The following is a 57,671-nucleotide window of genomic DNA, read 5'->3' as shown; positions in this document are numbered from 1 at the left end:
GAGATCGAATCCATGCAGCGTGGCACCCGCGGTCAGGCGCCTGTGGATCTGAACAATATGGCGATTCTGGTTCGCGCCTCCCATCAGATGCGCGCCTTCGAGGACCGCTTTCTGACTATCGGTCTGCCCTACCGGGTGATCGGCGGTCCGCGATTCTACGAGCGGCTCGAGATTCGCGATGCCATGGCCTATTTCCGCCTCGTGGTCTCGCCTGAGGATGATCTGGCCTTTGAACGCATCGTCAACACGCCGAAACGCGGCCTGGGCGACAAGGCGCAGCAGAAGATCCAGGTGATCGCCCGTGAGAATGGCGTATCCCTGCTGGAAGGCGCCCGTCTGGCCGTCGAAAGCGGTGAGATCAAGGGCAAGGGCGGTGCGGCGCTGCGCCAACTGGTCGAGGATCTGCGCCGTTGGAGCCGGATGACGGGTGATGCCGACATCAGCCATATGGAACTGGCCGAGATCGTGCTTGATGAGAGCGGCTACACCACCATGTGGCAGATGGACAAGAACCCGGACAGCCCGGGTCGCCTTGAAAACCTCAAGGAACTGGTGAAGGCGCTGGAGAATTTCGAGAACCTGCAGGGTTTCCTGGAACATGTCAGCCTGGTGATGGACAATGACAAGCAGGATGCCGAGCAGAAGGTCAGTATCATGACCCTGCATGCGGCCAAGGGGCTGGAGTTCCCTGCGGTTTTCCTGCCCGGCTGGGAAGATGGTCTCTTTCCCTCGCAGCGGTCGATGGATGAAAGCGGTCTCAAGGGGCTCGAAGAGGAGCGCCGCCTTGCCTATGTGGGCATCACCCGCGCCGAGGAGATCTGCACGATCTCCTTTGCGGGCAACCGGCGGGTGTTCGGGCAATGGCAATCGCAGCTACCCTCGCGCTTTATCGATGAGTTGCCCGAGGAGCATGTGGAGGTGCTGACGCCGCCGGGGCTGTATGGTGGTGGTTACGGTGCCGCTGCCGGTGGCACCCAGGTGAAATCCCGCATCGATGACCGCGTGGCCCAGGCCGATGGCTATAATTCCCCGGGCTGGAAGCGCATGCAGGCGCGGGCAGGCGAACGCGGCCTGTCGCAGCCGCGCGAAAGTCGAACTCAGGTGATCGATCTGACCGCAAGCTCCAGCCATACTGTGGGAGAGCGGGTCTTTCACCAGAAGTTCGGCTATGGCGCCATCACCGGGATCGAGGGCGACAAGCTGGAAGTCGATTTTGACAAGGCGGGGATGAAGAAGGTGATTGCCAAATTCGTCACGGCCCATGACGACGTACCGTTCTGAGATAGTGATCTGAGGCAGAGGCGGTCGGATCGCTTTGCGATCCGATCCGGGCGCGGGGGCGCTGGCAGCTTTGCTGCCAGCGCCCCCGCGCCATTCCCCTGACGAGAACGACACGCGCAAAATCCACGCCTGCGGCAGAAGCGCTGGCGCGGAAATCTCTGTTCATGTCTCTGGAAAAGAAAACGGCGGTGCCAGGGAGGAGGAGAGGCACCGCCGTTCTTTGCAACATCCGGCCAAATGGGAGGAGGAGGCCCGATGTATCAACGTCCGGATTTGATCCCGGTATGAGGTGCGACGACACCAGGGAGGAGGAGAGGTGTCGCCGCTCTGAACAACATCCGGCCAAATGGGAGGAGGAGACCGGATGTATCAGATCCCGGGTTTGATCCCGGTATGAGGTGCGGCGACACCAGGGAGGAGGAGAGGTGCCGCCGCTCTGAACAACACCAGGTCAAATGGGAGGAGGAGACCCGGTGTATCAGATCCCGGGTTTGATCCCGGTATGGGGTGCGGTGACATCAGGGAGGAGGAAGATGTCACCGCGATTTACAGGCCCTTAAGGGAGGAGGAGAAAAGGACCTGATCTCGGTTATGCGTTTTCGTAGGCGGCCTGGAGGGCCAGGCGCTTGATCATCGAGCGGTTCAAGCCCAGGTCTGCCAGTTCACGGTTGGTCAGGGCAGACAGCTCGTTGATGGTTGCGCGATAGACGCGGTAGCGTGCGAATTTCACTTTCAACGCGTCCAGGAAGGCCAGACCGGTGTCTGCCAGGGTGCCCTTGTGGGCGGTGATGTGGTTTACTGCGGCCATCGGGCAGGTCCTCAGCTCTTGCTAGTTAGGTCAGTAGTTCTGTCGTTGCCTGTAAAGGCGTTTCTTGAACACCAATTTAAGGAAATGCTGCAGGTGCACAATCCCCAGACTCGGCATTTCTGCTATGCAGCATTTGCATGGGTCTTTTCCTGACGTGCTGGAATATGGCTGCAAAAATGGCCTATTTCCTTGGTGTTGCTTGAAAAATGGGCGCCTTGTGTCCGGCTGCGGCAGGGTGCCGTCACGGCAATTTCGCTTGGGCTGGGTGGGCGGAGCCTATATGCAGTGGAGGCTTCGGCCGGGGCAGGAAACAGAGGGAAGACTATAATGCCGGTGACACGTGATCAGATTCTTGCAGCACTTGAGCGTCTGGCCTTGCCGGATGGCGGAACGCTGGTGTCGCGGGACATGCTGCGTGCGCTCACCATTGACGGTGCTCAGGTTCGGTTTGTGATCGAAGCGCCAAGCCCGGCCATCGCCCAGCATATGGAACCCCTGCGCCGCGCGGCCGAAGCTGCGGTTCTGGCGTTGGAGGGCGTGGATACCGTCAGTGCCGCCTTGACGGCCCATGGGCCAGCCCAGGCCGGTCAGTCGGCACCCAGTCTTAAACTTGGGGGGCATCCAAAGCCGCAACAGGGGCCGATCAAGCCTGAGGGCGTGGCGCGCATTCTCGCTGTGGCCTCGGGCAAGGGCGGCGTCGGGAAATCCACCGTCAGTGCCAATCTTGCGGTGGCGCTGGCCCGGCAGGGTCGCAAGGTTGGCCTGCTGGATGCAGATATATATGGCCCCAGCCAGCCGCGCATGATGGGGGTGAGTGGGAAGCCCTCCAGCCCGGACGGCAAGCGGATCACCCCGCTTCAGGCCCATGGGGTCACGGTGATGTCCATCGGCCTGATGGTGGAAGAGGAAAAGGCGGTGATCTGGCGCGGTCCCATGTTGATGGGCGCGTTGCAGCAGATGCTGGGGCAGGTGGACTGGGGAGAGCTGGACGTGCTCATCGTGGATCTGCCGCCGGGCACCGGGGATGTGCAGCTGACGCTGTGCACTAAGGCAGAGCTCAGCGGGGCCATCGTGGTCAGCACGCCCCAGGATGTGGCGCTGCTGGATGCGCGCAAGGCGCTGAACATGTTCGAGCAGCTGAAGATCCCGGTTCTGGGGTTGATCGAGAACATGTCCTTTTTCACCTGTCCCGACTGCGGCGGAGAGCATCATATCTTCGGTCACGGCGGTGCCGCCGCCGAGGCCAAGCGCTTGGGCCTGCCGCTCTTGGGTATGCTGCCGATCGATCTGGAAACGCGGCTGGCTGCGGATGGCGGCACCCCGGTGGCGGCCGGTGAGGGCGCCATGGCGCAGGCTTATGGCCAGATCGCCGAGGGGCTGGTGCGCGGCGGCATGGCCTGAGCCGCGCCGTCCCGTCCCATACCGTCCCGTCCCGTTATTGAACCAGATATTGCGACCGGCCTGACCGCCTGCGTCCAGTGCGCGCGGTGCAGGCTGCGTGTCCCATGGGGCAGGCGCGTCTTTGTGCGGGGCGCCGCCTTCTGGGCGTGGTCTCGTTGCATGGCCTCGCCAGAGCGGTTTGCTGGGGCTTTGGGATGGTGTGGGATATCTCGGCCCATCACATTTGATCGGTCCGAGATCGCTCCATGGGAAAGCATGGGCGGCGCTGTCTTGATACTTGGCGATTCCGAATCACGGAGGCTCATCTCCGCGTGAATTCAGGTGTGGACTGACAGGATTCCGGCGGTCACCGGCGCCGAGCCTCGGAACATATCGTGAATATTATGTGGCAAAAAAAAGATGCTGAATTTTTTCTGGGAAACTATGGGTGCTCTAGGGGGAGATCGCGAACCACTAGATGTAGTTACAATCTGAAAAATACCCGCAATTTAAGCTGCATCATTTATAGAGGTTAATAGAGTCTTAACAAGAATTGCCCGTGTTAACCCGGATTCTCCCACGGTCTCGTGAAGAAACCTATTGCCGTACCCTGATTTCCCATAGTATCCCTTTTGTCATCGAACGAGAGCAAGGACGGGGCGCCAAACGACCCCAGGCAAAACAAGACAAGCAGGTTTCATACAGGCCTTCGCTTTCCTCGAACAAAGAGATCCGGCGCGCGGGCGAGCAGACATCCCCCCAGGTGGCGCGCGCAGTCGGACACCCCGCACGGCGGGACAAGGCGGCGGGTTGATCAGTGGCAGCAGATCAACCCGCCCCTTTTACTTTCGGGGGTCGGCACACCGCGAGGGACGCGAAAAAGGGACGATAATTTGGGCCGCAGGTTCAGAGGCGAAAGCCACCACAAGGTGGACAGCAAGGGGCGGGTGTCGATACCGGCCTCCTTTCGCCGTGTTCTGGAGGCAAGCGATCCCAACTGGCAGCAGACCGGAGACAACCCCGAATTGGTGATCGTCTACGGTGATGATCGCCGCAAGTTCCTTGAATGCTATACAATGGAAGCAATCGACGAGGTCGACGCCAAGATCGCGGCCCTGCCGCGCGGCTCGCGGGAGCGCAAGATCCTGGAGCGCATGTTCAACGGCCAATCCCTGCCCACCACGGTGGATGAGACCGGCCGCCTGGTCCTGCCCGCCAAGCTGCGTAACAAAATCGGGCTGGAGGGCGAGGCCTTTTTCATCGCCTCGGGCGATACGTTCCAGATCTGGAAGCCGCAGACCTATGAAGAGGTGGAGATGGCCGAAGCAGAGAAGCTGATGGCGGATCTGCCGGAGGACTTCGATCCGCTGCAATTCCTTGATGGCGCCGGGGGGCACTAAGGTATGACGACGGAGCAGCCCAATGTTTCCGGTCCCCATATTCCTGTTCTCCTGCGTCCGCTCTTGAAGGCGGTGGCCCCGGTCTCCGGGCGTTGGCTGGATGGCACTTTCGGTGCGGGTGGCTATACGCGGGCGCTGCTGGATGCAGGCGCCGATCAGGTGATCGCGGTGGATCGCGATCCGCTGGCCTTTGAATTGGCGAAATCCTGGGCCGATGATTACGGCGACCGGTTGGTGCAGCAGCAGGGTGTGTTCTCCCGCATGGACGAATATGCGGAAGGCCTTGATGGCGTGGTGCTGGATCTCGGGGTGTCCTCGATGCAGCTGGACCTGGCCGAACGTGGCTTTTCCTTCATGAAGGACGGCCCGCTTGATATGCGGATGTCGCAGGATGGTCCATCGGCGGCCGATCTGGTCGCGGAGCTGAGCGAGGAAGAGCTGGCCGATATCCTGTTTCATTATGGCGAGGAACGCGCCAGCCGCCGCATTGCCCGGGCCATCGTCAAGGCGCGGGCTGTTGAGCCGATCACCACCACGCTGCAACTGGCCGGGATCGTGGAATCCTGCCTGCCGCGCCCCAAGCCGGGGCAATCCCATCCCGCCACCCGCAGCTTTCAGGCGCTGCGTATCGCGGTGAATGCCGAATATGATGAGCTGTTCCAGGGGCTTCTGGCCGCCGAACGGGCGCTGAAACCCGGCGGTCTATTGGCTGTCGTGACCTTTCATTCGGTCGAGGATCGCATGGTCAAACGCTTTTTCCAGCACCGCGCGGGCAAGACCGGGCGCGCCAATCGCTATGCGCCCGAGATCGAAGAAGCCCCGGCGCAGTTCGAGATCGTCACCCGAAAGGCGGTGGGGCCGGATGAGCAGGAGCTTGCAGAGAATCCCCGCTCCCGCTCGGCCCGGCTCAGGGTGGGGCGGCGCACCGATGCGGCGCCGGTCGCGATCACGGCGCGGGAATTGGGCATGCCGCAGCTGAAGGAGGCGCGCAGATGAAAACGCTTTTGTACGCCGTCACCGCCCTGGCGGTCTTTGGCCTGGCCTTCTGGGCCTACCGCGAGAATTACGCCACCCAGCAGGTGCTGAAGGAAACCCGCGAGCTGCAGGGCCAGATCGGCGCCGCGCAGGTGCGTCTGGGGGTTCTGCGCGCCGAATGGGCCTATCTCAACCGTCCCGACCGGCTGATCGATCTGGCCGAGCTGAATTTTGCCAGCCTCGGTCTGTTGCCGCTGCGCCCGGACCAATTCGGTCGCGTGGACGAGGTGGCCTATCCGCGCGTCCCCGAGCTTGAAATCACCGATGGCGTCGATGTCTCGGGTCTCAATGCCACCTCCGGCGGGGGGGCGCAGCCATGATCCGCACGCCGCTGCGCCCTCTGGCCCGCATTCTGAACGCCCGTGCCAAGGGGCAGAACCCGGATGCGATCGAGCAGGAGAATATCCGCCTGCGCCACGAGGACATGCAGGCCAAGGCCCGTCAGCGCGCCGAAGGGCGCCTGCTGGTGCTGGGGATCTTCTTCCTTTGTGCCTATACGGCGGTGATCGGACGCATGGGCCTGCTTGCGACCTCGGAGCCAAGCGAACCTGTCGCCTCGGTTGCGGGCAGTGCCATCGCGGCGCAGCGGGCCGATATCGTGGACCGGAAGGGCCGGATCCTGGCGACCAATTTCGAAACCCATTCTCTTTATGCGCAGCCGCCGCAGATGATCGATCCGGAAGGCGCTGCCACGCGCCTGGCCGAGATATTCCCGGACCTGGATCGGGAACAATTGATCGAGGACTTCAACGGAAAGCGGAAGTTCCTGTGGATCAAGAAGAAAATCAGCCCCGAGCAGAAACAGGCGGTGCATGACATCGGCGATCCGGGGCTGTTGTTCGGCCCGCGCGAGATGCGTCTATATCCCAATGGCAGCGTGGCCGCCCATGTGCTGGGCGGCGCCGGTTTCGGCAAGGAAGGCGTTTCGGCGGCCGAGGTGATCGGTGTGGCCGGTGTTGAGAAGCATTATGATGCCTACCTGCGCGACCCCGGCAATGGGCACAGGCCCTTGCAGCTGTCGCTGGATCTGACCGTACAGGCCGCCGCCGAGCGGGTGCTGGATGGCGGCATGCAGCTGATGAATGCCAAGGGCGCCACCTCGATTCTGATGGATGTGCATACGGGCGAGGTGATCTCGGTGGTTTCGCTGCCGGATTTCGACCCCAACGAACGCCCGCGCCCGCCCACCACTGGCTTTGATCCCTCGGTCAGCCCGCTGTTCAACCGGGCGGTGCAGGGGGTCTATGAACTGGGCTCCACCTTCAAGATCTTCACCGCAGCCCAGGCGATGGATCTGGGGCTGGTGACGCCTGATACGGTGATCGACACCCGTGGCCCGCTGCGCTGGGGGAAGTTCTCGATCAAGGATTTCCGCAACTACGGCAACGAAATGACGGTGAGCGAGATCATCGAGAAATCCTCGAACATCGGCACCGCGCGGCTGGCGCAGCAGATCGGGGTGGCGCGGCAAAAGGACTTCCTGGCGCGCCTGGGCATGCTTGAACCGACCCCCTTCGAGATCGTCGAGGCCCGTGGCGGTCAGCCGCTCACGCCGAAGAACTGGTCCGAGCTGTCGGCCATGACGATCTCCTATGGTCACGGCATCTCCACCACGCCGATGCATCTTGCGGCAGGCTATGCGGCCATCGCCAATGGCGGCTTTCAGGTGAACCCCACGGTGCTGAAACAGCAGGGGCCGCAACATGGCGAGCGGGTGCTGTCGGATGAGGCCGCCAGGGCGGCGCGCACCATGCTGCGCCGGGTGGTGACCGAAGGCACCGCCAGCTTTGCCCGCGTTCCCGGCTACCAGGTGGGCGGCAAGACCGGCACCGCCGACAAGCCGAAGCCGCGCGGCGGCTATTATGAGGACAAGGTGATCGCCACTTTTGCCTCGATCTTCCCCTCGGATGATCCAAAATACGTGCTGGTTGTGACCCTGGATGAACCCTCGGTCATCGCTTACGACGAAGAGCGCCGCACCGCAGGCTGGACTGCGGTACCTGTTGCGGCCGAGATGGTGAAACGCATCGCGCCGCTGCTGGGGCTGCGTCCGCACATTGAACCCGCACCGCTGACTGATATAACCCTCACCTCGAACTGACCTGAGGCGAGGTGCCCCCATGAGCCGCAATTCCGAACAGCACAGGCCCAACCCGCGGCCATTGAGCCAACTGGGGCTGACCGCGCGGGGCGGCGCCGATCCGGTGATCTCGGACCTGGTGGTGGACAGCCGCAGGGTGGGCGAGGGAGCCCTGTTCGCAGCCCTTCCCGGCTCCACGGTACATGGCGCCAATTTCATCACGGCCGCATTGGAACAGGGTGCGGCTGCCGTCTTGACCGATGCGGCCGGTGCCGATCTGGCGCAGGGGGCGTTGGCGAAAAGCCATGCCGCGCTGATCGTGGTGGAGGATCCGCGTCAGGTGCTGGCCTATACGGCGGCGCTCTGGTTCGGGGCCCAGCCGCAGACCATGGTCGCGGTCACCGGCACAAATGGCAAGACTTCGGTTGCGACCTTCGTGCGCCAGATCTGGATGGCGCTGGGGCACGCGGCGGTAAACCTCGGCACCACCGGGGTCGAGGGCGCCTGGAGCTTTCCTCTGGCCCATACCACGCCGGAACCGATCACTCTACACCGCGCCTTGGCGGCAGCCGCCTCTGCCGGTGTGACCCATGCCGCGATGGAGGCTTCCTCGCATGGGCTGGATCAGCGCCGCCTTGATGGCGTTGACCTGGCGGCGGCGGGGTTCACCAATTTCACCCAGGATCACCTGGATTATCACCACACCTTCGAGGAATACTTTGCCGCCAAGGCCGGGCTGTTCCGCCGGGTGCTGCCGGAAGAGGGCGTTGCGGTGATCAACATGGATGATCCCCGCGGCGCCGAGATGCGCGCCATTGCCGCCGCGCGCGGCCAAGAGGTGATCACCGTGGGTCGCGGTCTTGGCGATTTTTCCCTTGTCGGGCAGCGCTATGATGGCACCGGCCAGGATATCCGGTTTTCCTGGCACGACCGCCCCTTCATGGCGCGGCTGAACCTGATAGGCGGCTTTCAGGCCGAGAACGTTCTGATGGCCTGCGGTCTGGTGATCGCCAGCGGCGAACAGCCGGAGCGCGTCTTTGAAACCCTGCACGAGCTGACCACGGTGCGCGGGCGCATGCAGCTTGCGGCGACGCGGGACAATGGCGCCTCGGTCTTTGTGGATTATGCCCATACGCCGGATGCCGTGGCCACCGCGATCAAGGCGCTGCGCCCGCATGTGCTGGGGCGCCTGATCGCCATTGTCGGTGCGGGCGGCGATCGCGATGCCGGTAAGCGCCCGCTGATGGGCAAGGCGGCGCATGACAATGCCGATATGGTCATCGTGACCGATGACAACCCGCGCAGCGAGGACCCGGCGGTGATCCGCGCCGCCGTCAAGGGCGGCGCGCCGGAGGCTCTTGAGGTCGGCGACCGCGCCGAGGCGATCCTGCGCGGCGTCGCTGCGCTGGAACCGGGCGATGCCTTGCTGGTCTGCGGTAAGGGGCATGAGACCGGGCAGGTCGTCGGCAGCGATATTCTGCCCTTCGATGATGTGGAACAGGCCAGTATGGCGGTCGCGGCACTGGATGGGAAAATCGTATGAACACTCTGCTCTGGACCTCTGCCGAAGCTGCCGCCGCCACCGGCGGACAGGCGATTGGTGACTGGAGCGTTTCCGGCGTGTCCATCGACACCCGCAGCCTGCAGCCGGGCGATCTCTTCGTGGCCTTGAAGGCCGCACGGGATGGCCATGATTTCGTGGCGCAGGCGCTGCAGGCCGGGGCAGGGGCGGCACTGGTGTCGCGCGTTCCCGACGGTTTGTCCGAGGGCGCACCGCTGTTGCTGGTCGAAGACGTGCAGGCGGGGCTGGAGGCTTTGGGCCGTGCCGCCCGCGCCCGCACAGAGGCCCGTGTGATTGCCGTGACCGGCTCGGTTGGGAAAACCTCGACTAAGGAAATGCTGGCGCGCATCCTCAGCGATCAGGGCCGCACCCATGCTGCCGTGGCCAGTTACAACAATCATTGGGGCGTGCCGCTGACCCTGGCGCGGATGCCGCGCGACACCGAGTTCGCGGTGATCGAGATCGGCATGAACCATCCCGGTGAGATCGCACCGCTGGCGCGCCAGGCCCGCCCGCATGTGGCGATGGTCACCACCGTGGCAGCCGTGCACCTTGAGGCTTTCGAGGATGTCGCCGGGATCGCCCGCGAAAAAGCCTCGATCCTGGAGGGGCTGGAGCCGGGCGGCGTGGCAGTCCTCAATGCCGATATCGATGAGGCTTCGATCCTGCGGGAGGTTGCGGAAGAACGCGGCACTGCGATGCGCTGGTTCGGCCATGCGGGCGCAGACGCGCGCCTGCTGGAGGTGGGCCTGAGCGGCGAGGAAACCGTTGCCGAGGCCCAGATCCTGGGGCAGGAGGCCGAGTTGCATATCCAGTCTCTGGGCGCGCATTTTGCCATGAACGCGCTGGGGGCGCTCTTGTGTGCCGAGGCGCTGGGCGCGGATCTGGATCGTGCCATTGCCAGCCTTGCGCTGTGGTCGCCGGTCACCGGGCGCGGTGCGCGAGAGAGCGTTGTGCTGTCCGGCGGGCGGGTGCTGCTGCTGGATGACAGCTACAATGCCAATCCGACCTCGGTCAGGGCGGCGCTGGATGTGCTGGCGGCGACCCCGGTGGAGGCAGGCGGGCGACGCATCGCCTATCTGGGCGACATGAAGGAATTGGGGCCGCAGGAAACGGAGCTGCATGGCGCGCTGGCGCAGCATCCGGCCCTGGACACCGCCGATCAGATCCATTGCATCGGGCCGCTGATGCGCAGCCTGTTCGAGGCGCTGCCCGAGCAAAAACGGGGCAGCTGGCACGCGACAAGCGCCGAGGCGCGCGCTGACCTGCCCCGGCAGATCGGGGCTGGCGATGTGGTGCTGGTCAAGGGATCGCTCAGCATGAAACTGGCATCCATCGTTGACGGCATCCGCGATTTGGGCCATGGCAGCCAGAACTCTGATGTGAACATTAGCAAGTGAGGACCGGCTGAGATGCTTTATTGGCTGACAGCGCTGTCGGATGGCGGTGATTTCTACAACCTTTTCCGCTATATCACCTTCCGTGCGGGCGGTGCTTTCATGACGGCGTTGGTCTTTGGCTTCCTGTTCGGCCAGCCGCTGATCAATGTGCTGCGCAAGCGCCAGGGCAAGGGGCAGCCGATCCGGGATGACGGTCCCGAAGGGCATCTGTCCAAGGCGGGCACGCCGACCATGGGCGGGTTGCTGATCGTGGGCGCGCTGATCACCTCGACGCTCTTGTGGGCGCGCTGGGACAATCCTTTCGTCTGGCTGGTGCTGTTCGTGACCCTGGCCTTCGCGCTTATCGGGTTTGCCGATGATTATGCTAAGGTCTCCAAGCAGAATACCGCTGGGGTGCCGGGCAAGGTGCGCCTGGCGCTTGGTATTCTGATTGCCATCATCGCGGCGCTGTGGGCGGCGGCCTATCACCCGGCGGGGCTTCAGAACCAGCTGGCGCTGCCGGTGTTCAAGGACACGCTGATCAACCTGGGTCTGTTCTATGTGCCGTTTTCGATCTGTGTGATCGTGGGGGCGGCCAATGCGGTGAACCTGACCGATGGTCTGGACGGTCTGGCGATCATGCCGGTGATGATCGCGGGCGGCACCCTGGGTGTGATTGCCTATGCGGTGGGGCGGGTCGATTTCACCGAATATCTGGACGTGCATTATGTGCCCGGTACCGGAGAGATCCTGATATTCGCCGCGGCTCTGTTCGGTGCGGGACTTGGGTTCCTGTGGTACAATGCGCCGCCTGCAGCGGTTTTCATGGGCGATACCGGTTCGCTGGCGCTGGGCGGTGCCCTGGGCGCCATTGCGGTCGCGACCAAGCACGAGCTGGTTCTGGCCATCGTAGGCGGTTTGTTCGTGGTCGAGGCGCTTTCGGTCATTATCCAGGTGCTTTACTTCAAGCGCACCGGCAAGCGCGTCTTCCTGATGGCGCCGATCCATCACCACTATGAGAAGAAGGGCTGGGCAGAACCCACCATCGTGATCCGTTTCTGGATCATCTCGCTGATCCTGGCGATGATCGGGCTTGCCACGCTGAAAGTGCGCTGAGCACCTGAAAAAGCGGTCTGAGGAAGGGGGCTTCGGCCTCCTTCTGCGTTTCTGAAAAGGGAACACTCCCGCCCCCTGTCACGCGGGCAATCCCGCCTGCCAGGGGTTGGGCATGGCACGCGCCTTGCGGCGCGTGCGGGCGCCTCGTGTGATGTCTTGCAAAGCCGTTTTCGCCGGTGCACTCTGCGCCGAAATTTGATCAAAGAGTGAGGCTGGGCATGATCCCTGTGAGAGGCTTTGAAGGGGCAAAGGTCGCCGTTCTGGGATTGGGCCGGTCCGGCCTTGCCACGGCGCGCGCCCTGCGCGAGGGCGGCGCGGTTCCGGTCTGCTGGGATGACAACCCGAGCGCGCGGGAGCGGGCCGAGGCAGAGTGGTTCCAATGCGCCGATCTGACCCGCGCGGGCGCCTTTGACGAGGTGGCGACGCTGATCGTCTCGCCCGGTATTCCGCATCTTTATCCCAGGCCCAATCCGGTGGTGCGTGCGGCCCTTCTGGCGGGGGTGCCGGTGGACAATGACATCGGGTTGTTCTTCCGCTCGGTGGCAACCTCGGAGTGGGACGAGTTCGATCAGCCGCCCAAGGTGGTGGCGGTGACCGGATCGAACGGCAAGTCCACCACGGTGGCCCTGTTGCAGCACATTCTCGAGGAAGCGGGCCGGGACAGCCAGATGGCGGGCAATATCGGACGCGGGGTGCTGGATATCGACCCGCCGGGCAATGGCGGCGTCGTGGTGCTGGAGCTGTCGAGCTATCAGACCGAACTGGCGCGCGCACTGACACCGGATGTGGCGGTCTTCACCAACCTCAGTCCCGACCATCTGGACCGGCATGGCGGCATGGGTGGTTATTTCGCGGCCAAGCGGCGCCTGTTTGCCGAAGGCGGACCGGATCGCGCCATCATTGGCGTCGATGAGGCGGAGGGGCTGTTCCTGGCCGGGCAACTCTCGGAGGCGGCAAGCGATGATCGGGTGATCCGCATTTCGGCGGCGCAGAAGCTGACCGGGCCGGGCTGGCAGGTCTTTGCCCGCAAGGGGTTTCTCAGCGAATACCGCAAGGGGCGCCAGGTGGCCTCGATTGACCTGCGCGCGATGCAGGGGCTGCCGGGGGCGCATAACCATCAGAATGCCTGTGCGGCCTATGCGGCGGCGCGGGCGCTGGGGCTGGCGCCGCGTATGATCGAAGGCGGGCTTGCCAGCTATCCGGGTCTGCCCCATCGCAGCCAGACTATCGCTGACGCAAATGGAGTGCGCTACGTCAATGACAGCAAGGCCACCAATGTGGACAGTGCGGTCAAGGCGCTGAGTGCCTTCAAGAATATTCGCTGGATCTGCGGTGGCCTGGAAAAGGATGGCGGGCTTGAGGCCTTGAAAGGGCAGACCGGTGCGGTGCGCAAGGCCTATGTGATTGGCCGGGAGGCAGCAGGCTTTGCACTGCAGTTGGATGTGGAGGCCGAGGTCTGCACGACCATGGCAGAGGCGGTGGCCCGCGCGATGCGGGATGCCGAGGAAGGCGATACCGTTCTGCTGGCCCCGGCGGCGGCGAGTTTCGATCAATACGACAATTTTGAACAGCGCGGGGATGACTTCATCGCGGAAGTGACACGCAGGTTGGAAAACCTGTAGGGGCTTCGGGCTCACCCAAGCGGATCGGAATTCCACAGCGGGGAGACTGTGCGGGAAGCCTGTGACGGGGATCAGCGTTTGGCGGCGATGGCTGTACCTGCGGCATGCCCCGAGGCCCAGGCCCATTGGAAGTTGTAGCCGCCGAGCCAGCCGGTCACATCCACCGCTTCGCCGATGGCGTAAAGGCCGGGGCGTGATTTTGCCTCCATCGTCTTGGAGGAGAGTGCATCGGTAACGATGCCCCCCAGGGTCACTTCGGCGGTGCGGTAGCCTTCGGTGCCGCCCGGGGTCAGCTGCCAGTCGCAAAGCTGGTCGCAGAGGGCCTGCAGGGCGGCATCCGATTGGTCGGCGAGGCGCGCGGACAGGTCATGCGCCGGGGCCAGTGCCTCTTTCAGATAGTCCACCAGCCGGGCGGGCAGGTGGCGGGCGAGTTCGGTTGCGATGGCGCGTTTGCCAGCCAATTGCCGCTGGCTGCGCAGGAGAGAAAAGAGGTCAATCTGCGGCGCAAGGTTTGCCGAGATCTCCTCGCCCTCGCGCCAGTAGGAGGAGAGCTGCAGCACCGCAGGGCCAGACAGGCCGCGATGGGTGAACAGAAGCGCCTCGTCAAAGCTGGCGCGCCCATTGGACAGGCGTGCGGGCAGGGAGACACCGGCCAGGGCGGAAAACCGCCCCTCAGGGAAGGTGAAGGGCACCAGGCCGGGGCGGACCTCGGTCACAGGCAGGCCGAACTGGTGCGCGATGTCATAGGCCAGGCCGGTGGCGCCCATCTTGGGGATCGACTTGCCGCCGGTGGCGAGCACCAGGTTGCGGCAGGTGACGGTTTGCGCTTTCCCATCCTTGAGCAACGACAGGGTGAAGGCTTCGCCCGCATGCGTGACGTCTTCGATCTCGGTCTGCAGCCACAGATCGGCGCCCGCTCGCGCCATTTCGGACGCCAGCATCGAGACGATCTGCTTGGCGGAGCCGTCGCAGAACAGCTGGCCCAGGGTCTTTTCGTGCCAGGCGATGCCGTGGCGCTCTACCAGTGCGATGAAATCCCATTGGCTGTAGCGGGCCATGGCCGATTTGCAGAAATGGGGATTGGCGGAGATGTAGTTGGCGGGCTCGGCGTAGAGATTGGTGAAATTACAGCGCCCGCCGCCGGAAATGCGGATCTTCTCGCCGGGTGCCTTGGCGTGATCCACCACAAGCGTGTCGCCGCCCGTATGGGCAGCGCACATCATTCCGGCCGCACCGGCCCCCAGAATCACCGTGTTGAACTGCATGAGGGCATCGACCACGGAACGCTCGATGGCGCAAGAGCGGGTGTTCTGCGGCCTGAGGGTGCAAAAACCTGCCGCTGGCGAATCATCACACTGGCCTGAGCGGTGTTTTCAGGCTACTGTTCCCCCATAGACCCCGAAAACGGGGCGGATCACGAGGCAGACAGTAGCGGTGTTTCCATGACTGAGATGGTCTATGGTGCGGTTCCCGTGCAATCGGGCGAACCCATCCTTCCCAAATGGTGGCGGACATTGGACAAGTGGACCATGTCCTCGGTCCTGATGCTTTTCGTGCTGGGGCTCTTGCTGGGGCTTGCGGCCTCGGTGCCCCTGGCCGAGCGCAACGGTTTTGACAATTTCCACTATGTGCAACGTCAGGCGGTCTTTGGGGGCGTTGCCCTGGTGGCCATGGTGCTGACCTCGATGATGTCTCCGACGCTGGTGCGGCGCCTTGCGATCATCGGTTTTGCTTTTGCCTTTGTGGCGCTGGCCTTTTTGCCGATCTTTGGTACCGATTTCGGCAAGGGGGCTGTGCGCTGGTATTCGCTGGGCTTTGCCTCTTTGCAGCCGTCCGAGTTCCTGAAGCCCGGTTTCGTGGTGGTTGCCGCCTGGATGATCGCCTCCAGCCAGCAGATCAACGGGCCGCCGGGCACGCTGATTTCCTTTGGTCTCTGCCTGAGCGTGGTTCTGATGCTGGTGATGCAGCCCGATTTCGGCCAGGCCTCGCTGACGCTGTTCGGATGGGGGGTTATGTATTTCGTGGCAGGGGCGCCGATGCTGCTGCTGGTGGGGATGGCAGGCGCGGTGGTGCTGGGCGGAATTCTGGCCTATTCCAATTCCGAGCATTTTGCCCGCCGCATCGATGGCTTCCTCAGCCCCGATGTCGACCCTACCACGCAGCTGGGCTATGCCACCAATGCGATCCGCGAGGGCGGGCTCTTTGGTGTTGGTGTCGGCGAAGGGCAGGTGAAATGGTCGCTTCCTGACGCGCATACCGATTTCATCGTGGCCGTGGCCGCCGAGGAATACGGCCTGGTTTTGGTCATGGTGCTGATCGGCCTCTATGCCACCGTGGTGGTGCGCTCCCTGTTCCGACTGATGCGGGAACGCGATACCTTCGTGCGCCTTGCGGGCACCGGCCTTGTGTGCATCTTTGGCGTTCAGGCGATGATCAACATGGGGGTTGCCGTGCGGCTGTTGCCGGCCAAGGGCATGACCCTGCCCTTCGTCAGCTACGGCGGCTCTTCCCTGATCGCGACGGGCATTGCCATGGGGATGCTCTTGGCCTTTACCCGGGCGCGGCCCCAGGGTGAGATCGCGGACTACCTGCGCGGAAGCGGGCGCGGCTGAGGCAGCAGGGACGACAGGCGGGGGTGGAATGACTGAGAGATTGCTCTTGATGGCGGCAGGCGGCACGGGCGGGCATATGTTCCCGGCCCAGGCCCTGGCCGAGGCGATGCTGGCAAAGGGCTGGCGGGTGAAACTGTCGACCGATGCGCGCGGTGCCCGCTATACTGGCGCCTTCCCGGATGGTGTTGAGATCACCGAGGTCTCCTCGGCGACCTTTGCCCGTGGCGGGCTTCTGGCCAAGGCCATGGTCGGGCCGAAGATTGCCGGCGGCATCGCCAGCATGGCTTTGCAGATGCGTCGGGACCGGCCCGATGCGGTGATCGGCTTTGGTGGTTATCCGTCCATTCCGGCGCTGGGCGCGGCAACGCTTTTGGGGCTGCCGCGGATGATCCATGAACAGAACGGTATTCTGGGGCGCGTGAACCAGCTCTTTGCCAAACGCGTGGCCGAGGTGGCCTGTGGTGTTTGGCCGACCGCGCTGCCGGAAGGTGCAAACGGCGTTCATGTGGGCAACCCGGTCCGTGGCGCCGTGCTGGAGCGCGCAGGTGCCGCCTATATCCCGCCCGGCGATTATCCGATGTCGGTGCTGGTGATGGGCGGCAGCCAGGGTGCGCGCATCCTGTCCGACGTGGTGCCCGGCGCCATTGCGGCCCTGCCCGAAGGCCTCCGCCAGCATCTGCGCGTCTCGCATCAGGCGCGCGATGAAGATGGCGAACGGGTCAGCGCATTCTATGCCGAGCACGGCATCCAGGCGGATGTTCAGCCGTTCTTCCATGATGTGCCAGCCCGGATGAGCGAGGCGCAGCTGGTGATCTCGCGCTCGGGGGCCTCTTCCGTTGCGGATATCTCGGTCATCGGGCGGCCATCGATCCTCATTCCCTTTGCCGCGGCTGCCGGAGATCATCAGACCGCCAACGCGCGCGGGCTGGTCGATGCAGGCGGAGCCATTCTCATTCCGGAAAGCGCTCTTGACGTTTCGGCCCTGTCAGAGCAGATCTCGGCCGTTCTGAGCAACCCGGATGCGGCCACTCAGATGGCAAATGCAGCACTTAGCACCGGCGTTCCCGATGCCACCGATCGTCTGGTGGCCGAGGTCGAGCAGCTGGCCGAAAAAGGATAACAGAGATCATGACACCAGCCACCAAACTGCCCGGAGACGTCGGCCCGATCCATTTCGTCGGCATTGGCGGTATCGGCATGTCGGGCATTGCCGAGGTCTTGTTGAACCTTGGCTATGTGGTGCAGGGATCGGACCTGAAATCCTCCAAGATCACCCAGCGGCTGGAAACCCTGGGGGCGCTGGTCTTCGAAGGCCAGCGGGCCGAGAACCTTGAGGACGCCGAGGTGGTGGTGATCTCCTCTGCGATCAAACCCGGCAATCCGGAACTGGACGAGGCACGCCGCCGTGGCCTGCCCATCGTGCGCCGGGCCGAGATGCTGGCCGAGTTGATGCGGCTCAAATCCAACATCGCCATTGCCGGAACCCACGGCAAGACGACCACCACCACCATGATGGCAGAGCTGATGGTGGCGGGGCATTTCGATCCCACCGTGGTCAATGGCGGCATCATCCACGCCTATGGGTCGAACGCGCGCATGGGGCAGGGAGAATGGATGGTGGTCGAAGCCGATGAAAGCGACGGCACCTTCAACCGCCTGCCCGCGACCATCGCCGTGGTCACCAATATCGACCCCGAGCATATGGAACATTGGGGTGACTTCGATACCCTGCGCGACGGGTTCTACAACTTCGTCTCCAACATTCCCTTCTATGGTGTTGCCGTCTGCTGCACCGACCACCCCGAGGTGCAGGCCCTGGTGGGGCGCATCACCGACCGCCGTGTTGTCACCTATGGCTTCAATGCCCAGGCCGATGTGCGCGCGGTGAACCTGACCTACAAGGCCGGTGTTGCCCATTTCGACATCTTGCTTCAATCCGAAGGCAAAAAGATCGAAGGTTGCACCCTGCCGATGCCGGGCGATCACAATGTCTCCAACGCGCTGTCGGCGGTGGCCGTTGCGCGCCATCTGGGCATGAACGGGGATGAGATCCGCACGGCGCTGGCTGCATTCGGCGGGGTCAACCGCCGCTTCACCAAGGTGGGCGAGGTGGACGGCGTCACCATCATCGACGACTACGGCCATCACCCGGTAGAGATCGCCGCCGTGCTGAAGGCGGCGCGCCAGGCGATTGGCGCCGACAGCGATGCCCGCGTCATCGCCGTGCATCAGCCGCACCGCTATTCGCGGCTGTCGTCTCTGTTTGATGACTTCTGCTCCTGTTTCAACGATGCCGATGTGGTTGCCATTGCCGAGGTCTTTGCCGCCGGAGAGGACCCGATCGAGGGCGCCAGCCGCGATGATCTGGTGGCGGGGCTCATTCGCCATGGTCACCGTCATGCCCGTGCCATCTTGAGCGAAGATGATCTGGAGCGATTGGTGCGCGAACAGGCCCGGCCGGGCGACATGGTGGTCTGCCTTGGGGCGGGGACGATCAGCGCCTGGGCCAACGGATTGCCCGCGCGCCTCAACAAGAGTCAAACCTGATACCGAACAAGGGAGTACCCCATGGCAGAGCCGTTGAAACGCCGGATCGGACTGGGACTTCTGACCGCCTACGGTGTCGGTGTCATGGTGGGGGCGGGGATCTATGTGCTGGTCGGCGCCGTTGTCGCGGATGCCGGGATCTGGGCGCCGCTGTCCTTTGTCCTGGCCGGGCTGATCGCAGCCCCGACCGCGCTGAGCTATGCCGAGTTTTCCACCCGCTTGCCCGAAGCCGCCGGAGAGGCCGCCTTTGTCGGGCAGGGGTTTTCCTCGCAAGCCATGGCGCTGTTCGTGGGGCTTGCGGTGGTGGTCGCGGGAACCGTTTCGGCCGGAGCCGTCTTACGCGGTGGTGCCGGATATCTGACCGCTGCGACAGGTGTGGACAGCGCCCTGGCAATCGTGGTCATGGGGCTGATGCTCGTGGGGGTGGCTGTGATCGGCGTGCTGGAAAGCCTGTCGCTGGCAGCGGTTTTCACCGCCATCGAACTGGTGGGCCTTGCCCTGGTGATCTGGGCCGGGGGCACCGCAGAACCTTCCGCCGATTGGGCCGCACCCGCCACCTTGCCGGAGATGTCGATCATGGCGGGGCTTGGCCTTGGTGCGGTTCTGGCCTTCTTTGCCTTCATCGGTTTCGAGGATATCGTCAACATGGCCGAGGAGGTGTCAGAGCCGACCCGCAGCCTGCCACGGGCGATCCTGTTGTCGCTGGCGATCACATCGGTGATTTACGCGCTGGTCTGCTGGGCGGCGGTGCGCACGGTTTCGGTGAACGCACTGTCGCAATCCACCAGCCCGCTGGCGCTGGTCTGGCAGGTGGCGCGCGGCACGAGCCCCGATTTCCTCTCCTATATCGCGGTCTTTGCCGCGCTCAACGGGGTTCTGGCGCAGATCGTCATGGCCTCGCGGGTGCTGTTCGGCTTGGGTAAACGTACGCCCGGTTTGGCAGTCTTTCGCCATGCGAACCCCCGGTTTGGCACACCGGTTCTGGCCACCATCGTGCTGGGTGCTGCCGTGATCCTGACGGGGCTGTTCTTTTCTGTGGACCGCCTGGCCGAGGTGACATCTTCGGTGCTGCTGTCGGTCTTCGTCCTGGTGAACCTCGCCCTGATCCTGCAGAAACGCCGCGCCCCGGCTGCGCCCTTCGAGGTGCCGATGGCGGTGCCGGTCGTCGGTCTTGTCCTCTCTGCCATCGCGCTGATCACGGCGCTGGGGGGGATGCTGTGACCCTGTCCCTGACCCTGGCGGCGCTTTGGGCCTTCGCGGCGAACCTTCTGGCGATGTTGCCCAGCCGCGACAACCACTGGCGCCGCGCCTATGGGCTGATCGCTGTCGGGATCCCGCTCCTTGGCTATGTGACCTATGAGAACGGCCCCTGGTGGGGGTTGGCGGTGCTGATCGCGGGCATGAGCGTGTTGCGTTGGCCGGTGATCTATTTCGGCCGCTGGCTGCGCCGGATCCTGTTGCAAAGCTGAGTTCAGAGCCATCTGCCGCTCCGTTGCGACCCTTTTCTCCTCTTCGGGTTTGCCGTACACCCTGCATGAAAGCGAACGAGCGACCTGACATGACCGATATCTCCAATTCCCTCCCCCAAGTGCGCGGACGCCTGACCGAGGGGCGCAGCCTCGCGGACCTCACCTGGCTGCGCGTGGGCGGCCCTGCGGATGTGCTGTTCCAACCTGCCGACCTTGCGGATCTTCAGGACTTCCTGCGGGTCCTGCCTGCGGAGGTAGAGGTCTTTCCCATGGGCGTGGGGTCGAACTTGATCGTGCGTGATGGTGGCATCCGGGCGGTGGTGATCCGGCTGGGGCGCGGCTTCAACCAGATCGAGGTCGAGGGCGATACCGTCACCGTCGGCGCTGCGGCGCTGGATGCCCATGTGGCGCGCAAGGCCGCCGATGCGGGGTTGGACCTGACCTTTCTGCGGACCATTCCCGGTTCCATCGGCGGCGCGGTGCGGATGAATGCGGGCTGTTATGGCTCTTACACGGCGGATGTCTTCCAGTCGGCCACCGTGGTCACCCGCGCGGGCGAGGTAAAGGAGGTGCACGCAGAGGATCTGCAGTTCGCCTATCGTCAGACGCAGTTTCCCGACGGCGCGGTTCTGGTCTCGGCCCGGTTCAAGGCGCCGCAGGGGGAGCCCGGTGCCTTGCATGCCCGCATGGAAGAGCAGCTGAGAAAGCGCGACGAGACCCAGCCGGTCAAGGACCGCTCGGCCGGCTCCACCTTCCGCAACCCGGCGGGTTATTCCTCGACCGGGCAGGCGGGGGACGTGCATGATCTGAAGGCCTGGAAGGTCATCGATGATGCGGGGCTGCGCGGCGCACGCCTGGGCGGGGCGCAGATGAGCGAGAAACACCCGAACTTCCTGATCAACGCGGACAATGCCAGCGCGGCGGATCTGGAAGGGCTGGGTGAAACGGTGCGCCAAAAGGTCTTTGAAAACTCCGGGATAACCCTGCAGTGGGAGATCATGCGCATTGGTGAACCGCTGCCCGATCCGGCCTCAAAGTGACCGCAAGGATGCAGCGATTGGCAAATACCGCTCAATGCGCGGGTCGCCGTTGATTTGGCTGGATCGCCATGGCTTAATCGGTTTAATAAAAATGCGAATCCATTAAGCATGGTAAAGAGGGCGTTAATACCCCGGTAACTGTTCCGGCGTAATAATGGCCGAAGGGGGATCATCTTATGATCCATCCTCGGCGGTATTGCCTCCGATAAGAATTACAGGGTTGTCGTGGCTGCTGCCGCAGGTGACCTAGGCAAAAAGCGGACCAAAACCGGTCCCAAGAAACAGGGGCGCAAAGCCCGATAACATTGAGGCGCTTGTGGTGAGTGAGTCGAGCAGGACACTCCCGAAAGTGGCGGTATTGATGGGCGGCCCCTCGGCTGAGCGCGAGGTGTCCCTGTCTTCCGGGCGTGAATGCGCCGCCGCGCTGAGGGGCGAAGGCTACCAGGTGATCGAAGTGGACGCAGGTTCCGACCTCTGCGCCCGGCTTGAGGCCGCAGGGCCCGATGTGGTGTTCAATGCCCTGCATGGCCGCTGGGGCGAGGATGGCTGCGTTCAGGGCCTGCTGGAATGGATGGGGCTGCCCTATACCCATTCCGGCGTTCTGGCCTCGGCCCTGGCGATGGACAAGGAAAAGGCCAAACAGGTCTATGCGCAGGCGGGCCTTCCTGTGGCGCCCGGTGGATTGTTCGAAAAATCCGCTGTTGCGGCGTCGCATGTCATGGAGCCGCCATATGTGGTCAAGCCCTACAACGAAGGCTCCAGCGTCGGGATCTACCTGGTGCATGAAGCCGCCAATGGCCCTCCGGTGCTTGCGGATGAGATGCCCGATCAGCTCATGGTCGAAGCCTATGTGCCGGGGCGCGAGCTGACCGCGACGGTGATGGGGGATCGTGCCCTCAGCGTGACCGAGATCCTGACCGATGGCTGGTATGACTACGATGCAAAATACGCCCCGGGTGGGTCACGTCATGAAATGCCCGCCAATATCCCCGCTGATATCTTCGATATGTGCCTCGATTATGCGCTTCGCGCCCATCAGGCGCTGGGCTGCCGTGGTGTCAGCCGCACCGACTTTCGCTGGGACGACAGCAAGGGCGCGGCGGGGCTGGTCCTGCTTGAGACCAACACCCAGCCCGGAATGACGCCGACCTCCCTGACGCCGGAACAGGCCTCTGTGGTTGGCATGAGTTTTGGCCAGATGTGCGCCTGGATGGTGGAGGATGCCTCATGCGGTCGCTGATCCGGCGCAAGATCACAGGCAAGATCACGGGGCAGGGCGCTGCCGCGGCAGATCCGGCGCCATCGCGACTGAAATACCGTTTGCAGCGCTGGATGCTGACACCCGGCATCCGGTTCGGACTGCGCTTTGGCGTGCCCTTCTGCCTGGTTTTCGCAGCGGCAAGCGCCTTCCTGGCCGATGAAGGACGGCGCGATGCGGTTCTGGGCACGGTGCATTCCATCCGTGCCTCGATCGAGGATCGTCCGGAATTCCGCGTCAACGTGATGGCCATCGATGGGGCGGGCAGCAGCGTCTCGGAGGACATCCGCGAGGTGGTCTCGCTTGATTTTCCGCTCAGCTCATTTGACCTGGATCTGGCGCAGATCCGGGATGTGATCGAGGGCCTGGACCCGGTGAAGACAGCCAGCGTACGCATTCGCCCGGGTGGTATCCTGCAGGTCGATGTGGAAGAGCGTCAGCCGGCCCTGATCTGGCGCAGCCGTGACGGGCTGGCGCTTCTGGACGAAACCGGCGCCCATGTGGCCGAATTGGGTCGGCGCAGCCTGCATCCGGGCCTGCCGCTGATTGCCGGGCGCGGTGCCGATGCCAAGGCGGCCGAGGCGCTGAAGCTCTTTGCAGCGGCCGCCCCGCTGGGCGCGCGGATGCGCGGTTTGGTGCGGGTCGGCGAACGGCGCTGGGACGTGGTTCTGGACCGTGGACAGCGCATTCTTCTGCCCGAGGTAAACCCGGTGCAGGCACTGGAGCGGGTAATTGTGGTCAGCGAAGTGAAGGATCTGCTTGAACGCGACGTGGCGGCGGTGGATATGCGTATTGCAGAACGTCCGACGGTGCGGATGTCGCAAAACGCGGTGGAAGACTGGTGGCGGATCAGGGAAATGAACGGCGGGGGGCTGTAGGATGACGGATCTATATCAATCGCAGCGTGCCATGCGGCAGATGCGGCGCCAGGCTTTGCAGCGTGGCGTTGTTGCCATTCTCGATGTGGGCAGTTCCAAGATCGCCTGCCTGGTGCTGCGCTTTGATGGCGCCAGCGGGGTGAGCGAGGACGGCTCGATCGGGTCGCTTGCAGGGCAATCGGGGTTCCGGGTGATCGGTGCCGCCACCACGCGGTCGCGCGGGGTGCAATTCGGCGAAATTGCCGCCATGCAGGAAACCGAACGGGCAATCCGCACCGCCGTACAGGCGGCGCAAAAGATGGCGGGCGTGCGCGTCGATCACGTGATTGCCTGTTTTTCCGGGGCCAACCCCCGGTCCTACGGGCTGGATGCCACGGTGGAACTGCAGGATCAGGAGGTCTCTGAGAACGAGGTGGCCCGGGTGCTGGCCGCCTGCGAGGTGCCGGACTATGGCGCTGGGCGCGAGGTGGTGCATGCACAACCGGTGAACTTCGCGCTGGACAACCGCTCGGGCCTGTCCGATCCGCGCGGCCAGATGGGGCAGACCCTGTCGGTGGACATGCATATGCTGACGGTGGATTCCTCTACCGTGCAAAACCTGATGCGCTGCATTCAGCGTTGCGATCTGGAACTGGCGGGCATCGCTTCGTCGGCCTACGCCTCGGGCTATGCGGCGCTGGTCGAGGACGAGCAGGAGCTGGGCGCGGCCTGTATCGACATGGGCGGCGGATCGACCTCCATTTCGGTCTTCATGAAGAAACACATGATCTATGCCGATGCGGTGCGCATGGGCGGCGACCACATCACCAGCGACATCTCCATGGGGCTGGGCGTTCCCATGGCCAATGCCGAGCGGATCAAGACCTTCTGCGGTGGCGTCCACGCCACGGGAGCCGATGACCGGGACATGATCGATATCGGCGGGGATACCGGCGATTGGGAGCACGACCGGCGCACGGTCAGCCGCGCCGAGCTGATCGGCATCATGCGCCCCCGCGTCGAGGAAATCCTGGAAGAGGTGCGCGTGCGCCTGGATGCAGCCGGTTTCGAATACCTGCCAAGCCAGCAGATCGTTCTGACCGGTGGCTCCAGCCAGATCATGGGGCTGGATGCGCTGGCCAGCCGGATCCTGGGGCAGCAGGTGCGCCTGGGACGTCCCTTGCGGGTGCATGGCCTACCGCAGTCGGCCACCGGGCCAGGCTTTGCCTCGGCGGTGGGGTTGAGCCTGTTTGCGGCGCATCCGCAGGATGAATGGTGGGATTTCGAAATGCCGGTGGACCGCTATCCGGCCCGCTCCTTGCGCCGTGCGGTCAAGTGGTTCAAGGACAACTGGTAGGATCTCGATCGGTTTTCGGGCCTTTCAAGGGCAAAAAACATCTGTTCAGTGCCTTCGCCCCCGTGACAGCGGCGAAAAGAGGCGTTAGGTTCTTCTTAACGAACGCATCAAGCGTCGGAACAGCTGGCCGGGCAGTGGCCACAGCGCGATACCAGAGGATCTAATCCGGCCACCAGAAGGGGCCGGGACTGCTTAGGTAATAGTATGGCGACTGTCATTGGCCGCTATATCTGTCTCCCTCGGCGAAATACCGCGAATATTTTTGGGTGGAACCCCATATTTTGTGGCTGATTTCGCTTTTTGGGATGACGCGACTCCGAGGCTGCGGTACTGTTTGTGCAGAAAAGTCAGGAAAAGGCCCTTGCGGGAGGGCTGCAAACACAGGCGGAAAGAGCATGACATTGAACCTCTCGTTGCCCGGACAGGAAGAGTTGAAGCCCAAGATCACCGTCTTTGGTGTTGGAGGTGCCGGTGGTAACGCGGTCAACAATATGATCGCAAAGGCGCTGGAGGGGGTCGATTTCGTCGTCGCCAACACAGATGCCCAGGCGCTGCAGCAAAGCGCCGCCAAAAGCCGTATCCAGCTGGGGATCAAGGTCACCGAGGGCTTGGGCGCGGGCGCCCGTCCGCAGGTTGGCTCTGCCGCAGCCGAAGAGAGCATCGAACAGATCGTCGATCACCTCGCGGGCGCGCATATGTGCTTCATCACCGCCGGTATGGGCGGTGGTACCGGCACCGGCGCGGCCCCGATCATTGCTCAGGCCGCCCGTGAGCTTGGCGTGCTGACCGTCGGCGTCGTCACCAAGCCCTTCCAGTTCGAAGGCGGCAAGCGCATGCGCCAGGCGGAAGAGGGCGTCGAGGCGCTGCAGAAGGTGGTCGACACGCTGATCATCATCCCGAACCAGAACCTGTTCCGCCTCGCCAATGAGAAGACCACCTTCACCGAGGCCTTCTCGATGGCAGACGATGTGCTCTATCAGGGCGTGAAGGGTGTCACCGATCTGATGGTGCGCCCAGGCCTGATCAACCTCGACTTTGCCGATGTGCGCGCCGTGATGGACGAGATGGGCAAGGCGATGATGGGCACCGGCGAGGCCGAGGGCGAAGATCGCGCGATCCAGGCCGCCGAAAAGGCGATCGCCAACCCGCTGTTGGACGAGATCTCCCTGCGCGGTGCACGCGGCGTGCTGATCAATATCACCGGTGCGCATGATCTGACCCTGTTCGAACTGGACGAAGCTGCCAACCGGATCCGCGAAGAGGTGGACCCGGACGCCAATATCATCGTCGGCTCTACGCTCGACACCGATATGGAAGGCAAGATGCGGGTGTCCGTGGTTGCGACCGGGATTGATGCTTCCGAGGTAAACACCGACATGCCGGTGCCGCGCCGACCCATGGCCGCACCGCTGAAGAAAACCGTCAGCGTCGAAGAGACCCGCGCCGCGCCGCTGGAGCTGGATGCCCCGGTCGAGCAACCCGTCGCCGCGTCTGCCGAAACCACCGAGGCGCCGGAGCCGAGCCTGTTCGAAGGCTTGGAAGCGGCTCCGGCCACCGAGCAAGCAGCCCAACCCGCCGCAGCCGCTGAAGTCTATGATGACGACGGCCTGCCGCCGCCGGCCTACCAGCCGCAGGTGCCCGAGTTCCAGCCCCAGGCGGATGCCGCCGATGTTGCGGCCGAGGCCTTTGTGGCGCCCAAGCCCCCCGCACCCGGCACCCCGTCGCCCGAGGCGATCATGCGCCTGCAGGCCGCCGCCCAAAAGGCACAGCCGCAGCAGCAGCAGGCGCCTCAGCAGCCGCAACGACCCGTCGCCGCACAGGCGCCGAACCCGCAACAGGAACAGCGCCGTTTCGGTTTGAACTCGCTGATCCACCGGATGACCGGCAGCGCCGCTGAAGGGGGCGAGAGCAAGCCTCAACAGGTGCGCCAACAGCCGCAAGCGCCGCAGCATGCCGCGGCACCGCAGGCTGCGCCGCAGCCCGCACAGCAGGCGGACCCGGACCAGGAACGCATCGAAATTCCCGCTTTCCTGCGGCGTCAAGCCAACTGATAGCGCGAAATATTGACAGTAAAGGGTCGCCTCAGGGCGGCCTTTTTCTATTTTAGTAGAAGGGTTTACGGGTGTTTCGGCAGGGTTTTGCCTAAACGTTACAGCGATGTTTCAATCCGTTACAAAGATTGAATTGAGGCTTGCGCCCGGACTCCTTACCTATCATCGGAAAGACAGTCCCAGCAGACTGGACGCAGAGCGAAGAGGCACAACGTGCAAAATACCCTGAAGGCAGCGGTGACATTTGAAGGCGCAGGCCTGCATTCCGGCCAGCCCGCACGAATGGTGCTGAAGCCCGCTGCCGCAGGTCATGGCATTCGTTTCAAACGTACTGATATCGCCCTGGGCGACAGTGTGATCCCTGCACGCTGGGACTATGTGGAACGCACCGCACTGTGCACCCGTCTGATCAATGCGGCGGGCGTCTCTGTTTCCACCGTGGAACATGTGATGGCGGCTCTGGCGGGCTGTGGTGTCCACAACGCCCTGGTCGAGATTGACGGACCGGAAGTTCCGATCCTCGATGGGTCGTCGGCCCCGTTTGTGCGCGGTATCATGCGGGATGGCGTACGCCGCCTGAATGCTCCGGTGCAGGCGCTGCAGGTCTTGAAGGAAGTGACGGTCGAAAAGGATGGCGCCAAGGCGACCCTCCTGCCCAGCGACCGACTGGTCATCGAATTCCATATCGATTTCGCCGAAAAGGCGATTGGCCGCCAAAGCAAGACCCTGGACCTGCGCAACGGTGCCTTTGCCCGCGAGCTGTGCGACAGCCGCACCTTCTGCCGCCGCGCCGATGTTGAGGCCATGCAGGCCAACGGCCTGGCCCTGGGTGGGGTGCCGGGTGAAAACGCGGTCGTGTTCGATGGCGATCGGGTCGAAAGCGGCGAAGGGCTGCGTCATTCGGACGAGCCGGTGCGCCACAAGATGCTGGACGCGCTGGGAGACCTGGCGCTGGCCGGTGCGCCGCTGATCGGCCATTATATCGGTGAGCGCGCGGGACATGCTCTGACCAACACTCTGTTGCGGGCGCTCTTTGCGACGCCTGGCGCCGTGCGTCTGGTGGATTGTGACCCGGCCATGGTGGCGCGCCTGCCCGGTCAGGGCCTGGTTTGGGGGGAAATTCCCGTCGCCAGCCGCCGCGTGGCCTGATCTTTACCCTGCTGGACGGCAGCTCGGGGCGCTTCGGCGCCCTTTTTCCTGCCTGCACCGTCCGGCTGATCTCCTGCCGCGCGGCATGGCTCCGCCGGATGGCAGGCTTGACCCGGGCGCGCATTCTCTGCCAAGTGGTGATCAAGGTGGGTTAAAGGCGTTTTGCACGTCAAATGAATGTGCTAGACCGGGCATAACCGGGGGCGGAGACCCGCGAGTCACATGCGGTAAGGTGAGGCGAATATGATCGGCATCAGGGCAGGAGCCAAATGGATCGGCGCGGTTCTTCTGATGGCTGCATTGTCGGGCTGTGGCGGCGATGGCGGCGCGTCGGAAAGCGCTGGCTCTCTGGAGGGCTACACTCCCGATCAGATCTTCGAACGTGGCGAGTTCGAGCTGGAGCGCAACCGGTCCAAGGATGCGGCCTTTTATTTCTCCGAGATCGAACGGCTTTATCCCTATTCCGAATGGGCAAAGCAGGCGCTGATCATGCAGGCCTTTGCCTATCACCAGTCCAAGGACTACGAGAACAGCCGGGCGGCGGCGCAGCGGTTCATCGATTTCTACCCGACCGAGGAAGACGCCGCCTATGCGCAGTATCTTCTGGCGCTCAGCTACTACGACCAGATCGATGAAGTGGGCCGGGATCAGGGGCTGACCTTCCAGGCGCTGCAGGCGCTGCGCACGGTCATCGAGGTGTATCCGGATAGCGAATACGCCAATTCGGCCATCCTGAAATTCGATCTGGCCTTTGATCACCTGGCCGCCAAGGAAATGGAAATCGGTCGCTATTACCTGCGCCACAAGCATTATACCTCGGCGATCAACCGGTTCCGCGTCGTGGTGGAGGATTTTCAGACCACCAGCCACACGCCCGAAGCCCTGCACCGGCTGGTCGAAGCCTACCTGTCGCTTGGCCTGACCGAAGAGGCGCAGACGGCGGGCGCGATCCTGGGTCATAACTACCAGTCGACCGAATGGTACGAGGACAGCTACAAGCTGCTGACCGGCCAGGGGCTGAAACTGCGGGATCGGGGCAACAACTGGCTCAGCCAGATCTATCGTCAGTCGATCAAGGGCCAGTGGCTGTAACAGCGCTGGTCACGGGGCAAGGTGATGCTGCGCGCTCTTGATATTCGCGACATTCTGATCATCGATCATCTGGAGCTGAACTTTCAGCCCGGGCTTAATGTGCTGACCGGTGAAACCGGCGCGGGCAAGTCGATCCTGTTGGATTCGCTTGGCTTTGTTCTGGGCTGGCGGGGCCGGGCGGAACTGGTGCGCCAGGGGGCGACCCAGGGCGAGGTGGTCGCGGAGTTCGATCTGAGCGAGGATCACCCCGCGCATCGCGTCCTCGAAGAGGCAGGACTGCCTGCCGGATCGGAACTGATCCTCCGGCGGGTCAACACCGCTGAGGGGCGCAAGACCGCCTGGGTCAATGAACGGCGCTGCTCGGGGGATGTGCTACGCGCCCTGTCTGAAACGCTGGTGGAACTTCACGGTCAGCATGATGATCGCGGGCTGCTCAACCCCAAGGGCCATCGGGCGCTTCTGGATGCTTTTGCCGGGGCAGGGGCGGCGCTGGCGGCCACCCGCAGCGCCTGGAGCGAAGCTGCCAAGGCACGCAAGACGGTCGAGGCCACCCGGGCCGCGCTGCAGGCCGTGCGCGCCGAAGAGGAATTCCTGCGCCACGCCGTGGCGGAACTGGACAAGCTTGATCCCCAGCCGGGCGAGGATGAGGCGCTTGACGCGCGCCGCCGCCAGATGCAAGGGGCCGAACGCATTCGCGGCGATATCGCCCGCGCCCATGCCCTGCTTAGCGAAGGCGCGGATCCTGCCATGGGCGAGGCGCAGCGCTGGCTGGAAGGCGTTGACGGGGCCGAAGAGGCTGGTCTTGATGCGCCGCTTGCAGCGCTCAGCCGTGCCATGATCGAACTGGCAGACGCGCAGGACGGGGTCGAACGGGTGCTGGAGGCGCTGGAGTTCAACCCCGGCGAACTGGAAGATTGCGAAGAGCGCCTGTTCGCCATCCGGGCGCTGGCCCGCAAGCACGACGTGCTGCCCGATGATCTGGCTGCCCATGCGGATGTGCTGCGCGCCAAGCTGGCTGCCCTGGATGCGGGCGATCAGGATCTGGCCGATCAGGAAGCTGCTTTGGCCCGGGCCGACAAGCTCTACAAGGATGCGGCGGCCGCGCTGAGTGGCCTGCGGCGCGCTCGTGCTGTCGAGCTGGACCAGGCGGTGATGGCGGAGCTGGCGCCGCTCAAGATGGAGCGCGCGGTGTTCGAGACCCGCATCAGTGAAGGTCAACCCGGTCCCGAGGGCCATGACGATGTGGCCTTTACCGTGGCAACCAATCCCGGTGCCCCGGCGGGGCCGTTGAACAAGATCGCCTCGGGCGGGGAACTCAGCCGGTTCCTCCTGGCGCTGAAGGTCTGCCTGCGCGGCGAGGAAAGCGCCAAGACGCTGATCTTTGACGAGATCGACCGTGGGGTCGGGGGCGCGACCGCCGATGCGGTGGGGCGGCGCCTGAAATCCCTGGCCGCGGGAGGTCAGGTCTTGGTGGTCACCCATTCGCCCCAGGTTGCCGCCCAGGGCGCGCATCATTGGCGGGTGCAAAAACGCGTCCAGGACGGCATGACGCTGTCGGAAGTCGTACCGCTGAACGCGGCCGAACGGGTGGATGAAATCGCCCGGATGGTCTCGGGCGATACCATCACGCAGGAGGCCCGCGCCGCCGCGGGTGCCTTGCTCACCGGATAGGGATTTCGTTGCTCGATTGCGCTTCCGGATTTGTAGTTTGGCAACTTTGTTCTGGTTACTAGGGGGCAGGAAATTGAAGGCGACCCATGGCACCTAACTCCCGGATCGGACCCAAAGCCCTGGCCCTGCAGGGGCTGGCATGGCTGCGTGATATCTGGCGGATTCTGCTGCACCGTGGGCCCAGTCAGTTTCAGTTCTGGCTCATCGCCCTGCTGATCGGCATCGCGGCGGGGTTTGCCGCGCTGTTTTTCCGCAAGGGGATCACCGCCTTGCAGGGCTGGGTTTACGGGGCCGAGGATGTTGATTACCTGCATAGCTTTGCTCAGGACCTGCCGTGGTATCTGCTGCTGGCGATCCCGACCGTGGGCGGGCTGATCGTGGGGTTGATCCTGCACTATTTCACCCCCGACGGCCGGGTACGCTCGGTCGCTGATGTGATCGAGGGGGCGGCGATGCGCAATGGTCGCGTCGAGCTCCGCGAGGGGCTTGGCTCTGCCATGGCCTCTTTCCTGACACTCTCCACGGGCGGATCGACCGGGCGCGAGGGGCCGGTGGTGCATTTGGCGGGGGTGATCTCCAGCTGGGTCAGCGACCGGATCAAGGCCGATGGCATCACCGGGCGCGATCTTCTGGGCTGTGCCGTGGCGGCAGCGGTTTCGGCCAGTTTCAACGCCCCCATTGCAGGCGCATTGTTTGCGCTGGAGGTGGTGCTGCGCCATTTCGCGGTGCATGCCTTTGCGCCAATCGTGATTGCCGCGGTGGCAGGCACGGTGATCAACCGGCTGGAATATGGCGATGTCACCGAGTTCACCCTGAACACGCCCGGCGCCTTGCAGTTCTACGTCGAGCTTCCTGCCTTTCTGGTGCTGGGCCTGGTCTGCGGCCTGGTGGCGGTGATCTTGATGCGCTCGATCTTCTGGGCCGACAATCTGGGAAATGAGGTGCAATCCGCCCTGTCGATCCCACGCTGGCTGCGGCCAGCGATCTCGGGCGCTATGCTCGGCGGGATTGCGATCTGGTTTCCCCATATCATCGGGGTCGGCTATGAGACCACGGTCCTGGCGCTGACCGGCGGGCTGGTACTGTCGCAGGCGATCCTGTTCACCATGGTCAAGACCGCGGCCGTCGCCATCACCATGGGCGGGCGCATGGGCGGTGGCGTCTTCTCACCTTCGCTGATGATCGGTGCGATGACAGGGCTTGCCTTTGGTCTGATTGCCACCTCGATCCTGCCCGAGGTCTCTGGCACCCATACGCTTTATGCCTTTGCCGGCATGGGGGCGGTGGCGGCGGCGGTTCTGGGGGCGCCGATTTCCACCACGCTGATTGTGTTTGAACTGACCGGGGACTGGCAGATCGGTCTGGCGGTGATGGTGGCCGTGTCGCTGTCCACCGCGCTGGCCTCGCGGCTGGTGGACCGGTCCTTCTTCCTCACCCAGCTGGAAAAGCGCAACCTGCATTGCGCTGCCGGGCCTCAGGCCTATCTGATGGCCCTGCTGAGCGTCGGTGGCCTGATGCGGCCGATCAACGATCCGCGCGGCGCTGCGCAGGACGAGTGCAAAGCGCTGGTCGAACAGGGCCTGTACCTGCGCCCCGAGCAATCGCTGGAGGCCGCCTTGCCGGTGTTTGATCGGGCCGATGTGCCATTCTTGCCCGTGGTGGCCCAGGTGCCCCAGGGTTCGCCTGCCGTCTCACAGGGGGCCGGGGAGCAGGCCGCAGATGGCCTCCTTGGGGCGCTGTATCATGTGGATGCGCTCAAGGCTTACAACCGGGCGCTGGTGGCGACGGCTGCCGAGGAACACAGCTGACCGGCGGAGCCGCGCCGCTGTCAGCCACCGGTTTCCGCCAGCAGCGAGATCAGCTTGTCGCGGAGCCAGTGCAGGCGGGAGGAATCGTCAAACCGCTTGTGCCAGACAAGATCGAAATTCGCAGCAGGGATATTCAGCGGCAGGTCGCAATGTGCCAGTCCACGAAAGGCAGAAGCCTTCAGTATCGCGGGCAGGGTGGCAATCATATCGGATCCGCGAATGACCTCGGCAAGGGCCCAGACATTGGGAACGCTGACAGTCACTGTGCGCGACAGGTCCTGGTCGTCCAGGGCGCATTGGACAATGCTTTTGGCGGTGCCCCCGAAATCCAGGGTCGCATGATGGGCGCCGCTGTATTCAAGGACATTGCGGATGGGGCGGCGGATCTGAGGATCGTAGAAGACCCGGAACGCGTCAGAGAACAGATAGGCATGGCGCAGCGAGGCAGGATAGCTTGCGGGCCGGGGGGTGATCACGAAATCGGCTTCGCCGCTGTCCAGCAGGTGTTCGGCATTGCCGCGTGATCCCAATTCGCGAAACACCATGCGCTTGGCCGGGAGGTCCTGCCAAATGGCGTTGCAGATCTTGTCCACCTGCGGCACCAGGATGCCGCCGTTGGTTGCGATGACAAAGGGTTCGGGATCCTCCAGCGGCGCGTAATCCCCGGTGTCCAGCAGCGCATCCATCTGGGCCAAGAGGCGCCTGACCTTGGGGGCCAGCCGTTCGGCGCGGGCACTGGGAACGATGCCGCGCCCCGAGGGCAGGAACAGCTTGTCCCCGATGATGCTGCGCAGTTTCTCCAGAGTGTGGCTGACGGTGGACTGGCTGGTTTCCAGCCGTTCGGCCGCCTTGCTCACCGACATCTCATCGTAAACGGTGATGAAGACCCTCAGAAGTCTGCCGCTGATCTGCGATGCATCTACGTCACGCATGTATTAATCTTTTTCTTTCGCTTGATTTGAGTAACCCGCTTGTGAACTATGGAAGACAGTAACGGGGGTTACTTAGGTGCGGAAGGGAAAATATGCGTACTTATGAATTCGACCCGCAAGAGGTTGAAGCACAAAACAAATTGAGCGAGCAGGACAAGGAACAGGCAGCCCTACAGGCTTTGGTCAACTATGCGATAGACTGCGCCAAGGAGGCAAACGATCTTGTCTCTGGTGAGGGGTTGGAACAGGCAAGACGGCATCTGAGCCGATCTGTTCTTCTGTAGACCACGCTCTGATTATGTAAAAAGGCGCGCGGGCTGCGCTTTCTTTCGCTGTGCCTGTTTGGTTGCTGCGGGCTGAGCTCTGCCAGGCTTGGGGCGGGTGAGCACGCGCAATTGGCCAGCCACTTCACCACGCGCCTGACCACGATGACCCTGATCACGACGCGCCTGATTTGGGCGCCTTGACGGAACAGACAGAACCGGTCAGCGCCGGTTGACTGCCCCTCCCGTCGGCTTTTCCCCTCAGATCTGTTCGATCTTGACCGTCTCGCTGGGGTAGAAGGCCAGATAGCCCTTGATCGCCGCCACCGCCTCGTTGGGGGCTTCATAGCTCCAGGCGGCGTTTTCGGTGACCGAGGATTTATTGACGATGGAGTAATAGGAGGCATCGCCCTTGTGGGGGCAATGGCTTGTCTTGCTGCCCGGGTCGAGGAAGGCCATGGCGATGTCTTCGCGCGGGAAGTAGATCACCGGAGGGTATCCCTCTTCGCTCAGTTCCAGGGCGCGGCTGGTTTCCCCCAGAACGGCCCCGCCCGAGCGCACCACCCAGGTTCCTTCTGCATTGCGAATTCGGATATTGCTCATAGTGTCCCCCATCTCGTCATTTCTGCGCATGTCTTGCCCGGGCTTTGTAACAATCAGGTATCAGATTGTCGCCGTCGCATCCTCCAGCCAGGCCTGAGCGGCCGGGCTGATCAGAGGGCGGATTTTCCGGGTAACCTCGTCATGATAGGCGTTCAGCCAATCACGTTCCTCACCCGATAGCATATCTGCGTCAATCAGCCGCCGGTCAATAGGCACAAAGGTTAACGTGCGCCAGATCAGCATTTCCCGCTCTGCATCGGCGCCTGGCAGGTCGGGGGCCTTCTGTGCAACGATCAGGTTCTCGATGCGGATGCCAAAGGCACCCTCGCGGTAGTAGCCCGGTTCATTCGACAGGATCATGCCCTCCTGCAAGGGCACCGAAGACACCCGGCTGAGCCGTTGCGGCCCCTCGTGGACGCTCAGATAGGCGCCAACCCCATGACCCAGACCGTGGTTGAAATCCTGCCCGGCCAGCCACAGGGGCATCCGGCCGATGGCCTCGATATCGCGGCCCGCAAGGCCTTTGGGCCAGCGCAGCCGCGAGATGGCGATCATGCCCTGCAACACGCGGGTAAAGGCGGCGCGCTCGTCCTCTCCGGGCGTGCCGATGGCGATGGTGCGGGTGATGTCGGTGGTGCCGTCCAGATATTGCCCGCCGCTGTCCAGCACCAGAAGATCGCCGTCCTGCAAGAGCGTGTCGGTCTCCTCCGTGACCCGGTAGTGGATCACCGCGCCATTGGCCCCGGTGCCCGCGATGGTATCGAAGCTGATGTCGCGCAGGCGGTCGTCGCGACGGCGCAGCTCTTCCAGCTGTTTGACCACATCGATTTCGGTAACGGTGCCAGGGTCTTGCGCATCCAGCCAGGCCAGCAGCTCCACCACGGCGGCGCCATCACGCAGATGGGCGGCGGCGCTGCCTTCGATCTCGGCTTTGGTCTTTCTGGCCTTTGGCAGAACACAAGGATCGCCCGTCGGGCTGAGACGCTCGCCCAGTTGGTCGGCCACGATCTGGGGCAGCGTGTCCGGATCCGCCGCCACCGTGCCATTGAGGGCCGCGACCGCCTCCAGAAAACGCTCAGGCGCGTGGACCGTCACCGGGTCTCCCAGATGCTCCGACAGGTGCTGCAGCTTGCCCTCTGCCATGAAGAGATCGACGCGGGCGTCGTTGTGCAGGATGGCAAACCCATGGGCGACGGGGTTGCGGGGGATGTCGGAACCGCGAATGTTCAGCAGCCACATGATGCTGTCTGGCAGGGTGATCAGGGCAGCTTCCTGGTCCGCATTGCGCAAATCCGCCGCCAGGCGCGCACATTTATCGGCCGCGCTTTCGCCTGCGTAGATCTCGGGGTGGGCGGTGACCGGGTTCATCGGGGCCGCAGGCTGATCCTCCCAGATGCGGTCCACCAGATTATCGCAGGGCTCTAGGCTGATACCGGTGCCGTCCAACCTGTGGCGCAGGGTGGTGATCTGACCGGCCGCGTGCAGCCAGGGATCAAACCCGACCTTCCCCCCATCGGGGAGCTGCTCCTTCAGCCAGTCATGCAGCTGTACCTCGGGCCAGGGCACGGGCGTGAAGGCGTCCAGGGCGACCTGATGCTTGACCTGCGTCCGGTAGCGTCCGTCGATGAAAACACCAGCGATTTGGCCCAGCACGGCACAGAAGCCGGCCGAGCCGGTGAAGCCGGTCAGCCAGGACAGCCGTTCATCCCGCGCGGCCACATATTCGCCCTGATGGGCATCGGCGCGGGGGATCAGAAAACCGTCCAGCCCGGCCTGTTGCATCTCGCCGCGCAGCGCCGCCAGTCGCGGGGGGCCTTGATCCGGGCGAGCCGTCACATCGAAAGACTGGTACATGCTGAAATCTCCTTCTGTCGGCAGGCCCGTGAACTGGCGCAAGAGACAATGCTGCGGCGGATGTCCTTGGCGATGTTGTTTCAAATCCCGGGCGCCCAGGCAAGCCCGCCGTCCTTGATGGGAAAGGGGAGGCTCCCGCCCGGCATCAAGGCATCAGGAGATACCTTTCTGCCCGTTGGGCCGGGCGCCGCGCCAGAGGCGCGGCGGGCGCGATACGGAGGCCGCATTCATGGCCGCGCCGAAGGCGCGCTATGCCCAAGGCTGTTGGCGGCATCTATTGATGCAGCCGAAAGGCGCGGGAGCACCCCGCCATCGGGTCAGGAATCAGGAGTTTCCTGCACGGATCAACTGGCGCGCTTGATCCCCATCACACGGGCGCGGGCGCGCGGGTCGCTGTCAAACAGTGCGGCCAGCTGTTCGGTCATCGCGCCGGCCAGCTGCTCCACATCCGTAATGGTCACCGCCCGGTCATAGTAGCGCGTCACATCATGGCCGATACCGATGGCCAGAAGCTCCACCTGCTTGCGTTTCTCCACCATGGCGATCACGTCGCGTAGGTGTTTCTCGAGGTAGTTCGCCGGGTTCACCGACAGGGTCGAGTCATCCACCGGCGCCCCGTCCGAGATCACCATCAGGATCTTGCGCGCCTCGGGGCGGCTCACCATCCGACGGTGCGCCCACTCCAGCGCCTCGCCGTCGATGTTTTCCTTCAAGAGCCCCTCTTTCATCATCAGGCCAAGGTTCGGACGCACCCGGCGCCAGGGCGCATCGGCGCCCTTGTAGATGATGTGGCGCAGGTCGTTCAGGCGCCCGGGCTGCTGCGGGCGGCCCTCGTTCAGCCAGGCCTCGCGCGCCTGACCGCCCTTCCAGGCGCGGGTGGTGAAGCCGAGGATTTCCACCTTCACGTTGCAGCGTTCCAGGGTGCGCGCCAGAACATCGGCGCAGATCGCCGCGATCGAGATCGGACGCCCGCGCATCGAGCCGGAGTTGTCCAAGAGCAGCGTTACCACGGTGTCGCGGAACTCGGTGTCCTTCTCGCGCTTGAACGACAGGGGGGTCGTCGGGTTGGCGACAACCCGCGCCAGGCGGCCTGCATCCAGGATGCCCTCTTCAAGGTCGAACTCCCAGGAGCGGTTCTGCTGCGCCTGCAGGCGGCGCTGCAGCTTGTTCGCCAGGCGCGATACGGCGCCTTTCAGCGGTTCCAGCTGCTGATCGAGATAGGCACGCAGGCGTTCCAGTTCCGCCGGTTCCGCCAGATCCTCGGCGGCGATTTCCTCGTCATGGGTGTCGAGGAACACCTTGTAGTCGGGGTCGGCCTCGGAAACGGGTGGCGGCGGGGGCGGATCCAGCGGCGCCTCGCCATCGGGCATCTCGGTCTCTTCGGTCAGCTCATCCTCGGCCATCTCGTCCATCGAGACCTGGGCCTGGCTTTCGTCCTGCTGCTGTTCCTGGGCCTGTTCCGCATCGGCATCGGCCTGCTCGTCATCCGAGTCATCCTCGCCGGTGCTGTCGGGGTCGGGCTGCTCTTCGGCGTTATCCTCGGCCTGGTCGTCCTGATCGTCATCCAGCTGATCGGGGTCGTCGCCCAGCTGATCGCCATAGCCAAGGTCGGTGATGATCTGGCGGGCAAAACGGGCGAATTCCGCCTGGTCGGCGATCTTCTCGTCGAGGTTTTCCAGCGTCTCTCCCGCCTCGGCCTCGATGAAGCCGCGCCACAGCTCGGCCACGTTGGAGGCGCCTTCGGGCAGGGGGCGGCCGGTGGCCATCTGGCGCACCAGGTAACCGGCCGCAGCGGCCAACGGCGCCTCGGAGGAGGATTTCATCTGGTCATAGCCGCGCCGGATTGCCTCATTGCGGATCTTCACGTCGATGTTGGAGGCGGTGCCGGGCATGTGGCGCGCGCCCATTGCCTCGCAGCGGGCGGTTTCCATCGCCTCGTAGATGTCGCGGGCCATCTCGCCCTGCGGCGCGTATTTCGCGTGCACGCCAGTGTCGTGGAACTTGTGCCGCAGCGCCAATGCGTCCGCCGTGCCACGCGCCAAGAGCACTTCCTCGCGGGTCATCCGGCGCGACACCTGCGGCAGGCGCATGGAATCGCCCGACAACCCGGCGGGGTCAACCGAATAGCTGACCGACAGTTCTGCGTCGTCGGCCATCACCTTGGTCGCTTCGGCCAGGGCTTTCTTGAACGGATCGGCGGGGTTGTCGTTTTGTTTGGTCATGGCGCAGGCGGTCCTTGGTCCGATCATTTCGCCAGGCGCCACCGATGTCCAGTCTTCACTTCTGGTGCAAAGGGCGGTGCCTGACCGCGGGCGGAAACGAAGTGCCCGCCCATGGGGGCGGTCGGGCACGGCCCGGCCTTGCGACCAGGCGGGTCTTTTCGCGTTAGCCGAGGCTCACGTTTGCAGCACTTTCCGGCAGTTCCTCGTCAAAGCAGCGCTGGTAGAACTCGGCCACGGTCTGGCGCTCCAGCTCGTCGCATTTGTTGAGGAACGACAGGCGGAAGGCATAGCCCACATCGCGGAAGATCTCGGCGTTCTGGGCCCAGTTGATTACGGTCCGGGGGCTCATCACGGTGGAGAGATCGCCGTTCATAAAGGCGGTGCGGGTCAGATCCGCGACGGTGACCATCTGGCTGACCTGTTTGCGGCCCTTGTCGGTGTTGTAATGGGGGGCCTTGGACAGCACGATTGCGGTTTCCGCATCGTGGCTGAGGTAGTTCAGCGTGGCGACCAGCGACCAGCGGTCCATCTGGGCCTGGTTGATCTGCTGGGTGCCGTGGTAGAGCCCGGTGGTGTCGCCCAGACCCACGGTGTTTGCGGTGGCAAACAGGCGGAAGAAGGGGTTCGGGGTAATGATCTCGTTCTGATCCAGCAGGGTCAGCTTGCCATCATGCTCCAGCACTCGCTGGATCACGAACATCACGTCGGCGCGGCCCGCGTCGTATTCGTCAAAGACGATGGCAACCGGGTTGCGCAGCGCCCAGGGCAGGATGCCTTCGTGGAATTCGGTGACCTGCTTGCCGTCGCGCAGCTTGATCGCGTCCTTGCCGATGAGGTCGATCCTCGAGATGTGGCTATCGAGGTTCACCCGCACCGACGGCCAGTTCAGACGCGCGGCGACCTGTTCGATATGGGTGGATTTCCCGGTGCCGTGATAACCTTGGATCATCACGCGGCGATTGTGGCTGAAGCCTGCCAGGATGGCCAGCGTGGTGTCGGGGTCGAACTTGTAGGTGGGATCCAGCGCGGGCACCCGGTCAGAGCCGTCGACAAAGCCCTTTACGGTCATGTCGGTGTCGATCCCGAAAACATCGCGGACCGAAAGAGTATCGGTCGGTTTCGCATTCATATCCAACATGCCGTCGCTCATCGCAGTCGATCCTTATCTCTGTGCCCCCGGCATCGATGGGGGGCGTAATCCGGGGGATTGGTGCCTTATCTGACGGGTGAGGGCAAGCGAAAGGTGGCCGTGAAACCATATGACGCGGTGTTTGGTCTGAAAGTGATCTGAAACTGGCCTCATTGCGCGGGAAAAGGAAAAGGCGCCCCATGGGAAAGGGACGCCCGGCGCAAGGTCAGTTGTTGCCCTCAGCGGGCGTTACTTGAAGCTGCGGCTGTCCTTGATCTGATCCCAGGCCCAGACCACCTCTTGCAGCTGTTCCTCCTGGCTGCGGTCGCCGCCGTTCATATCGGGGTGCAGCACCTTGATCAGCTTCTTGTAGGCCTTGCGGATCTCGGCCTTGGACCAATCGTCCTTGGCCTCCAGGATTTCGATTGCGCGGCGTTCGGTGGCGGGCAGGCGGCGGCCCGCCTTGGCGTTCTTGCCGGGGTTGCGCGTCGCATTGGCGCCGAGCACCTGATGCGGATCCTCGATGCCCAAACGGGCCCAGGCGCGCGCCTCGGGATCGCCCATGGGACGGGTCTGGCGTTCCCAGACCTTATCCTTGGAGGCCTGGGCGTTCAGCTCGGCCTCTGTGGTGCCCTGGAAGAAGTTCCATTTCTGATTGTATTCGCGCACGTGCTCCTGGCAGAACCAGACATAGTCGTCCAGCACGTCGGGGGCTTTGGGTGCGCGGAACTTGCCCGGCTCCTCGCAGCCTTCCTTGGCGCAGGTGCGCACCGATGTTTCCTGGGCTCCCGATACGGCCCGACGCCCGCGTGGGTTCTTCTTTTTCGCGGAGCGGACGGACATATCGAAACCAAAGGGATCTGATTTGCTCATGGGCGCACCTTCTAATTCGGTTCTGCTCGACTCGGAGCAAGCAGTTTAGTCTAAGGGGCGGAAGATAGAAGGGGGGAGGGGAAAAAATTATGAGAGTGAGCGGAAAATGAGCATCAGACGTGAAATGGAAATCCGGCTGCAAGAGGCCTTCAACCCCAGCCGCCTGGAGGTGGTGGACGACAGCGACAGCCACATCGGCCATGCAGGCCATGACGGGCAGGGGGAGAGTCACTTTAACGTGATGATCCGGGCCGAGGTGTTTGCGGGGATGAACCGGGTGGCGCAGCACCGCGCGGTGCACAAGGCGCTTGGCGATATCGTGCCCCGTATCCACGCGCTGGCGCTGGATATCGGCAGTTAGGCGGGCATTTCGCCCGCGTTTAGTCCCGCTCGTCTTCGGGTAGGTCCCGCGTTGCAGTCAGGCTGGCGCGGGTCTTGAGCGCGGTGGTTACGCCTGCGACGGGACTGGTTTCCTCCACCCCGTCATCGGCCTGCATCTGCGTGGCGCCCGGGCCGGGCACCGGCGTTGCGCCTTCGGGCGCATGTGGATCGCCCGCCGTTGCGGTCAGTGGCGGTGTGGGCTCTTCAACGGCCTGCTCCGGCTGTTCCTCTGCCTCGGGGGGCTCAGCGGTCAGGGCGCGGCGAAAGATCAACAGGTTGCGCCAGTTGGTGGTCGATCCGGTGAGACCCGTCCGTTCATCAGACGGCAGCAATTCGGCGCGCTGATATTCCCAGCCCTCGGCAGCCATCTGGTTCAACACGGTTTCGATCGAATAGGCAAAGCGATCCTCCGGCGTCTTCACGCCCTTGGCCTTGGTACCCTTGTGGGGGGCGGGGACGACTTTGTATTCGAACTCTTGCATCGTGATCTCCTGGGCGATCGCCGGACTGGCCCCCGAGGTTTAGCTGAAGGATGTGCCGGGTCAAGATGCGCCGCCGGGCCGGAGGCGGCCCGTGACATTCTCTCTACAGCCGGGTGCCTTATTTCCGGGCTGCCAGCTGCGCCAGGGTCAGGCAGACATTGGTGGCTGCTGCCATATCCTGCACCGAGACCCACTCCAGCGGGCCATGCACGCATTGCATGCCGCAGAAGATGTTCGGCGTCGGCACACCCAGTTCCGTCAGGCGCGAGCCATCGGTGCCGCCGCGGATCGGCACGGAAATCGGTTCGATCCCGTTGGCGCGGCAGGCCTCAAGCGCAAGATCCACCGGTGTCATGTCTTCTTCCAGCCAATAGCGCATGTTGCGGTACTGTGGATAGATCTCGCAAGAAATCTCCGCGCGCGGCTCGCTTGCCTGCACGGCCTCGCAGACCTTGCGCAGCAATTCGCCCTTGGCGGCCAGCCCGTCACGTTCGAAATCGCGCAGGATCAGCTTGATCTCCATCTCGGAGGAGCCGCCACTCATGTCGGTCACATGCAGGAAGCCTTCGCGCTCATCCGTGGTTTCCGGCGTCATCGTGGCCTGGGGCAGGGTCTGCACGATCTTCGCGGCCAGATGCGCGGCATTGACCAGTTTCTCCTTGGCCCAGCCGGGGTGGATCGACACGCCCTTGATCGTCACCACCGCGCGGTCGGCCGAGAAGCTTTCATAGATGATCTCGCCCACGTCGCTGCCATCCAGAGTATAGGCAAAATCGACGCCCAGATCCTGCGGCAGGTGCGGATCAACGCCGCGGCCGATTTCCTCGTCCGGGGTGAAGGCGATGCGGATGGGCCCGTGCGGGATCTCCGGGTTGTCGATCAGGTGCTGCGCCAGCGTCATCACCACGGCGATGCCTGCCTTGTCATCGGCGCCCAGGAGGGTGGTGCCCGAGGCGGTGATCAGATCGTGGCCTTCCTTGCCCGCCAGATAGGGGTGTTCCTTGGGAGAGAGCACCAGATCGGGATTGTCGGGGAAGGTGATGTCGCCGCCATTGTAGCCCTGGATCAGGCGCGGTTTCACGCCTGCCGCATTGAACTGCGGCGCGGTATCCACATGGGCAAGGAAGCCCACCGTCGGCCCCTCCGCCGTGCCCGGAACGGTGGCGAGCACGGTGCCATAGTCAGTCAGCTCCACATCGCTCGCGCCGATCTCCTTCAGCTCTTCCACCATCAGGTTCAGCATGTCGAACTGGATCGCGGTGCTGGGGGAGGAGGGCGAAGTCTCATCGCTTTGACTGTCGATGGCGGCATAGCGGATGAGCCGGTCCTGAAGGGCCTGATCGAATTGGGTTTTCATGGCGTGCTCCGTAGAGGGTATGCGTTCGCCGCCACGCTGGGCCAGAGCGCGAGGGGCGTCAAGGGCAGGCTTGCACCCGAATGGAGCGAGCGGCAGTGCCGCGCGGCGGGCGGGGGCTGCCCGGCCTATCGTCCGGGCGTAAGTGTGCAAACAAAAAAAGGCGCCCCGGTTGGAGCGCCTTTCGTAATCGATTTGCTTGGGCCTAGCCCAGTTTCTTGGCGACCAGCTCGTTCACCGCCTTGGGGTTGGCCTTGCCGCCGGTGGCTTTCATCACCTGACCGACGAACCAGCCCGCGAGCTTGGGGTTCACCTTGGCCTTTTCCACCTGCGCGGGGTTGGCGGCGATGATCTCGTCAAGCGCGGCCTCAATGGCGCCGGTGTCGGTCACCTGCTTCATGCCGCGCGCCTCGACGATCTCGGCCGGGTCGCCGCCTTCGGTGTAGACGATCTCGAACAGGTCCTTGGCGATCTTGCCCGAGATGGCATCCGAGGAAATAAGATCGATGATGCCACCCAGCTGCGCCGGGGAGACCGGGCTGTCGGTGATCTCGTGATCTTCTTTCTTCAGGCGGCCGAACAGCTCGTTGATCACCCAGTTGGCGGCCAGCTTGCCGTTGCGACCCTTGGCGACCTCGTCGAAATAGGCGGCCGATTCCACATCTGCCGTCAGCACCGAGGCGTCGTAGTCGGTGAGGCCGAATTCCTCGATAAATCGGGCTTTCTTTTCGTCCGGCAGCTCGGGCAGGTTGGCCTTGATGTTGTCCACCCAACCCTGTTCGATCTCCAGTGGCAGGAGGTCGGGATCGGGGAAATAGCGGTAGTCATGCGCTTCTTCTTTGGAGCGCATCGACCGCGTCTCGCCCTTGTCCGGATCGTACAGCCGGGTTTCCTGCTCGACCTTGCCGCCCGCTTCGACGATGGCGATCTGGCGACGGGCCTCGACCTCGATCGCTTGCTGGATGAAGCGCATCGAGTTCATGTTCTTGATCTCGCAGCGGGTGCCGAGATGCGAGAAATCCTGGGTCTCCTGGTATTTCTCATAGGCGCCGGGCAGGCAGATCGAGACGTTCACATCGGCGCGCAGGTTGCCGTTCTGCATGTTGCCGTCGCAGGTCCCGAGATACCGCATGATCTGGCGCAGCTTGGCGATATAGGCGGCGGCCTCTTCGGGGCCACGGATATCGGGGCGGGAGACGATCTCCATCAGGCAGACGCCGGTGCGGTTGAGGTCCACGAAGGACATGTTCGGGTCCATGTCGTGGATGGATTTGCCCGCGTCCTGCTCCATGTGGATGCGCTCGATCCGCACCATGCGCGCGGTGCCGTCGCCCAGTTCCACCAGCACTTCGCCTTCGCCCACGATGGGGTGGTAGAGCTGGGAGATCTGATAGCCCTGCGGCAGGTCAGGATAGAAGTAGTTCTTGCGGTCGAAGGCGGACCAGAGGTTGATATCGGCCTTGAGACCCAGACCGGTGCGCACCGCCTGTTCGACGCAGTATTCGTTGATCACCGGCAGCATGCCGGGCATCGCCGCGTCCACGAAGGAGACGTTCGAGTTCGGCTCGGCGCCGAACTGGGTGGAGGCGCCGGAGAACAGTTTCGCATTGGAGCTGACCTGGGCATGCACCTCCATGCCGATGACCAGTTCCCAGTCATGCTTGGCGCCCGAAATCACCTTGGGCTTGGGGAGTTCATATGTCAGGTCGAGCATGTTTTTCCGCCGTATGAAATGTCCATGTTTGGCAGGTGTTCTAGGCTCCCGCCGCGCGCGGGGCAAGGGGCAATGCATGCCGGGGCGGGTACAGTCCCGGGGGATCGGCGAAACATGCTCTTGGCGATGCATGCGCGGGCAGCTAAGACGGATCTCCGACACGACAAAGGAGCAGCCCCCGTGGACACATCCCCTGAGATCAGCGCCCGCATCGCCCAGACCATCGCGACCGAGATCGGCGCCGGGGCCAAACAGGTGAGCGCCGCCGTCGCGCTGTTGGATGAAGGGGCGACCGTGCCCTTCGTGGCACGCTACCGGAAAGAGGCGACCGGGGGCCTTGATGACACCCAGCTGCGCACCCTGGACGAGCGGCTGTCATACTTGCGTGAACTCGAAGCGCGCCGGGGCAGCATCCTGGAGTCGATCAAAAGCCAGGACAAGCTGACCGATGATCTGGCGGCCAAGATCGCCAAGGCCGAGACCAAGGCGCAGCTGGAGGACATTTACCTGCCCTATAAGCCCAAGCGCCGCACCAAGGCGATGATCGCGCGGGAAAACGGGCTTGAACCACTGGCGGAGGCCATCCTTGCCGACCGCCGCCTTGAGCCCGAGGCGCTGGCCGAAACCTATGTGACCGAGGCGGTGCCGACGGTGAAGGATGCCCTCAATGGCGCGCGCGACATCCTGACGGAACGGCTGACCGAGGACGCCGATCTTCTGGGCCGTTTGCGGGACTTCCTGCAGCGTGAGGCCTATCTCACCGCAAAGGTGGTCGAGGGCAAGGAGCAGGAGGGCGCCAAGTTCTCGGACTACTTCGACCACAGGGAGCGTTGGGCCGATGTGCCCTCGCACCGGGCGCTGGCGATGCTGCGCGGATCGAACGAGGGCGTGCTGACGCTGGATATCGGTCCCGACCCGGAAGAGGGCGTCGCGCGGGCCGAGGCCATGGTGGCAGCGGTGCTTGGGGCAAGCGGCGAAGGGCCGGGTGACACATGGCTGCGCAAGGTAGCAGGCTGGACGTGGCGGGTGAAACTGTCGCTTTCCATGATGCTGGAGCTGATGGGGGATCTGCGCGCCCGTGCGCAGGAGGATGCGATCCAGGTCTTTGCCCGCAACCTCAAGGACCTGCTCTTTGCAGCGCCAGCCGGTGCGCGACCGACCCTCGGGCTGGATCCGGGCATTCGCACCGGCGTCAAGGCGGCAGTGGTGGATGCAACCGGGAAATTGGTGGCCACCGAGACCTTGTATCCGTTTCAGCCCAAGAACGATCTGCGCGGCGCGCAGGTGTCGATCGTGAAGCTGATCGCCGAACATGGCGTGGAACTCATTGCCATCGGCAATGGCACCGCCAGCCGCGAGACGGAGCGGATGGTGGCCGAGGTGTTGAAACACCTGCCCGCCAAGATCAAGGCGCCGACCAAGGTGGTGGTCTCCGAAGCCGGCGCCTCGGTCTATTCCGCCTCCGAACTGGCGGCGCGCGAGTTCCCGGATCTTGACGTGTCCTTGCGCGGTGCGGTCTCCATCGCGCGGCGCCTGCAGGACCCGCTGGCGGAACTGGTGAAGATCGAACCCAAAAGCATCGGGGTCGGCCAGTACCAGCACGATGTGGATCAGCACAGACTGTCGAAATCGCTGGAGGCGGTGATCGAGGATGTGGTGAACGCCGTTGGCGTCGATCTCAACATGGCCTCGGCGCCGCTGCTTTCGCATGTTTCCGGGCTTGGCCCCGGTCTGGCCGAGGCGATCGTTGCGCATCGGGACATGAATGGCGCCTTCACGACCCGCAAGGAGCTGTTGAAAGTCGCGCGCCTGGGGCCGAAGGCGTTTGAACAATGCGCGGGCTTCCTGCGCATCCGGGACGGCAAGGAGCCGCTCGATGCCTCCTCGGTGCACCCCGAAAGCTACGATGTGGCGCGCAAGATCGTCTCGGCCTGCGGCCGCGACATTCGCCAGATCATGGGCGATGGCCAGTCGCTGAAGCGGCTGCGGGCCGAAGACTTCGTCGGCGGTGACGTCGGATTGCCCACGGTGCGCGATATCTTTGCCGAACTGGAAAAACCCGGTCGTGATCCGCGCCCGAGCTTTGTCACCGCCTCTTTCACCGATGGGGTGGAGGAGATCACCGACCTGAAACCGGGCATGGTGCTGGAAGGCACCGTGACCAATGTGGCGGCCTTTGGCGCCTTCGTGGACATTGGCGTCCATCAGGATGGGCTGGTGCACGTGAGCCAGCTGGCGGACCGTTTCGTGAAGGATCCGCATGAGGTGGTGAAGACGGGGCAGGTGGTCAAGGTCACCGTGACCGAGGTGGATGTGCCGCGCAAGCGCATCGGCCTGACCATGAAGAAGGACGGCGGTGCCTCGGCCCGGGACAGTAAAAACGAACGCGGTGATCGCGGCAATGGGCGCGGACAGGGGGCAGGGCGCGGTGGCAAGCCGCCCGCACGGGGCAAGATGTCGGCCTCCCCCAAGGGGAAAAATGGCGGCCGCTCCGATAGCGGTAGCCCCGGCGCGCTGGGCGCGGCGCTGATGGATGCCTTCAAGAAGTCCTGAGGTGGAGCGCTGAGACACAAAAGGCCGGGCATGTCCCGGCCTTTTCATTTTTCGGATGTCTGCTGTGTTATCCGGTGGTCATCTGCAGCCCTTCGGGGGTGATGGCGATCTTCTGGCCGCGGGCAATCTCTTCCCTGAAGATCTCGGCGATGAAGTTCATCGCCTGAGCCTGCCCCAGGGCCGAGAACCGCTTGAGCGATGAAATGCGGGCGTTGTTGTCGAACCCCTGTCCGGCATGAGCCCAGACCAGCGGGTGCAGCTCGCGCAGGTGGTCGCGGATCAGCCATTCCGCGGATTTGGCGATCTCTTCACGCGGCGTTCGCGGAGTAGCGCCATTCAGATGCGCACCGCCCATCGCCACCGCGCAATAGGCGCTCAGCAGATTGGCCATGTCCTGAGAGGGGCAGGCCTGCAGAATGTCGCGAAGCCCATCGATGAAGAACCGAGGATCGACAGCCTCACCCGCAGCCGGATCGGTGGCCAGGGCATCGAAATAGACCCAGGCGTAGCCCCCGGCGCCCCAGATCTCTTCGGTGCGCGCAGCGGTGCGGCGGGCCTCCAGCTCCAGCGCCTCATAGGAACCAGAACAGCGCGGCAGCATCTGCAGGCCAAGGGCGCGCATCGGGCGGTGATTCCTGGGCGCAAGGTCGATCAGCCGTGCATAGGCATCGGCCACATGCAGCGCATCCTCGCGACGGGCGGCAAATAGCGCACAATCGGCGGCGGCGATGAAGGCGCTGCTGCGGCGATCATCCGGGATCATCGAAAGCAGTGCGGCAGCCCGTTCGAAATGCGCCGCGCATCGGCGCAGGTGAGCCTTGGATGCGGCGTCTTCCAGCCCCGGACCGCGCCAGAGCCAGCCGATATCGATATGGGCAAGGGCGATCAACGCGGTCAGATAGGGATCGTCCCGGTGGTCCTTGCGGATCGTCTCCAGTGCCATGATGCCATCGACAAGCTGGCGCTGGTCATGCGGTTTCTCCTCGCCGAGTGCATGTTCCACGGCATTGAGCACATCGGCACGGGCGCCATAGGCCAGAAGCTCGCTTTCGGGCATGCCGCCGGGGGTGGTGCGGTGGGTCGCATCCGCCGTCGCTATCCGCTCCGACAGCTCTTCCCAGCGCTCCTGACGGGCCAGGAACTGACCCTCCTGTTGCAGGGTAGAACAGAGCGCATCCTCTTGGCTTTCGCGACATACCGGTATCGACAGGCAATCCTCGGGCCTGCTCCAGCCGGGCGTGGGTTCTGCGGTCTGGAGAGGGTGCAATCCGGCGGGATCCTGCCGCTGCTTTCCCGGTCTGGCAAAGACGGCCGAGAGGCGGGACAGGACATCCGCAAGCGGAAAGGAGGGTCGTGGCATTCTTAGTATCCTGCGAGTTTGGCTGCGCATCGTGTCGGTACAACCTGATGCTGATTTGCGGCGCAAACATGGCGTCTCTGAGGAATGGGAGGTGCCAATTTGGGGAATTGGGAGTAGGCGCAGCAAAAAAGGTTAGTTCGCGGAATGATCCTGTAAAATGCTATTAAAAAAGCGAAAAATGATACCTGTCGTGGGGGATTTTGCGCAGGTCGCAGGCCGCAGTCAGGCCCTCGATCGGTGGGGTGGCGGGATGGGGCAGGCGCAGTTTCTCACCTGTCGTCAGCACCAGGGTGACGCGCACCGAAAGATCCAGTCGCGTATCAAGCCGCAGGCGGGTGATACGCTCCAGCGGCACCGCCCCGCGTGAGGAGCCGGTGAACCAGCTGATTTGATCCTCTGTCAGGTCCAGCCCGGAGTGCGGGTTCTTTCCCAGCTCATAAAGGCCGGGCAGGGTGGGCAGGCCGAGCAGCGCGACCAGCCAGGGGCTGGCCTGCGCAAGGATTGCAAGGGCGGTCAGGCCCAGGAGCCAGGCCATGAGGGCAAGCGCCAGCGCCAGGGAGCGCCCCTGCCTGCGAAAGCGGTAGGGAGGGGCGGCTGCCTCGCTGTGCTGTCCCGCGCGATCAGGCATCCAGAATGCGCGTGACCATCTCGGTGGTGTCGCGGCTCAGCCCGTCTGTACCAGCGATCCGCTGCAGTTGCTCCTGGATCAGGGCCTGCCGGTCCGCATCGTAGCGCCGCCAGGTCTGGAAGGCGGCACACATGCGGGCGGTGGTCTGCGGGTTCAGCTTGTCCAGCGCAATGAGGTTCTCTGCCAGAAGGCGGTAGCCCGCGCCGGATGCATGGTGGAAGCCCGCGTGATTGCCCGCCATCGCCCCCATCACCGCGCGGAACCGGTTGGGGTTCTTCAGGGTGAACAGGGCGTGTCCGGTCAGATCCTGTGCGATCTGGGCCGCAGCTTCGGGGGCGGCGGTCGCGATCTGCAGGGCAAACCATTTGTCCATCACCAGCCGGTCGCCCTTCCACTGGTCATAGAAGGCCTGCGATTGCGCCGCGCCCTTTTCGGCCTTCAGAAGGCAGGATAGCGCTGCGTATTGCTGGGTCATATTGTCTGCGGCCTCATATTGGCGCGCGGCCTGTTGCCCGCCATCGAGCCGCGTCAGCAGGGACAGGATCCGGGCGTTCAGATCCCGCTTTCCGGTGCTGGTGGCATCGGGGCTGTAGGGGCCATCGACGGTGGTTGCGGCATAAAGCCGGGGCAGGCTGTCGGCCAGCTGTTCGGCCAGGGTCTGCGCAAAGGTTTCTGCCGCGTCATGGATCTGTTGCGGATCGGGGGTGTGACCGTGTTCATGCAGGGCCTGGGCGATGTTGGACTGGCTGGGCGGCGACAGCACCAAGGCGCGGAAGGCCGGATCCAGATCATCGTCGCGCAACAGCTTCTGCAGCGCGTCAAGGTAGTCCGCATCCGGCGCTGCCCCGTCCAGGATCATGGCGATGCGCGCCTCGCGGGCCAGGGCATTGCCCGCCTCCCAGCGGTTGAAGGGATCGGTGTCATGGGCCAAGAGGAAGGCGCGTTCACTGTTCGTGGTCTCGCGCTCCAGGATCACCGGCGCCGAGAACTCCCTCAGGATCGAGGGCACCGGCTTTGCCGCCAGCCCTTCGAAGGTGAAGCTCTGCTTGCCTTCCGTCATTTCCAGGACCTGCGTGGGCAGAACCTCGTCCCCGTTTGGGCCAAGAAGACCAACGGCGATGGGGATCACGCGGGGCGCCTTGTCCGGCTGGCCCGGCGTCGGGGCGGTCTTCTGTTCAAAGGTCAGCGTATAGGTGCCGTCCTGGTAGCTTTCTTCGACGCTCAGGCGCGGGGTGCCCGCCTGGCTGTACCAGAGCTTGAACTGTGTGAGATCCCGGCCCGTTGCATCCTCGAACACCTTGAGCCAGTCCTCGATGGTGCAGGCCTGCCCGTCATGGCGGTCAAAATAGAGATCCAGAGCCTTTGAATAGCCGTCATCCCCGACCAGCCGCTTCAGCATGCCGATCACCTCGGCGCCTTTTTCATAGACGGTGGCGGTGTAGAAGTTGTTGATCTCCTGGAACTGTTCCGGGCGTGGCGGATGGGCCAGCGGGCCGCCATCCTCGGGGAACTGGCGCGCGCGCAGATCGATCACATCCGAGATCCGCTTCACCGGAGCCGAGCGCATGTCAGCGGTGAACTGCGCATCGCGGAAGACGGTCAGACCTTCTTTCAGACACAGCTGGAACCAATCGCGGCAGGTGATGCGGTTGCCGGTCCAGTTGTGGAAATACTCATGCGCGATGATCGCCTCGATCCGTTCGTAATTGGCATCGGTGGAGGTATCGGGCGAGGCCAGTACGCAGGAGGAGTTGAAGATATTGAGACCCTTGTTCTCCATCGCGCCCATGTTGAAGTCATCGACAGCCACGATGTTGAAGATATCGAGGTCGTATTCGCGCCCGTAGACCTCTTCATCCCAGGTCATCGACTTCTTCAGCGCCTCCATGCCGAAGGCGCATTTGCCCTCGTCGCCGGGGCGCACCCAGATGTTCAGCTCCACGTCCTTGCCGGATTTGGTGGTGAAACTGTCAGGATGGTTCACAAGATCCCCGGCCACCAGCGCAAACAGGTAGGCGGGCTTGGGCCAGGGGTCGTGCCATTCGGCCCAGCCCGCGCCGTTGCCGGTAGGGTTGCCGTTCGAGAGTTTCACCTTCTCGTCGCCTTCGATACGCACCTTGAAGGTGGACATCACGTCGGGGCGGTCCGGGTAATAGGTGATCTTGCGGAAACCTTCGGCCTCGCATTGGGTGCAATACATGCCATTCGACATGTAAAGCCCTTCGAGCGCGGTATTGCCTTCGGGGTCGATCTCGACCTCTGCCTCCCAGGTGAAGGGGGTCTCCGGCACATCGCAGGTCAGGCCCGTATCGGTCAGGGTTGGCGTCACCTCGGTGCCGTCGATTGCCGCGCGGATCAGGGTCAGCTCTTCGCCATGCAGAAAGAAGGTCGGGTCCGCCGCGCCGGGTTTGGGGGAAAACCGGATCTTGCTGATCACCCGTGTCGCATTGGGGGCCAGCCTGAAGGTCAGTTCGACGCTCACCACTTCGAACCCGAAGGGGGTGTAGTCTTTGAGGTAAAAGGTTTCCGGGGCAGAGGCGGGGGCGGCGTCTTTCATGGCTCTCTCCTGTGGATGCGTGGCGCGCGGAAAATGAACCGCTGCGGGCCTGCGCGCGTATCTTTCCCATAGTCGTATGCAATGCAGCCCAGAGCAGCAAGCCATCAGCATCAATGGCAAGGACGGAGTTACCGCGAAGATGTCGACACTCCTGTGGTTCAAGCGCGATCTGCGGTTGGAGGACCATCCGGCGCTGGCGCGTGCCGTGGCGCTGGGAGATCCGATCCTCTGTCTTTTCATTATCGAGCCCGAGTTCTGGCAGCAGCCGGATGCCTCCCGCCGACAGTATGATTTCCTTCTCAAGTGCCTGAAGGATCTGCGCATGGCGTTGCGGCAGCGGGGCGCCGATCTGGTGATGCGGGTGGGGGATGCGGTTGCGGTGCTGGATGATCTGGCAGGGCAGTATGGGGTCCGGCGCCTCGTCAGCCACGAGGAAACCGGCAACGGCTGGACCTATGACCGTGACCGGCGGGTTGCAGCCTGGGCGCGTGGGCGTGGCTTGGCTTGGATCGAAATCCCCCAATGCGGGGTTGTGCGCCGCCTTTCCGGGCGCGACGGCTGGCAGGGTGCCCGCGATGCCCATATGCGGCAAACGCGCATTGCAGCACCGGAGCGGCTCATGGGGATCTGCAGCGCGGGCGATCCTTTGCCAACTGCTGCTGATCTGGGGCTGGCGCCTTATGGGATCTGCGGTGCTCAGGCCGGTGGGCGGACTGCGGGCCTGGAGCGCCTATCCAGCTTTCTGTCACATCGCGGCCAGCACTACCGGCGCGAAATGTCATCGCCGCTGGAGGGGGCAGCGGCCTGTTCACGCCTGTCGCCGCATCTGGCCTTTGGCACCCTTTCTGTGCGCGAGGCGGTGCAGGCGACGCTCGATCAGCAATCACAAGGGCGCAACGGGGGCTGGGCCGGATCGCTCAAGTCCTTTCAGGCGCGGCTCGCCTGGCGGGATCACTTCATGCAGAAACTGGAGGATCAGCCCGATATCGAGCGCCATTGCCTGCATCCCGCCTATGAAGGATTGCGCCCCTTGCAGCCGGATGCCGCGCGTCTGCAGGCATGGCAGGCGGGCGAGACCGGGCTGCCCCTTGTGGATGCCTGTATGCGATCCCTGACAGCGACGGGCTGGCTCAACTTTCGCATGCGGGCGATGGTGATGTCGGTGGCCTCCTATCACCTGTGGCTGGATTGGCGCGCCACCGGGCAGCATCTGGCGCGCATGTTCACGGATTACGAGCCCGGCATCCATTGGAGCCAGGTGCAGATGCAGTCGGGTACAACTGGCATGAACACCATCCGCATCTACAATCCGGTGAAACAGGGGCTGGACCAGGACCCGACCGGAGCCTTCACCCGCGCCTGGCTGCCGGAGTTGGCCGGGGTTCCAGACCGGTTTCTGCAGGAGCCCTGGAAGTGGGAGGGGGCGGGGCGGATCCTCGGGTGCAGATATCCGGAGCCTGTAGTCGATGTGAAAGAGGCGGCACGTGCCGCCCGCGATGCGGTCTGGTCCGTGCGCAAGGCCGAGGGGTTTCGCACCGTTGCACATCGTATCGTTCAGAAACACGCCAGCCGCAAATCCCCAAGTCGGCGCAGCGGGCGGGGGGCTTCCCGGCAAAAGCCCTCTGATCAGTTGAGCTTTGATTTCTGATGCCCCGCATGCGCAAGAAATCGGAGCTGCCCAGCAAGATCTGCCCCGCCTGCACCCGGCCCTTCGTCTGGCGTCGCAAGTGGGCGCGGGACTGGGAGCAGGTGGTCTATTGCTCGGCGCGTTGCCGCAGCGCCGCCAAGGCGGGATCTGCAAAGAAGATTTGAAACAGCCTCTGCCAAATTGGTCAGAAAAATTTACCACCCTTGTTGCCGATAGGAAACTTTTCCTGTATCGGGGAAACAATCGCGGATGACCTTGGAGGAGAAAGCGCTCATGGCTGACAGGAAAGACATTCACGGGATGCAGGTTGCATCCGAGCTGGCTGACTTTATCGAAACCAAGGCTTTGCCGGGAACCGGGGTCAGCGCAGATGCCTTCTGGTCCGGTCTTTCGGGCCTTGTGAATGGCATGGGTGACGAGAACCGCGCCCTGCTGGCCACGCGCGAAGAGATCCAGAGCCGCATCGACGCCTGGCATCTGGAGCGGCGCGGTCAGCCACATGATGCTGCAGCCTATACCGCCTTCCTGAAGGAGATCGGCTACCTGGTGCCCGAGGGTGATGATTTCGAGGTGGAGACAGTCAATGTCGACCCCGAAATCGCCCTGACACCCGGCCCGCAGCTGGTGGTGCCGATCACCAACGCGCGTTTTGCCCTGAATGCGGCCAACGCCCGCTGGGGCTCCCTGTATGATGCGCTGTATGGCACCGATGCCATGGGCGATCTGCCTGCTGCTGGTGGCTATGACGCCGCGCGCGGCGCGCGGGTGATCGCCTGGGGCCGGGCCTTCCTGGATGAGACCTTCCCGCTGGCCTCTGGCTCCTGGGCCGATATCGATGCGCTGTCGGTTGCAGACGGCGCGTTGGTTCCCGCGCTGAAAGAGGTGGGTCAATTCGCAGGCTATGCCGGCGACGCCTCGACCCCGTCCCGTGTCTTCCTCAAGAACAACGGGTTGCATGCCATCGTCGAGATCGACGCCAGCGGCAATATCGGCAAGGACGACCGCGCGGGCATCAATGACATCACGCTGGAATCGGCGCTCTCCACCATCATGGACTGCGAAGACTCGGTCGCCTGCGTGGATGCCGCGGACAAGGTGCAGGCCTATTCCAACTGGCTGGGTCTGATGAAGCGCGACCTGGCCGAGGAAGTCAGCAAGGGCGGCAAGACCTTCACTCGTGTATTGAACGATGACGTGACCATGACCACGCCCGCTGGTGAGGCCGCGACCCTGAAAGGGCGCTCGCTTTTGCTGGTGCGCAACGTGGGCCACCTGATGACCAACCCGGCGGTGCTGGACAGCGAGGGCCGCGAGGCGGGTGAGGGCTTCCTTGATGCGATGATCACCGTGCTGATCGCCATGCATGACCTGAAATCCGAGGGCGGCAACTCCACCCATGGATCGGTCTATGTGGTGAAGCCCAAAATGCACGGCCCCGAAGAGGTCGCCTTTGCCGTGCGCATCTTCGATCACGTCGAAGATGCGCTGGGCCTTCCGCGCAACACCGTCAAGATCGGCATCATGGATGAGGAACGCCGCACCTCGGTAAACCTCAAGGAATGCATCCGCGCCGCCAAATCCCGCGTGGCCTTCATCAACACCGGCTTCCTGGATCGCACCGGCGACGAGATCCACACCTCGATGGAAGCGGGCCCGATGCTGCGCAAGGGCGAGATGAAATCGACCCCCTGGATTGCCTCCTACGAGGATCGCAACGTGGATATCGGCCTGGTCTGTGGCCTCAAGGGGCGCGCGCAGATCGGCAAGGGCATGTGGGCCATGCCCGATCGCATGGGCGAGATGCTGGAGGCCAAGATCGGCCATCCCCAGTCCGGCGCGACCTGTGCCTGGGTGCCTTCGCCCACCGCTGCGACCCTGCACGCGACCCATTATCACAAGATCGACGTGCTGGCGCGCCAGGATGAACTCAAGGCAGGCGGTGCCCGCGGCAGCCTTGCGGACCTGCTGACCATCCCGGTGATGGAGGGGCAGAACCTGTCGGATGACGAAATCGCCAATGAGATCGAGAACAACGCCCAGGGCATCCTTGGCTATGTGGTGCGCTGGGTCGATCAGGGCGTTGGCTGCTCCAAGGTGCCAGACATCAACGATGTGGGCCTGATGGAAGACCGCGCCACCTGCCGGATCTCCTCCCAGGCGCTGGCCAACTGGCTGCACCATGGCGTTGTCTCCGAAGAGCAGGTGATGGCCGCAATGCAGAAGATGGCCGCCGTGGTGGACGGGCAGAACGCGGGCGATCCCGCCTACCGCCCGATGGCGCCCGGCTTTGACGGCATCGCCTTCCAGGCCGCCTGCGATCTGGTCTTCAAGGGCCGTATCCAGCCCTCCGGCTATACCGAGCCGGTGCTGCATGCCCGCCGCCTGGAACTGAAGGCCGCCGGGTAACACCACGGCAACGGACCGCAGCCTGCCTGCGGTCCTTTTCTTTGATCGACCTCGACAGACACATTTCAACGGAAGGACACCGGAGATGACCATCTCACTTCGACGCGCACGTACCATTATTCGCAAGGCCCTGGAGAAGGGCCGCGAGCTGGAGCTGAAACCCCTGTCGGTGGTGGTGCTGGATGCGGGCGGCCATGTGCAGGCCTTTGAACGCGAAGACGGCGCCGCACCGGGCCGTTTCGCCATCGCCCACGGCAAGGCTTATGGCGCGGTGATGCTGGGCATGGCCGGTAGCGCCCAGATGGCGCGGGCCGAGCAGCAGGCCTATTTCATGGCCGCCGTGAACGGCGTCTATGGCGGCCAGGTCGTACCGGTTCCGGGCGGCGTTCTTCTGCGCGACAAGAAGGGCACCGTGCTGGGCGCCGTTGGCGTCACGGGCGACACCTCGGATAATGACGCGGCGGCAGCGCTGGCCGGGATCGAGGCCGTTGGGCTGGTGGGCGAGGCCTGATCGGCCTTCACCATTTGCGGCAACAGGATGAACAAGACCCGCGCCAGGCTATGGCGCGGGTCGTTTTGTGCCGGGTTCGTGTCAGGTTCGCGCCGGGGCATAGCACGAATGCATTAAGAATGACCGCTCTGTCCCCTGTGCGGGGCTGAACAAGCGCCTGCGCCAAGCTACCGAGTTGATTGTCGCGCGGCGCGCGGCTAGGGTCACGGAACTTCAACAAGACGCGAGCGGATCATGGCCCGGCCCAAAGTAGGCATTATCGGCAACTCCTATCTGATCAACGATCAATACCCGACCCATGCGGGCGGCACGATGAACTCCGAAGCAGTGGCCGATGTGTCGGGCTGCATGCCCTTGGTCATCCCCACGGATCCGCGCTTTGTGTCGGTGGAGGAATTGCTTGAGACATTTGATGGCTTCCTGCTGACCGGCGGGCGCCCGAATGTGCACCCCAACGAATATGGCGAGGAAGAGACCGAGGCCCATGGCGCCTTTGACCGCGCCCGCGATGCCATCGCCCTGCCGCTGGTGCGGGCCTGCGTCGAGCGGGGCCAGCCCTTCCTTGGCATCTGCCGCGGCTTTCAGGAGGTGAACGTGGCCATGGGCGGCAGCCTTTACCCCGAGATCCGCGATCTGCCGGGCCGGATGAACCACCGCATGCCCCCCGATGGCACCCTGGAAGAGAAATTCGCTCTGCGCCACTCGGTGAAACTGACCACGGGCGGCGTGTTCCACCGTCTGTTCGGTGCTGATGAGGTGATGACCAACACGCTGCATGGGCAGGGCATCAAACACCCCGGTGCGCGCATAGTCATCGACGGCCATGCCCCCGACGGAACCCCCGAGGCGATCTATGTGAAGGACGCCCCCGGCTTTACCATGGCGGTGCAATGGCACCCGGAATGGGATGCCGCCAACGATCCCGTCTCACGCCCGCTGTTCCAGGCCTTCGGCGAAGCCGTGCGCGACTGGGCGGACGGCGCGCGCCCCAAGCCGTTGCAGAAGTCGGCCTGATCGTGCGTTCGTCTTAGAGGTACGAGGGTGAGAGGGAAAAACAAAAATCGCCTCCCAATCGCGTTGGTCCGCTTTGAGCCCACTTTGTCAAGATTTTGTTTCGCGGCGAAGGGCAACTACTTCTGGCGCTCCACCAAACTACACCAATAGGTTTGGTTTTTGACAGAGTTTATGGCAACCTCACGACGGATGGCTTATTGGCTTTCAAAACGAGCGTTTTTTGATACGCCGCCCCTAGACATATTTGAGTGGTTCAATACTTTGACTAACACCGATACAGCAGTCTCTAAATATCGTGCATACATGACCGAGATCCGATATCGTACTGATGTAATCAACCGTGCAATATCGAGTCTTCAGGGTGGCGGTGCGCTAACTGGTTTTCGGGAAAGTGACATAGAGCTGATCTACTTGCAGTTTAGGCACTGTCTTGAGTTGATAATGTTTGCATCATTGTCGGCACATTATGCACATGGGTATGATCTGTCACAAAAGCTCGTGAACAAAGAGTACAATGCCACACGGCTATTTCGGTTCCTTAGGGTCAGGACTCATAGCCAGTAAATGACGAGCGCTGCGAGTGCGATGGCTGACAGGAAGACCTTTGGGCACCT

Annotated in this window: 46 protein-coding genes (1 of these 46 running past the window's edge); 32 read left to right on the top strand and 14 right to left on the bottom strand. The window is 63.6% G+C overall.

Annotated elements, in window-relative coordinates; translation table 11 throughout:
- A protein-coding gene (locus PXK07_RS15190; RefSeq protein ID WP_274849191.1) for an ATP-dependent helicase crosses the window boundary here: on the top strand, positions 1-1,281 show its 3' portion. Its footprint begins 1,074 nt before the window's first position; only the last 1,281 of its 2,355 coding nucleotides appear in the window; the start codon falls outside the window, past its left edge; its stop codon occupies positions 1,279-1,281.
- Between the two features lie 589 nt (positions 1,282-1,870).
- Here PXK07_RS15190 and PXK07_RS15185 read toward each other — a convergent pair.
- Positions 1,871-2,089 carry a DUF1127 domain-containing protein gene (locus tag PXK07_RS15185; protein ID WP_274849190.1) on the bottom strand — a complete coding sequence of 73 codons (219 nt, stop codon included), beginning with the start codon at positions 2,087-2,089 and terminating at the stop codon, positions 1,871-1,873.
- A gap of 327 nt (positions 2,090-2,416) precedes the next feature.
- On the opposite strand from PXK07_RS15185, the gene PXK07_RS15180 reads away from it, so the two are divergent.
- From PXK07_RS15180 to murD, 9 genes are all read left to right on the top strand, one after another.
- Positions 2,417-3,490: an Mrp/NBP35 family ATP-binding protein gene (locus PXK07_RS15180; RefSeq protein ID WP_274849186.1), complete on the top strand. Its 1,074-nt coding sequence runs from the start codon at positions 2,417-2,419 to the stop codon at positions 3,488-3,490.
- 872 nt (positions 3,491-4,362) lie between these two features.
- Positions 4,363-4,869: a division/cell wall cluster transcriptional repressor MraZ gene (gene mraZ / locus PXK07_RS15175; RefSeq protein ID WP_274849185.1), complete on the top strand. Its 507-nt coding sequence runs from the start codon at positions 4,363-4,365 to the stop codon at positions 4,867-4,869.
- A gap of 3 nt (positions 4,870-4,872) precedes the next feature.
- On the top strand, positions 4,873-5,865 hold the full coding sequence (gene rsmH, locus PXK07_RS15170) for a 16S rRNA (cytosine(1402)-N(4))-methyltransferase RsmH (protein ID WP_274849184.1): 993 nt from the start codon (positions 4,873-4,875) through the stop codon (positions 5,863-5,865).
- Positions 5,862-6,224 carry a cell division protein FtsL gene (gene ftsL, locus PXK07_RS15165; RefSeq protein ID WP_274849183.1) on the top strand — a complete coding sequence of 121 codons (363 nt, stop codon included), beginning with the start codon at positions 5,862-5,864 and terminating at the stop codon, positions 6,222-6,224. Before rsmH ends, ftsL begins: the two co-directional genes overlap by 4 nt.
- Positions 6,221-8,005, top strand: a complete 1,785-nt coding sequence (locus tag PXK07_RS15160) for a peptidoglycan D,D-transpeptidase FtsI family protein (protein WP_274849182.1) — start codon at positions 6,221-6,223, stop codon at positions 8,003-8,005. The genes ftsL and PXK07_RS15160 overlap by 4 nt, the downstream gene beginning before the upstream one ends.
- Before the next feature lie 19 nt (positions 8,006-8,024).
- A complete protein-coding gene (locus PXK07_RS15155; protein WP_274849181.1) occupies positions 8,025-9,527 on the top strand; it encodes a UDP-N-acetylmuramoyl-L-alanyl-D-glutamate--2,6-diaminopimelate ligase in 1,503 nt (500 codons plus the stop codon).
- On the top strand, positions 9,524-10,945 hold the full coding sequence (locus tag PXK07_RS15150) for a UDP-N-acetylmuramoyl-tripeptide--D-alanyl-D-alanine ligase (protein WP_274849180.1): 1,422 nt from the start codon (positions 9,524-9,526) through the stop codon (positions 10,943-10,945). The genes PXK07_RS15155 and PXK07_RS15150 overlap by 4 nt, the downstream gene beginning before the upstream one ends.
- Positions 10,946-10,957: 12 nt before the next feature.
- Entirely contained in the window at positions 10,958-12,040 is a 1,083-nt protein-coding gene (gene mraY, locus PXK07_RS15145) for a phospho-N-acetylmuramoyl-pentapeptide-transferase (protein WP_274849179.1), read from the top strand.
- A gap of 218 nt (positions 12,041-12,258) precedes the next feature.
- Entirely contained in the window at positions 12,259-13,662 is a 1,404-nt protein-coding gene (murD, locus tag PXK07_RS15140) for a UDP-N-acetylmuramoyl-L-alanine--D-glutamate ligase (RefSeq protein ID WP_274849178.1), read from the top strand.
- 71 nt (positions 13,663-13,733) lie between these two features.
- Here the strand turns inward: murD and PXK07_RS15135 are convergent, their stop codons facing one another.
- Positions 13,734-14,927 (bottom strand): NAD(P)/FAD-dependent oxidoreductase, encoded by a 1,194-nt coding sequence (locus tag PXK07_RS15135; protein ID WP_274849197.1) that lies wholly within the window; start codon positions 14,925-14,927, stop codon positions 13,734-13,736.
- A gap of 177 nt (positions 14,928-15,104) precedes the next feature.
- Between PXK07_RS15135 and ftsW the strand changes: the two genes are divergently transcribed.
- From ftsW to PXK07_RS15065, 14 genes are all read left to right on the top strand, one after another.
- Positions 15,105-16,274, top strand: a complete 1,170-nt coding sequence (gene ftsW / locus PXK07_RS15130) for a putative lipid II flippase FtsW (protein ID WP_274849177.1) — start codon at positions 15,105-15,107, stop codon at positions 16,272-16,274.
- 28 nt (positions 16,275-16,302) lie between these two features.
- Positions 16,303-17,394 (top strand): UDP-N-acetylglucosamine--N-acetylmuramyl-(pentapeptide) pyrophosphoryl-undecaprenol N-acetylglucosamine transferase, encoded by a 1,092-nt coding sequence (locus PXK07_RS15125; RefSeq protein WP_274849176.1) that lies wholly within the window; start codon positions 16,303-16,305, stop codon positions 17,392-17,394.
- Positions 17,395-17,402: 8 nt separating this feature from the next.
- Positions 17,403-18,821 carry a UDP-N-acetylmuramate--L-alanine ligase gene (murC, locus tag PXK07_RS15120; protein ID WP_274849175.1) on the top strand — a complete coding sequence of 473 codons (1,419 nt, stop codon included), beginning with the start codon at positions 17,403-17,405 and terminating at the stop codon, positions 18,819-18,821.
- A gap of 21 nt (positions 18,822-18,842) precedes the next feature.
- The gene (locus PXK07_RS15115; protein ID WP_274849174.1) at positions 18,843-20,042 is read left to right on the top strand and encodes an APC family permease; all 1,200 of its coding nucleotides are present in this window, start codon (positions 18,843-18,845) and stop codon (positions 20,040-20,042) included.
- Complete coding sequence (locus tag PXK07_RS15110) at positions 20,039-20,290, top strand: DUF2484 family protein (protein ID WP_274849173.1); 252 nt, start codon at positions 20,039-20,041, stop codon at positions 20,288-20,290. The genes PXK07_RS15115 and PXK07_RS15110 overlap by 4 nt, the downstream gene beginning before the upstream one ends.
- Positions 20,291-20,379: 89 nt before the next feature.
- Positions 20,380-21,330 (top strand): UDP-N-acetylmuramate dehydrogenase, encoded by a 951-nt coding sequence (gene murB / locus PXK07_RS15105; RefSeq protein WP_274849172.1) that lies wholly within the window; start codon positions 20,380-20,382, stop codon positions 21,328-21,330.
- A 319-nt stretch (positions 21,331-21,649) separates the two neighbouring features.
- Entirely contained in the window at positions 21,650-22,570 is a 921-nt protein-coding gene (locus tag PXK07_RS15100; RefSeq protein WP_274849171.1) for a D-alanine--D-alanine ligase, read from the top strand.
- Positions 22,558-23,466 carry a cell division protein FtsQ/DivIB gene (locus PXK07_RS15095; RefSeq protein WP_274849170.1) on the top strand — a complete coding sequence of 303 codons (909 nt, stop codon included), beginning with the start codon at positions 22,558-22,560 and terminating at the stop codon, positions 23,464-23,466. Before PXK07_RS15100 ends, PXK07_RS15095 begins: the two co-directional genes overlap by 13 nt.
- A gap of 1 nt (position 23,467) precedes the next feature.
- Positions 23,468-24,802: a cell division protein FtsA gene (gene ftsA / locus PXK07_RS15090; protein ID WP_274849169.1), complete on the top strand. Its 1,335-nt coding sequence runs from the start codon at positions 23,468-23,470 to the stop codon at positions 24,800-24,802.
- Between the two features lie 395 nt (positions 24,803-25,197).
- Positions 25,198-26,853, top strand: coding sequence for a cell division protein FtsZ (gene ftsZ, locus PXK07_RS15085; protein ID WP_274849168.1), 1,656 nt, complete (start codon positions 25,198-25,200; stop codon positions 26,851-26,853).
- A 213-nt stretch (positions 26,854-27,066) separates the two neighbouring features.
- Complete coding sequence (lpxC, locus tag PXK07_RS15080; RefSeq protein WP_274849167.1) at positions 27,067-28,002, top strand: UDP-3-O-acyl-N-acetylglucosamine deacetylase; 936 nt, start codon at positions 27,067-27,069, stop codon at positions 28,000-28,002.
- A 243-nt stretch (positions 28,003-28,245) separates the two neighbouring features.
- Positions 28,246-29,094, top strand: coding sequence for an outer membrane protein assembly factor BamD (locus PXK07_RS15075; RefSeq protein WP_274849166.1), 849 nt, complete (start codon positions 28,246-28,248; stop codon positions 29,092-29,094).
- A gap of 24 nt (positions 29,095-29,118) precedes the next feature.
- A complete protein-coding gene (gene recN / locus PXK07_RS15070) occupies positions 29,119-30,765 on the top strand; it encodes a DNA repair protein RecN (protein WP_274849165.1) in 1,647 nt (548 codons plus the stop codon).
- Between the two features lie 86 nt (positions 30,766-30,851).
- Positions 30,852-32,573 (top strand): chloride channel protein, encoded by a 1,722-nt coding sequence (locus PXK07_RS15065; protein ID WP_274849164.1) that lies wholly within the window; start codon positions 30,852-30,854, stop codon positions 32,571-32,573.
- A gap of 20 nt (positions 32,574-32,593) precedes the next feature.
- Here PXK07_RS15065 and PXK07_RS15060 read toward each other — a convergent pair whose 3' ends face one another.
- The gene (locus PXK07_RS15060; protein ID WP_274849163.1) at positions 32,594-33,505 is read right to left on the bottom strand and encodes a LysR family transcriptional regulator; all 912 of its coding nucleotides are present in this window, start codon (positions 33,503-33,505) and stop codon (positions 32,594-32,596) included.
- A gap of 92 nt (positions 33,506-33,597) precedes the next feature.
- On the opposite strand from PXK07_RS15060, the gene PXK07_RS15055 reads away from it, so the two are divergent.
- On the top strand, positions 33,598-33,789 hold the full coding sequence (locus PXK07_RS15055) for a hypothetical protein (protein ID WP_274849162.1): 192 nt from the start codon (positions 33,598-33,600) through the stop codon (positions 33,787-33,789).
- A gap of 240 nt (positions 33,790-34,029) precedes the next feature.
- Here the strand turns inward: PXK07_RS15055 and PXK07_RS15050 are convergent, their stop codons facing one another.
- The 5 genes from PXK07_RS15050 to PXK07_RS15030 all read right to left on the bottom strand — a co-directional run bounded on the left by PXK07_RS15050 (position 34,030) and on the right by PXK07_RS15030 (position 40,449).
- Entirely contained in the window at positions 34,030-34,371 is a 342-nt protein-coding gene (locus PXK07_RS15050) for a DUF427 domain-containing protein (RefSeq protein WP_274849161.1), read from the bottom strand.
- Between the two features lie 60 nt (positions 34,372-34,431).
- Positions 34,432-36,225 carry an aminopeptidase P family protein gene (locus PXK07_RS15045; protein WP_274849160.1) on the bottom strand — a complete coding sequence of 598 codons (1,794 nt, stop codon included), beginning with the start codon at positions 36,223-36,225 and terminating at the stop codon, positions 34,432-34,434.
- A 344-nt stretch (positions 36,226-36,569) separates the two neighbouring features.
- Positions 36,570-38,447: a cobaltochelatase subunit CobT gene (cobT, locus tag PXK07_RS15040; protein ID WP_274849159.1), complete on the bottom strand. Its 1,878-nt coding sequence runs from the start codon at positions 38,445-38,447 to the stop codon at positions 36,570-36,572.
- Positions 38,448-38,610: 163 nt separating this feature from the next.
- Positions 38,611-39,597, bottom strand: a complete 987-nt coding sequence (gene cobS, locus PXK07_RS15035) for a cobaltochelatase subunit CobS (RefSeq protein WP_274849158.1) — start codon at positions 39,595-39,597, stop codon at positions 38,611-38,613.
- 228 nt (positions 39,598-39,825) lie between these two features.
- Positions 39,826-40,449 (bottom strand): DnaJ domain-containing protein, encoded by a 624-nt coding sequence (locus PXK07_RS15030; RefSeq protein ID WP_274849157.1) that lies wholly within the window; start codon positions 40,447-40,449, stop codon positions 39,826-39,828.
- 106 nt (positions 40,450-40,555) lie between these two features.
- On the opposite strand from PXK07_RS15030, the gene PXK07_RS15025 reads away from it, so the two are divergent.
- Positions 40,556-40,810 (top strand): BolA family protein, encoded by a 255-nt coding sequence (locus PXK07_RS15025; protein WP_274849156.1) that lies wholly within the window; start codon positions 40,556-40,558, stop codon positions 40,808-40,810.
- 19 nt (positions 40,811-40,829) lie between these two features.
- On the opposite strand, the gene PXK07_RS15020 is transcribed toward PXK07_RS15025, so the two are convergent.
- The 3 genes from PXK07_RS15020 to gatB all read right to left on the bottom strand — a co-directional run bounded on the left by PXK07_RS15020 (position 40,830) and on the right by gatB (position 44,380).
- Complete coding sequence (locus PXK07_RS15020) at positions 40,830-41,312, bottom strand: DUF4177 domain-containing protein (RefSeq protein WP_274849155.1); 483 nt, start codon at positions 41,310-41,312, stop codon at positions 40,830-40,832.
- A 118-nt stretch (positions 41,313-41,430) separates the two neighbouring features.
- Positions 41,431-42,669, bottom strand: coding sequence for a peptidase T (gene pepT, locus PXK07_RS15015; protein WP_274849154.1), 1,239 nt, complete (start codon positions 42,667-42,669; stop codon positions 41,431-41,433).
- 202 nt (positions 42,670-42,871) lie between these two features.
- A complete protein-coding gene (gatB, locus tag PXK07_RS15010; protein ID WP_274849153.1) occupies positions 42,872-44,380 on the bottom strand; it encodes an Asp-tRNA(Asn)/Glu-tRNA(Gln) amidotransferase subunit GatB in 1,509 nt (502 codons plus the stop codon).
- 180 nt (positions 44,381-44,560) lie between these two features.
- Between gatB and PXK07_RS15005 the strand changes: the two genes are divergently transcribed.
- On the top strand, positions 44,561-46,933 hold the full coding sequence (locus tag PXK07_RS15005) for a Tex family protein (RefSeq protein WP_274849152.1): 2,373 nt from the start codon (positions 44,561-44,563) through the stop codon (positions 46,931-46,933).
- A gap of 67 nt (positions 46,934-47,000) precedes the next feature.
- Here PXK07_RS15005 and PXK07_RS15000 read toward each other — a convergent pair whose 3' ends face one another.
- The 3 genes from PXK07_RS15000 to pepN all read right to left on the bottom strand — a co-directional run bounded on the left by PXK07_RS15000 (position 47,001) and on the right by pepN (position 51,478).
- A complete protein-coding gene (locus tag PXK07_RS15000; protein ID WP_274849151.1) occupies positions 47,001-48,293 on the bottom strand; it encodes a hypothetical protein in 1,293 nt (430 codons plus the stop codon).
- 163 nt (positions 48,294-48,456) lie between these two features.
- Positions 48,457-48,921 (bottom strand): hypothetical protein, encoded by a 465-nt coding sequence (locus tag PXK07_RS14995; protein WP_274849150.1) that lies wholly within the window; start codon positions 48,919-48,921, stop codon positions 48,457-48,459.
- Positions 48,914-51,478 carry an aminopeptidase N gene (gene pepN, locus PXK07_RS14990; protein WP_274849149.1) on the bottom strand — a complete coding sequence of 855 codons (2,565 nt, stop codon included), beginning with the start codon at positions 51,476-51,478 and terminating at the stop codon, positions 48,914-48,916. Before pepN ends, PXK07_RS14995 begins: the two co-directional genes overlap by 8 nt.
- 139 nt (positions 51,479-51,617) lie before the next feature.
- Between pepN and PXK07_RS14985 the strand changes: the two genes are divergently transcribed.
- The 5 genes from PXK07_RS14985 to PXK07_RS14965 all read left to right on the top strand — a co-directional run bounded on the left by PXK07_RS14985 (position 51,618) and on the right by PXK07_RS14965 (position 57,057).
- Complete coding sequence (locus PXK07_RS14985) at positions 51,618-53,126, top strand: FAD-binding domain-containing protein (RefSeq protein WP_274849148.1); 1,509 nt, start codon at positions 51,618-51,620, stop codon at positions 53,124-53,126.
- A gap of 8 nt (positions 53,127-53,134) precedes the next feature.
- Entirely contained in the window at positions 53,135-53,290 is a 156-nt protein-coding gene (locus tag PXK07_RS14980) for a DUF2256 domain-containing protein (RefSeq protein WP_342455879.1), read from the top strand.
- Positions 53,291-53,399: 109 nt separating this feature from the next.
- The gene (locus PXK07_RS14975) at positions 53,400-55,532 is read left to right on the top strand and encodes a malate synthase G (RefSeq protein WP_274849146.1); all 2,133 of its coding nucleotides are present in this window, start codon (positions 53,400-53,402) and stop codon (positions 55,530-55,532) included.
- An 85-nt stretch (positions 55,533-55,617) separates the two neighbouring features.
- Entirely contained in the window at positions 55,618-56,043 is a 426-nt protein-coding gene (locus tag PXK07_RS14970) for a GlcG/HbpS family heme-binding protein (RefSeq protein WP_274849145.1), read from the top strand.
- A 234-nt stretch (positions 56,044-56,277) separates the two neighbouring features.
- Positions 56,278-57,057 carry a gamma-glutamyl-gamma-aminobutyrate hydrolase family protein gene (locus PXK07_RS14965; protein ID WP_274849144.1) on the top strand — a complete coding sequence of 260 codons (780 nt, stop codon included), beginning with the start codon at positions 56,278-56,280 and terminating at the stop codon, positions 57,055-57,057.
- The last annotated feature ends 614 nt before the right edge of the window (positions 57,058-57,671 follow it).

Source organism: Phaeobacter sp. QD34_24 (assembly GCF_028890115.1).
Lineage (GTDB): Bacteria > Pseudomonadota > Alphaproteobacteria > Rhodobacterales > Rhodobacteraceae > Phycobacter.
The sequence above is the reverse complement of the archived record's forward strand: the minus strand, read 5'-3'. Positions and strand labels throughout refer to the sequence as shown.

Excerpts from the sequence above, each read along its gene's own strand:
- PXK07_RS15185 (WP_274849190.1), bottom strand. The coding sequence starts at position 2,089 with ATGGCCGCAGTAAACCACATCACCGCCCACAAGGGCACCCTGGCAGAC.
- PXK07_RS15180 (WP_274849186.1), top strand. The coding sequence starts at position 2,417 with ATGCCGGTGACACGTGATCAGATTCTTGCAGCACTTGAGCGTCTGGCC.
- rsmH (WP_274849184.1), top strand. The coding sequence starts at position 4,873 with ATGACGACGGAGCAGCCCAATGTTTCCGGTCCCCATATTCCTGTTCTC.
- ftsL (WP_274849183.1), top strand. The coding sequence starts at position 5,862 with ATGAAAACGCTTTTGTACGCCGTCACCGCCCTGGCGGTCTTTGGCCTG.
- PXK07_RS15160 (WP_274849182.1), top strand. The coding sequence starts at position 6,221 with ATGATCCGCACGCCGCTGCGCCCTCTGGCCCGCATTCTGAACGCCCGT.
- PXK07_RS15155 (WP_274849181.1), top strand. The coding sequence starts at position 8,025 with ATGAGCCGCAATTCCGAACAGCACAGGCCCAACCCGCGGCCATTGAGC.
- PXK07_RS15150 (WP_274849180.1), top strand. The coding sequence starts at position 9,524 with ATGAACACTCTGCTCTGGACCTCTGCCGAAGCTGCCGCCGCCACCGGC.
- mraY (WP_274849179.1), top strand. The coding sequence starts at position 10,958 with ATGCTTTATTGGCTGACAGCGCTGTCGGATGGCGGTGATTTCTACAAC.
- murD (WP_274849178.1), top strand. The coding sequence starts at position 12,259 with ATGATCCCTGTGAGAGGCTTTGAAGGGGCAAAGGTCGCCGTTCTGGGA.
- PXK07_RS15135 (WP_274849197.1), bottom strand. The coding sequence starts at position 14,927 with ATGCAGTTCAACACGGTGATTCTGGGGGCCGGTGCGGCCGGAATGATG.
- ftsW (WP_274849177.1), top strand. The coding sequence starts at position 15,105 with ATGACTGAGATGGTCTATGGTGCGGTTCCCGTGCAATCGGGCGAACCC.
- PXK07_RS15125 (WP_274849176.1), top strand. The coding sequence starts at position 16,303 with ATGACTGAGAGATTGCTCTTGATGGCGGCAGGCGGCACGGGCGGGCAT.
- murC (WP_274849175.1), top strand. The coding sequence starts at position 17,403 with ATGACACCAGCCACCAAACTGCCCGGAGACGTCGGCCCGATCCATTTC.
- PXK07_RS15115 (WP_274849174.1), top strand. The coding sequence starts at position 18,843 with ATGGCAGAGCCGTTGAAACGCCGGATCGGACTGGGACTTCTGACCGCC.
- murB (WP_274849172.1), top strand. The coding sequence starts at position 20,380 with ATGACCGATATCTCCAATTCCCTCCCCCAAGTGCGCGGACGCCTGACC.
- PXK07_RS15095 (WP_274849170.1), top strand. The coding sequence starts at position 22,558 with ATGCGGTCGCTGATCCGGCGCAAGATCACAGGCAAGATCACGGGGCAG.
- ftsA (WP_274849169.1), top strand. The coding sequence starts at position 23,468 with ATGACGGATCTATATCAATCGCAGCGTGCCATGCGGCAGATGCGGCGC.
- ftsZ (WP_274849168.1), top strand. The coding sequence starts at position 25,198 with ATGACATTGAACCTCTCGTTGCCCGGACAGGAAGAGTTGAAGCCCAAG.
- PXK07_RS15075 (WP_274849166.1), top strand. The coding sequence starts at position 28,246 with ATGATCGGCATCAGGGCAGGAGCCAAATGGATCGGCGCGGTTCTTCTG.
- recN (WP_274849165.1), top strand. The coding sequence starts at position 29,119 with ATGCTGCGCGCTCTTGATATTCGCGACATTCTGATCATCGATCATCTG.
- PXK07_RS15065 (WP_274849164.1), top strand. The coding sequence starts at position 30,852 with ATGGCACCTAACTCCCGGATCGGACCCAAAGCCCTGGCCCTGCAGGGG.
- PXK07_RS15060 (WP_274849163.1), bottom strand. The coding sequence starts at position 33,505 with ATGCGTGACGTAGATGCATCGCAGATCAGCGGCAGACTTCTGAGGGTC.
- PXK07_RS15055 (WP_274849162.1), top strand. The coding sequence starts at position 33,598 with ATGCGTACTTATGAATTCGACCCGCAAGAGGTTGAAGCACAAAACAAA.
- PXK07_RS15050 (WP_274849161.1), bottom strand. The coding sequence starts at position 34,371 with ATGAGCAATATCCGAATTCGCAATGCAGAAGGAACCTGGGTGGTGCGC.
- PXK07_RS15045 (WP_274849160.1), bottom strand. The coding sequence starts at position 36,225 with ATGTACCAGTCTTTCGATGTGACGGCTCGCCCGGATCAAGGCCCCCCG.
- cobT (WP_274849159.1), bottom strand. The coding sequence starts at position 38,447 with ATGACCAAACAAAACGACAACCCCGCCGATCCGTTCAAGAAAGCCCTG.
- cobS (WP_274849158.1), bottom strand. The coding sequence starts at position 39,597 with ATGAGCGACGGCATGTTGGATATGAATGCGAAACCGACCGATACTCTT.
- PXK07_RS15030 (WP_274849157.1), bottom strand. The coding sequence starts at position 40,449 with ATGAGCAAATCAGATCCCTTTGGTTTCGATATGTCCGTCCGCTCCGCG.
- PXK07_RS15025 (WP_274849156.1), top strand. The coding sequence starts at position 40,556 with ATGAGCATCAGACGTGAAATGGAAATCCGGCTGCAAGAGGCCTTCAAC.
- PXK07_RS15020 (WP_274849155.1), bottom strand. The coding sequence starts at position 41,312 with ATGCAAGAGTTCGAATACAAAGTCGTCCCCGCCCCCCACAAGGGTACC.
- pepT (WP_274849154.1), bottom strand. The coding sequence starts at position 42,669 with ATGAAAACCCAATTCGATCAGGCCCTTCAGGACCGGCTCATCCGCTAT.
- gatB (WP_274849153.1), bottom strand. The coding sequence starts at position 44,380 with ATGCTCGACCTGACATATGAACTCCCCAAGCCCAAGGTGATTTCGGGC.
- PXK07_RS15000 (WP_274849151.1), bottom strand. The coding sequence starts at position 48,293 with ATGCCACGACCCTCCTTTCCGCTTGCGGATGTCCTGTCCCGCCTCTCG.
- PXK07_RS14995 (WP_274849150.1), bottom strand. The coding sequence starts at position 48,921 with ATGCCTGATCGCGCGGGACAGCACAGCGAGGCAGCCGCCCCTCCCTAC.
- pepN (WP_274849149.1), bottom strand. The coding sequence starts at position 51,478 with ATGAAAGACGCCGCCCCCGCCTCTGCCCCGGAAACCTTTTACCTCAAA.
- PXK07_RS14985 (WP_274849148.1), top strand. The coding sequence starts at position 51,618 with ATGTCGACACTCCTGTGGTTCAAGCGCGATCTGCGGTTGGAGGACCAT.
- PXK07_RS14980 (WP_342455879.1), top strand. The coding sequence starts at position 53,135 with ATGCGCAAGAAATCGGAGCTGCCCAGCAAGATCTGCCCCGCCTGCACC.
- PXK07_RS14975 (WP_274849146.1), top strand. The coding sequence starts at position 53,400 with ATGGCTGACAGGAAAGACATTCACGGGATGCAGGTTGCATCCGAGCTG.
- PXK07_RS14970 (WP_274849145.1), top strand. The coding sequence starts at position 55,618 with ATGACCATCTCACTTCGACGCGCACGTACCATTATTCGCAAGGCCCTG.
- PXK07_RS14965 (WP_274849144.1), top strand. The coding sequence starts at position 56,278 with ATGGCCCGGCCCAAAGTAGGCATTATCGGCAACTCCTATCTGATCAAC.